49 protein-coding genes are annotated in these 57097 nt (G+C 72.3%); 27 read left to right on the top strand and 22 right to left on the bottom strand.

Going from position 1 to position 57097, the window contains the following annotated elements; translation table 11 throughout:
* Window positions 1-168: 168 nt before the first annotated feature.
* From AB0L89_RS30715 to AB0L89_RS30695, 5 genes are all read right to left on the bottom strand, one after another.
* Window positions 169-1293, bottom strand: a complete 1125-nt coding sequence (locus AB0L89_RS30715; RefSeq protein WP_365148056.1) for a hypothetical protein — start codon at window positions 1291-1293, stop codon at window positions 169-171.
* Window positions 1294-1473: 180 nt separating this feature from the next.
* On the bottom strand, window positions 1474-2385 hold the full coding sequence (locus tag AB0L89_RS30710) for an endonuclease/exonuclease/phosphatase family protein (protein ID WP_365148053.1): 912 nt from the start codon (window positions 2383-2385) through the stop codon (window positions 1474-1476).
* 2 nt (window positions 2386-2387) lie between these two features.
* Entirely contained in the window at window positions 2388-2513 is a 126-nt protein-coding gene (locus AB0L89_RS30705) for a hypothetical protein (protein ID WP_365148051.1), read from the bottom strand.
* On the bottom strand, window positions 2510-3838 hold the full coding sequence (locus AB0L89_RS30700) for a nitrate/sulfonate/bicarbonate ABC transporter ATP-binding protein (protein ID WP_365148048.1): 1329 nt from the start codon (window positions 3836-3838) through the stop codon (window positions 2510-2512). Before AB0L89_RS30700 ends, AB0L89_RS30705 begins: the two co-directional genes overlap by 4 nt.
* 103 nt (window positions 3839-3941) lie before the next feature.
* On the bottom strand, window positions 3942-5675 hold the full coding sequence (locus AB0L89_RS30695; protein ID WP_365148045.1) for an ABC transporter permease subunit: 1734 nt from the start codon (window positions 5673-5675) through the stop codon (window positions 3942-3944).
* Between the two features lie 358 nt (window positions 5676-6033).
* Here AB0L89_RS30695 and AB0L89_RS30690 point away from each other — a divergent pair, with 358 nt between their 5' ends.
* The 4 genes from AB0L89_RS30690 to AB0L89_RS30675 all read left to right on the top strand — a co-directional run bounded on the left by AB0L89_RS30690 (window position 6034) and on the right by AB0L89_RS30675 (window position 10945).
* Window positions 6034-6711, top strand: a complete 678-nt coding sequence (locus AB0L89_RS30690) for a response regulator transcription factor (RefSeq protein WP_365148042.1) — start codon at window positions 6034-6036, stop codon at window positions 6709-6711.
* On the top strand, window positions 6701-8149 hold the full coding sequence (locus AB0L89_RS30685; protein WP_365148039.1) for a HAMP domain-containing sensor histidine kinase: 1449 nt from the start codon (window positions 6701-6703) through the stop codon (window positions 8147-8149). Before AB0L89_RS30690 ends, AB0L89_RS30685 begins: the two co-directional genes overlap by 11 nt.
* 88 nt (window positions 8150-8237) lie before the next feature.
* The gene (locus AB0L89_RS30680; RefSeq protein WP_365148036.1) at window positions 8238-9446 is read left to right on the top strand and encodes an LCP family protein; all 1209 of its coding nucleotides are present in this window, start codon (window positions 8238-8240) and stop codon (window positions 9444-9446) included.
* Entirely contained in the window at window positions 9434-10945 is a 1512-nt protein-coding gene (locus tag AB0L89_RS30675; RefSeq protein ID WP_365148033.1) for an FtsW/RodA/SpoVE family cell cycle protein, read from the top strand. The genes AB0L89_RS30680 and AB0L89_RS30675 overlap by 13 nt, the downstream gene beginning before the upstream one ends.
* On the opposite strand, the gene AB0L89_RS30670 is transcribed toward AB0L89_RS30675, so the two are convergent.
* The 3 genes from AB0L89_RS30670 to AB0L89_RS30660 form a co-directional block, all read right to left on the bottom strand.
* The gene (locus AB0L89_RS30670) at window positions 10838-11269 is read right to left on the bottom strand and encodes an NUDIX domain-containing protein (protein WP_365148030.1); all 432 of its coding nucleotides are present in this window, start codon (window positions 11267-11269) and stop codon (window positions 10838-10840) included. The genes AB0L89_RS30675 and AB0L89_RS30670 overlap by 108 nt on opposite strands.
* 98 nt (window positions 11270-11367) lie before the next feature.
* Window positions 11368-13359: an N-acetylmuramoyl-L-alanine amidase gene (locus AB0L89_RS30665; protein ID WP_365148027.1), complete on the bottom strand. Its 1992-nt coding sequence runs from the start codon at window positions 13357-13359 to the stop codon at window positions 11368-11370.
* Window positions 13360-13623: 264 nt separating this feature from the next.
* Window positions 13624-14031: a RidA family protein gene (locus AB0L89_RS30660; protein ID WP_365148024.1), complete on the bottom strand. Its 408-nt coding sequence runs from the start codon at window positions 14029-14031 to the stop codon at window positions 13624-13626.
* Window positions 14032-14195: 164 nt separating this feature from the next.
* Here AB0L89_RS30660 and AB0L89_RS30655 point away from each other — a divergent pair, with 164 nt between their 5' ends.
* Window positions 14196-15719: a helix-turn-helix domain-containing protein gene (locus AB0L89_RS30655; protein WP_365148021.1), complete on the top strand. Its 1524-nt coding sequence runs from the start codon at window positions 14196-14198 to the stop codon at window positions 15717-15719.
* A gap of 110 nt (window positions 15720-15829) precedes the next feature.
* Window positions 15830-16789, top strand: coding sequence for a helix-turn-helix domain-containing protein (locus tag AB0L89_RS30650; RefSeq protein ID WP_365148019.1), 960 nt, complete (start codon window positions 15830-15832; stop codon window positions 16787-16789).
* A gap of 67 nt (window positions 16790-16856) precedes the next feature.
* On the opposite strand, the gene AB0L89_RS30645 is transcribed toward AB0L89_RS30650, so the two are convergent.
* The 6 genes from AB0L89_RS30645 to AB0L89_RS30620 all read right to left on the bottom strand — a co-directional run bounded on the left by AB0L89_RS30645 (window position 16857) and on the right by AB0L89_RS30620 (window position 22610).
* On the bottom strand, window positions 16857-17237 hold the full coding sequence (locus AB0L89_RS30645; protein WP_365148016.1) for a peptidase inhibitor family I36 protein: 381 nt from the start codon (window positions 17235-17237) through the stop codon (window positions 16857-16859).
* 90 nt (window positions 17238-17327) lie between these two features.
* Entirely contained in the window at window positions 17328-17861 is a 534-nt protein-coding gene (locus tag AB0L89_RS30640) for a peptidase inhibitor family I36 protein (protein ID WP_365148013.1), read from the bottom strand.
* A gap of 176 nt (window positions 17862-18037) precedes the next feature.
* Window positions 18038-19081: a glycosyltransferase family 4 protein gene (locus AB0L89_RS30635; protein WP_365148010.1), complete on the bottom strand. Its 1044-nt coding sequence runs from the start codon at window positions 19079-19081 to the stop codon at window positions 18038-18040.
* Window positions 19078-20097, bottom strand: a complete 1020-nt coding sequence (locus tag AB0L89_RS30630) for an NAD(P)-dependent oxidoreductase (protein WP_365148007.1) — start codon at window positions 20095-20097, stop codon at window positions 19078-19080. Before AB0L89_RS30630 ends, AB0L89_RS30635 begins: the two co-directional genes overlap by 4 nt.
* Window positions 20098-20202: 105 nt before the next feature.
* Window positions 20203-21609 (bottom strand): nucleotide sugar dehydrogenase, encoded by a 1407-nt coding sequence (locus tag AB0L89_RS30625; RefSeq protein WP_365148004.1) that lies wholly within the window; start codon window positions 21607-21609, stop codon window positions 20203-20205.
* Between the two features lie 38 nt (window positions 21610-21647).
* Complete coding sequence (locus tag AB0L89_RS30620; protein ID WP_365148001.1) at window positions 21648-22610, bottom strand: glycosyltransferase family 4 protein; 963 nt, start codon at window positions 22608-22610, stop codon at window positions 21648-21650.
* Between the two features lie 568 nt (window positions 22611-23178).
* On the opposite strand from AB0L89_RS30620, the gene fabG reads away from it, so the two are divergent.
* Together fabG and AB0L89_RS30610 are read left to right on the top strand one after the other, a co-directional pair.
* Complete coding sequence (gene fabG / locus AB0L89_RS30615) at window positions 23179-24003, top strand: 3-oxoacyl-ACP reductase FabG (RefSeq protein WP_365147998.1); 825 nt, start codon at window positions 23179-23181, stop codon at window positions 24001-24003.
* On the top strand, window positions 24003-25442 hold the full coding sequence (locus AB0L89_RS30610; protein WP_365147995.1) for a fatty acid--CoA ligase family protein: 1440 nt from the start codon (window positions 24003-24005) through the stop codon (window positions 25440-25442). Before fabG ends, AB0L89_RS30610 begins: the two co-directional genes overlap by 1 nt.
* Window positions 25443-25461: 19 nt before the next feature.
* Here the strand turns inward: AB0L89_RS30610 and AB0L89_RS30605 are convergent, their stop codons facing one another.
* The gene (locus AB0L89_RS30605) at window positions 25462-25764 is read right to left on the bottom strand and encodes an acyl carrier protein (protein ID WP_365147992.1); all 303 of its coding nucleotides are present in this window, start codon (window positions 25762-25764) and stop codon (window positions 25462-25464) included.
* Window positions 25765-25971: 207 nt separating this feature from the next.
* On the opposite strand from AB0L89_RS30605, the gene AB0L89_RS30600 reads away from it, so the two are divergent.
* Genes AB0L89_RS30600 through hutH form a run of 12 tightly spaced genes read left to right on the top strand, consistent with a single transcriptional unit; the run spans window position 25972 to window position 39445 of the window.
* On the top strand, window positions 25972-26790 hold the full coding sequence (locus AB0L89_RS30600; protein ID WP_365147989.1) for a 3-oxoacyl-[acyl-carrier-protein] synthase III C-terminal domain-containing protein: 819 nt from the start codon (window positions 25972-25974) through the stop codon (window positions 26788-26790).
* 31 nt (window positions 26791-26821) lie between these two features.
* Window positions 26822-28222 (top strand): ATP-grasp domain-containing protein, encoded by a 1401-nt coding sequence (locus AB0L89_RS30595; RefSeq protein ID WP_365147986.1) that lies wholly within the window; start codon window positions 26822-26824, stop codon window positions 28220-28222.
* Window positions 28212-29525, top strand: a complete 1314-nt coding sequence (gene lysA, locus AB0L89_RS30590) for a diaminopimelate decarboxylase (protein ID WP_365147983.1) — start codon at window positions 28212-28214, stop codon at window positions 29523-29525. Before AB0L89_RS30595 ends, lysA begins: the two co-directional genes overlap by 11 nt.
* 46 nt (window positions 29526-29571) lie before the next feature.
* The gene (locus tag AB0L89_RS30585) at window positions 29572-29856 is read left to right on the top strand and encodes an acyl carrier protein (RefSeq protein ID WP_365147981.1); all 285 of its coding nucleotides are present in this window, start codon (window positions 29572-29574) and stop codon (window positions 29854-29856) included.
* Window positions 29853-30794 (top strand): hypothetical protein, encoded by a 942-nt coding sequence (locus AB0L89_RS30580; protein WP_365147978.1) that lies wholly within the window; start codon window positions 29853-29855, stop codon window positions 30792-30794. Before AB0L89_RS30585 ends, AB0L89_RS30580 begins: the two co-directional genes overlap by 4 nt.
* Window positions 30784-31422, top strand: coding sequence for a hypothetical protein (locus AB0L89_RS30575; protein WP_365147976.1), 639 nt, complete (start codon window positions 30784-30786; stop codon window positions 31420-31422). Before AB0L89_RS30580 ends, AB0L89_RS30575 begins: the two co-directional genes overlap by 11 nt.
* Complete coding sequence (locus tag AB0L89_RS30570; RefSeq protein WP_365147973.1) at window positions 31419-32576, top strand: acyl-CoA dehydrogenase family protein; 1158 nt, start codon at window positions 31419-31421, stop codon at window positions 32574-32576. Before AB0L89_RS30575 ends, AB0L89_RS30570 begins: the two co-directional genes overlap by 4 nt.
* On the top strand, window positions 32569-33942 hold the full coding sequence (locus AB0L89_RS30565; RefSeq protein WP_365147970.1) for an MATE family efflux transporter: 1374 nt from the start codon (window positions 32569-32571) through the stop codon (window positions 33940-33942). Before AB0L89_RS30570 ends, AB0L89_RS30565 begins: the two co-directional genes overlap by 8 nt.
* A complete protein-coding gene (locus AB0L89_RS30560) occupies window positions 33939-34652 on the top strand; it encodes a 4'-phosphopantetheinyl transferase superfamily protein (RefSeq protein ID WP_365147964.1) in 714 nt (237 codons plus the stop codon). Before AB0L89_RS30565 ends, AB0L89_RS30560 begins: the two co-directional genes overlap by 4 nt.
* Entirely contained in the window at window positions 34649-36610 is a 1962-nt protein-coding gene (locus tag AB0L89_RS30555) for a condensation domain-containing protein (RefSeq protein ID WP_365147961.1), read from the top strand. Before AB0L89_RS30560 ends, AB0L89_RS30555 begins: the two co-directional genes overlap by 4 nt.
* A gap of 2 nt (window positions 36611-36612) precedes the next feature.
* Window positions 36613-37848, top strand: a complete 1236-nt coding sequence (locus AB0L89_RS30550) for a cytochrome P450 (RefSeq protein ID WP_365147958.1) — start codon at window positions 36613-36615, stop codon at window positions 37846-37848.
* A gap of 31 nt (window positions 37849-37879) precedes the next feature.
* Window positions 37880-39445 carry a histidine ammonia-lyase gene (gene hutH, locus AB0L89_RS30545; RefSeq protein ID WP_365147955.1) on the top strand — a complete coding sequence of 522 codons (1566 nt, stop codon included), beginning with the start codon at window positions 37880-37882 and terminating at the stop codon, window positions 39443-39445.
* A gap of 36 nt (window positions 39446-39481) precedes the next feature.
* Here the strand turns inward: hutH and AB0L89_RS30540 are convergent, their stop codons facing one another.
* Window positions 39482-40315, bottom strand: coding sequence for an alpha/beta hydrolase (locus AB0L89_RS30540; protein ID WP_365147952.1), 834 nt, complete (start codon window positions 40313-40315; stop codon window positions 39482-39484).
* A gap of 122 nt (window positions 40316-40437) precedes the next feature.
* The gene (locus AB0L89_RS30535) at window positions 40438-41634 is read right to left on the bottom strand and encodes an ROK family transcriptional regulator (RefSeq protein WP_365147949.1); all 1197 of its coding nucleotides are present in this window, start codon (window positions 41632-41634) and stop codon (window positions 40438-40440) included.
* A 199-nt stretch (window positions 41635-41833) separates the two neighbouring features.
* Between AB0L89_RS30535 and AB0L89_RS30530 the strand changes: the two genes are divergently transcribed.
* From AB0L89_RS30530 to AB0L89_RS30505, 6 genes are read left to right on the top strand one after another with little or no spacing between them, the layout of a single operon-like run.
* On the top strand, window positions 41834-43342 hold the full coding sequence (locus tag AB0L89_RS30530) for a sugar ABC transporter ATP-binding protein (protein ID WP_365148382.1): 1509 nt from the start codon (window positions 41834-41836) through the stop codon (window positions 43340-43342).
* Complete coding sequence (locus tag AB0L89_RS30525) at window positions 43339-44343, top strand: ABC transporter permease (RefSeq protein WP_365147946.1); 1005 nt, start codon at window positions 43339-43341, stop codon at window positions 44341-44343. Before AB0L89_RS30530 ends, AB0L89_RS30525 begins: the two co-directional genes overlap by 4 nt.
* On the top strand, window positions 44340-45350 hold the full coding sequence (locus AB0L89_RS30520; RefSeq protein ID WP_365147943.1) for an ABC transporter permease: 1011 nt from the start codon (window positions 44340-44342) through the stop codon (window positions 45348-45350). Before AB0L89_RS30525 ends, AB0L89_RS30520 begins: the two co-directional genes overlap by 4 nt.
* Window positions 45347-46549, top strand: a complete 1203-nt coding sequence (locus AB0L89_RS30515) for a substrate-binding domain-containing protein (RefSeq protein WP_365147940.1) — start codon at window positions 45347-45349, stop codon at window positions 46547-46549. The genes AB0L89_RS30520 and AB0L89_RS30515 overlap by 4 nt, the downstream gene beginning before the upstream one ends.
* Window positions 46546-47430: a sugar phosphate isomerase/epimerase family protein gene (locus AB0L89_RS30510; RefSeq protein WP_365147938.1), complete on the top strand. Its 885-nt coding sequence runs from the start codon at window positions 46546-46548 to the stop codon at window positions 47428-47430. The genes AB0L89_RS30515 and AB0L89_RS30510 overlap by 4 nt, the downstream gene beginning before the upstream one ends.
* Before the next feature lie 50 nt (window positions 47431-47480).
* Window positions 47481-50621, top strand: coding sequence for a ThuA domain-containing protein (locus tag AB0L89_RS30505; RefSeq protein WP_365147935.1), 3141 nt, complete (start codon window positions 47481-47483; stop codon window positions 50619-50621).
* A 105-nt stretch (window positions 50622-50726) separates the two neighbouring features.
* Here AB0L89_RS30505 and AB0L89_RS30500 read toward each other — a convergent pair whose 3' ends face one another.
* A complete protein-coding gene (locus AB0L89_RS30500; protein WP_365147932.1) occupies window positions 50727-51914 on the bottom strand; it encodes an aminoglycoside phosphotransferase family protein in 1188 nt (395 codons plus the stop codon).
* A gap of 235 nt (window positions 51915-52149) precedes the next feature.
* Here AB0L89_RS30500 and AB0L89_RS30495 point away from each other — a divergent pair, with 235 nt between their 5' ends.
* Window positions 52150-53643 carry a hypothetical protein gene (locus tag AB0L89_RS30495; RefSeq protein WP_365147929.1) on the top strand — a complete coding sequence of 498 codons (1494 nt, stop codon included), beginning with the start codon at window positions 52150-52152 and terminating at the stop codon, window positions 53641-53643.
* A gap of 78 nt (window positions 53644-53721) precedes the next feature.
* Here the strand turns inward: AB0L89_RS30495 and AB0L89_RS30490 are convergent, their stop codons facing one another.
* From AB0L89_RS30490 to AB0L89_RS30475, 4 genes are all read right to left on the bottom strand, one after another.
* On the bottom strand, window positions 53722-55134 hold the full coding sequence (locus tag AB0L89_RS30490; protein ID WP_365147926.1) for a SpoIIE family protein phosphatase: 1413 nt from the start codon (window positions 55132-55134) through the stop codon (window positions 53722-53724).
* Window positions 55135-55462: 328 nt separating this feature from the next.
* The gene (locus AB0L89_RS30485) at window positions 55463-55780 is read right to left on the bottom strand and encodes a hypothetical protein (RefSeq protein ID WP_365147923.1); all 318 of its coding nucleotides are present in this window, start codon (window positions 55778-55780) and stop codon (window positions 55463-55465) included.
* Window positions 55781-55857: 77 nt separating this feature from the next.
* Entirely contained in the window at window positions 55858-56502 is a 645-nt protein-coding gene (locus tag AB0L89_RS30480) for a response regulator transcription factor (RefSeq protein WP_365147921.1), read from the bottom strand.
* Between the two features lie 47 nt (window positions 56503-56549).
* Window positions 56550-57097 (bottom strand): ATP-binding protein (locus tag AB0L89_RS30475; protein ID WP_365147918.1); only part of this gene is annotated, 548 nt, incomplete at its 5' end.

The following is a 57097-nucleotide window of genomic DNA, read 5'->3' as shown; positions in this document are numbered from 1 at the left end:
CTGCGCCCCTCCGGCGTCCCCCGCCGCCGTCGCGCCCCGCTCGCTCCCGGCGCTCCGCGCGCCCTCGGCGTCCTCGGTCACACCCGGCTCCTCTCTGCTCGGTCCCGCGGACAAGCATCGAGACACCCGGGACCGGCCGATCGTGACAGTCTGCCGCTGTGAGTCAGGTCACACGGCGATCCCGGCGGGGGCGGGCGGGGCCGGCTGGGTGCGTGGGGGCCGGGTGCGAGGTGGCCGGGGCGTGCGCGGGACCGTTCTTGGCCCCGCCCCCGCCGCTTCCGTCCCCATGGCGGTGTGCACCAGCCGCGTGTACGTCCGGCGCAGGGCGACCAGTGACTCCTGGGCCTCGCGGTAGGCGTCCGCGTCGGGTCCGCGGCGGTGGGCGAGGGTCCTGACGCCCGCGCTGTGACGGTCCAGGGCGGCGAGCCGGGCGCGATGGCGGTCGGGGAGGTGGCGGCGCAGTTGGTGGCGGCTGCCGCCACCGAGGCGGCCGCCCATGCCGAGGACCGCGTCGGCGGTCAGCAGGACCGGCGGCTCCAGCGCCCCCTGTTCGGCGAGGGCCCCGAGCACGGCGCGCTGCTGCCCGGAGGCCGGGGCGAAGGCCAGCGCCCCCTCCTCCTGCCGGAGTTGTCCCCGCAGGCACCGCTGGATGCGGGCCAGACGGCCCAGCGCGGCCCCGACCGCCTCGTCGCCCGGGGCGCGGCCCGCCAGGGTGTCCGCGAGCCGGCACAGCCAGATGCCGTGGGCCTCCAGGCGCACGGCCGCGAGCATGAGGTGGTCGAGCCGGGACAGCGGCCGGTCCGGCGGCGCCCATCGGACGATGGGCACGAGCGCCTCGGAGCGGGCCAGTTGGTCCGCGGGCACGCTCCGGCCCGGCTTGCGCTCCGGAGTCCAGTTCAGCAGCGACAGCGTGGACAGTGCCACGAACTGCTGGTGCTCGGCCCGGTGCGTCAGCGCCGCCCACAGGTCGAGGAAGTCCTCGTGCGCGGCACGGCGGGACAGGGGCGCCCGCGGGTCCAGGTCGGTCCAGCCGCAGGCCGCCACCGTGACCGCGACGCGCATCGCGGCGGCCTCGGCCCGGTGCTGCGGCAGCCGTGCGACGCGCGCCCGCAGCAGCGCCAACTCGCCGGTGCGGGCCGCCCGTTCGACCAGCAGGCGGGCGTCCTCCCTCGCCGGTGCCGAGGCGGCGGCCCGCGCCAGGACGTCCAGCTCCGTCCAGGCGCCGGAGAGCCGGGGCGCGGGCGGCCGCGAGGGCAGGAAACCGTGCTTGCGCGGGTCGTGGGGCGGGGCCATCGTGGTCGCCTTTCCGTGCGGCGTCCCGTACGCAACGTCCGGGGACGGCACGTGCGTTGACGGGACAGAAAATGATCTTTCGGCACCAACTAGAGCGTCACAGGTCGCCGAGGCGGATCCGGTGGGCGAAGGTCCGTAAAGGCAGGGACTTTCGCCCTCTGGGCAGACGCGGACCGGGGCTCATCCGCCGCCGCGCAGCCCGGTGAGGACCGGGCGGTGGTCGCTGCCGAGGTCGGGGAGCACCCGGGTGCCGGTCGGTTCCAGGCCGCGCACCAGGACGTGGTCGATGCGGACGACGGGAAACGCGGCGGGCCAGGTGAAACCGAGGCCGTGCCCCGCCCCCTCCTGGGTGGACCGCAACCCGTGCGTCAGCGGCGCGAGACCCCGGTCGCGCAGGCTGCCGTTGAGGTCGCCCAGGAGCAGCACGCGCGGGGTCGGGTCCCGGGCGACGCGCTCGGCCAGCCGTGCCGCGCTCGCGTCCCGCTGCGCCACGGCGAACCCCTTGGTGACGCCGACGCGCACGGACGGCAGGCGCACCGCGTAGACCGCCGCGTCGCCCCCCGGCGTACGGGCCACGGCACGGATCGCGTGCGGCCAGGCGCCGCCCAGGCCGAGCCGCTCGACGTCGCGCAGCGGATAGCGGGACCACAGGCCGATCGTGTCGCTCGCCACGTGGTGCGGATAGGCGGCCCGCAGCGCCTCCTCGTACGCCCGCATCGCCGGCCGGGGCACCTTCTGCAGCGTCACGACGTCGGCGCCGATGGCCTTCACCTCGCGGGCGACGTCGCCCGGAGCGGTACGGTCCCCGCCGACGTTGAGGGTCAGGGCCTGGAAGTCGGGCCGGCCGGAGCCCTGTCCGGCGGCGACGGCGGGGCCGAACACGACGGTCCAGGCCAGCGCGGGCGCCAGCACGGCCACCGCCCCCTTGAGGGAGCGGCGCGCCGCCGCCCACATCAGCAGCAGCGGCACACCGAGGCCGAACCACGGCAGCGCCGTCTCGGTCAGGCTGCCCAGATGGCCGGGCGCGTTCGGCACGAGTCCCGGGAAGACCAGCACCACGGCGAGCAGGAACGCGGGCAGGGCGATACGCATCGTCAGAGCGGTCCCTTCCCGAGGCCGCCGCCCACCCGCCGCCACGAAGGGCCCCAGCCGACGCACCCGAACCCGACGGCCGCGACCGAGGCGCCGAGCAGCGCGGCACACAGGAAGGACGCGGTCATCGTGCGCCTCCCGCGCTCCGGTCCTCGCTCGGCAGCAGCAGGACGCGATCCCGCGCGTCGTACTCGTAGAGCTCGGCGTAACGCCCCCAGGTGACCGCGACGACGAGCTGCTGCCGGGCGACGTCCTCCGCGCAGTTCCCGCGCAGGCGGTCCGTGACGTGCTGCTCCCGCAGGCGCCCGCCGTCGGACGCGGTCAGGAGCGTGCGGATCGTGGCGATGAGGGGGACGTTCGCGAGCACGGCGGCCGCGAAGAGGTGCTTGCGGGTGAGGATGTCGGCCCGCGCGAAGCCGCGGCCGGTGGCCGTCAGACGCAGCGTGCCGGTCTCCACGCGCGCGTAGCCGAGCATCCCGGCCGCCTCGACCAGTGGCATCAGGTCGTCGACCTCGTAGGACAACGCGTCGGCGATGACGGCCAGTTCGACGGCACCGTCCCGCTCGTCCAGTTCGTCGAGGAGCCCGGTGAGCTGCTCCACGTCGGCGTGCGGCAGGGGCGGCGCCGCCCGCAGCGGGTCGTGCGTGCCGAGGGTGGGCGGCAGCTCGGCGCGCTCGCCGGTCAGCGACTCGTAGGCGTCCTCGACGAGGGCCTCGAAGCCGCGGGTGTGGCGGTTGCGGGGCCGGGGCAGATCGACCCGCAGCTCGACCCGGATGGTGCCGGGGTCCGTGCCGAGGACGAGGATGCGGTCGGCGAGCTGCACGGCCTCCTCGATGGAGTGGGTGACCAACAGAGCGGTGCGGGTGGGGCTCTCGGGACGCTTGAGCAGCGCGAGCAGCTCATGGCGCAGGGTCTGCGCGGTGAGGACGTCGAGCGCGGAGAACGGCTCGTCCATGAGGAGCACGTCCGGCTCCACGACGAGGGCGCGGGCGAAGCCGACGCGCTGGCGCATGCCGCCGGAGAGCTCCTTCGGGTACGCGTTCTCGAAGCCGTCGAGCCCGACCATGTCGATCGCCCGCAGTGCGCGTTCACGGCGCTCGGCGGGACCGACTCCCCGGGCCTGGAGGCCGAGTTCGACGTTCTGCTGGACCGTCAGCCAGGGCATCAGGGCGAAGGACTGGAAGAGCATGGCCGTGCCCGGGTTGGGGCCCTCCACCGGCCGGCCCCGGTAGTGGACGGTGCCGCCGGACGGCGCGAGAAGCCCGGCGACATGGCGCAGGAGCGTGGACTTGCCGGACCCGGACTTGCCGAGGAGAGCGACGATCTCGCCCTCGCGCAGGGTGAGGTCGATGTCGTGGAGGACGGGCAGCGGGTCGCCGCAGGGTGCGGTGAAGTGCTTGTGCAGTCCGCGGACGGTGATGACGTCCGTGGCCGCGAGGACGGGGGCGTTCATGGGGTCGCTCCTCACATGTGGGGCGGTGGGAAAGGGGGCCAGGGGCGGTGGGAAATGGGGCCAGGGTCCGAGTGACCGGAGGGGCCAGGGGGACCGGGCGGGCTCACAGCGCGCAGCGCCGCTGGGCGAAGGCGTACAGACGGCGCCAGAGCAGCCGGTTGATGATCACGACGTAGACGCTCATGAGGACCGCGCCGAGGAAGTTGCGCGCGAAGTCCCCGGAGTCGGTGGCCTGGGTGATGTAGGCGCCGATGCCGACGGCGGTGAGCGTCGTCGTGCCGTAGCTGACGAGCTCGCCCGGGATCGAGGCGTTCCAGGCCCCGCCGGACGCCGCGAGCGCGCCCGTCGTGTACGAGGGGAGGACCGCGGGCAGGATCAGCTTCTTCCAGCGCAGCCGGCCGCGCAGGCCCAGGTCGTCGGCGGCCTCGCGCAGGTCGCCGGGGATGGAGCTGGCGCCGGCGATCACGTTGAAGAGGACGTACCACTGGGCGCCCAGCGCCATCAGCGCGATCGCGCCCCAGTTCAGGGAGATGCCGGAGGCGCCGAGCACCACGACGGCGAGCGGGAAGAGGAAGTTGGACGGGAAGGAGGCGAGGACCTGGACTACCGGCTGCGCGATCCGGTTGACCTTGGGGTTCATGCCGATCCAGGCGCCGATCGGCACCCACACCAGCGTGGAGAACACCACGAGGACCATGACGCGGCCGTACGTGATCAGCGCGAGCCAGGCCGCGTGCCCGATCTCGCCGACGGGGACGTTGGCCAGGAGGTACGCGCAGGCCCGCCAGAGGACCAGCGCCACGGCCGCCGCGTACAGGACGTGGAAGACGGCGTCCCCGCGCCTGCGGCGGACCGGGTCGTGGCGCAGGCGCCCGGGGCTCGTGCCGAGCACGCGCATGGCGCGGTCGACGCGCTCGCCGGCCGGGCGCAGGATCCGGCCGAGCCGCGCGGGCAGGGTGGAGCGGCGCAGCAGGTCCAGGAACCGGCTGCGGGGCTGCTCGGCGATCTCGCAGTCCTCGGTGCGGAACCGCTCCGCCCAGGCCGTGATCGGCCGCCAGAAGAAGAAGTTGACGGAGACGACCATCGCGACCATCACCACGACGGCCAGCGCGACGCGCGCACCCTCTCCGTTGTCCAGCGCCCGGGCCACGTACGAACCCACCCCCGGCAGCCCGTTGTCGCGGCCGTGCACGCTGATCGTCTCGGAGGCGGAGAGCGCGAACCACGCCGCGCCGAAGCTGATCATGCCGTTCCAGACCTGGGCGATCATGCCGCTGGGCACGTCCACCTTCCAGAACCGCTGCCAGCGCGTGAGACGCATCAGGCGGGCCGCCTCGTCCAGATCCTTGGACTGGGTGATCAGCGACTGGTAGAAGGCCATCGCCATGTTCCACACCAGGGCCGTGAACACGGCGAACACGGAGGCGAGTTCGAGGCCCAGCGTGGAGCCGGGGAACAGCGCGATGAAGCCGGTGACGGTGATGCTCAGGAAGGTCAGGACCGGTACCGACTGGAGGATGTCGATCGCCGGGACGATCACCTTGGCGGCACGCCGCGAGCGGGCGGCCCAGGTGCCGAAGACGAAGGTGAAGAGCACGGCGGGCACGAGACCGGCGAACATCCGGAGCAGGGAGTGCGCCGCGTAGGAGGGCAGCTCGCCCGGATCGGTGGAGACGGCCGGGGGCCGGCCGGCGTCGAAGGGCCGGTCGGCCGACGCGCCGACCCGGACGACGAGGTAGAAGACCGCGACGACGCCGAGCAGGACGAGGAGGTCGACGGGGCGCAGGCGGGCGACGCGCACGGCGCCGCGGGAGGGGAACTGGCGGAGCTTCGACATGGGATGACCCGGAAGGTGTGCGGGCCCGCGGCGGGCCGCACGAACGCGGCGCGGGGAGGGCCCGGGGGACGGGTGGGGGTGCGCGGAGGCGCCGGGAACGGCGGGGCGCGCGACTGGGAGGGTCGCCGTAGAGCACGACGACCACCTCCTCACTTCCTCGGGCGGCGCCGTGTCGCGCCGCCTCTCCACCCTCGCGGGCGGTGGCTGAGGGGAACCTGAGCAGGCTGAGGACGCCTTCAGGTTCGGGCCGCCTCGGGTGCCGGGCCGCAGGGGGACGGGTGTCACCGCCCGGAGGTCGGCCGCTTCGTCCCGAGCAGGCGGTTGCCGTCCTATTTTCTCCGTATGTGATATTTGAGCCGTGAAGATCCTGGTCATCGAAGACGAGCACGCACTCGCCGACACCCTGCGCCGCGCCATCTCCTCGGACGGCCACTGGGTGGACGTCGCCCACGACGGGCCCACGGGCCTGGAGCTGGCGCTGACCGGTGGCTACGACGTGGTCGTGCTGGACCTGATGCTGCCCGGACTGAGCGGGCTGGAGGTCTGCCGCCGGATGCGCAACCTCGGCGAGCAGGCCCTCGTTCTCATCCTCACGGCCAAGGACGGCGAGTACGACGAGGCCGACGGGCTCGACGCGGGCGCGGACGACTATCTGACCAAGCCCTTCTCGCTCGTCGTCCTGCTCGCCCGGCTGCGCGCCCTCGGCCGCCGGGCCGGACGTGAGCGGCTCGCGACCCTCCAGGTCGGAGATCTGACGCTCGACGTCGTGGCCCGGCTGTGCAAGCGCGGCGAGGAGACGGTCGAGCTGACCGCCCGGGAGGTCGAGGTGCTCGGCTGTCTGCTGGCCGCGGAGGGCGGCGCCGTCTCCAAGCAGGACATCCTCGACGAGGTCTGGGACTCGCCGGCCGACCTCGACCCCAACATCGTCGAGGTGTACGTCAGCTCCCTGCGCAAGAAGATCGACGCGCCGTTCGGCCGCAACACCATCCGCACCGTGCGCGGCGTCGGCTACCGGCTGGCCCCCGATGTCCCCTGACCGCCCCGGCCCGGCCCGGCCGCCGCTGTCCGGACGGCCGCGCCCTCGCCTGCCCGCCCGGTTCCGGCCCCGTCTGCCCCGCACCCTGCGCGCCCGCGCCACCGCGGCGGCCGTCCTGATCATGGTCGTGGCGCTCTCCATCGGCGGCGGCTGGCTCTACGTCGCGCTGCGCGGCAACCTCATGGACAGCGCCGCCGCCCGCACCGAACTCGCCGCCCGGCAGGCCGCCGCCGACATCGTCGCCAATCCCGGCCGGCTCCGCGGCGACCTCCCTGAACCGGCCGGCGGGGTCGACGCCCTGCTCGTCCTGGACGACCGGGGCGACCCGCTGGCCAGCACCGCACCCCGTCCCGCCGCGCGCGCCGCCGCCCTCGCGGACTTCCGGCCGCGACCCGGCGACGACTCCGCGGTACGGGACTTCGCGGCCGCCCCCGCCCTGGCCGCCCACACCAGCGTCATCGCCGTCGTCCGCACCCCGTCGCCCGAGGGCGAGCGCTACGTCTACGCCCTGACCGTGCTCGACGCCGTGACCGACGCCGAACGGGCCCTCGGCGTCACCGTCCTGGTCGGCGGCCCGCTCGTCGTCCTGCTCACCGGCCTCATCGCCTGGGCCGTGACGGGAGCCGCGCTGCGCCCCGTCGAGGTGATCCGCAGGGAACTCGCGGCCGTCACCGCCGACCGGCTCGGCCGCAGGGTGCCCGCGCCCGGCGGCCAGGACGAGATGACCCGCCTCGCCAGGACCGTCAACGACACCCTGGAACGCCTGGAGCGCTCGGTGACCCGGCAACGCCAGTTCGTCGCCGACGCCTCGCACGAGCTGCGCAACCCCATCGCGGCGGCCCGCGCCGAACTCGAACTCGCCCTGCTCAAGGAGCCGCCGCCCGAGACGGCCGCCTCGCTCGGACAGGCCCTCGACAGCACCGTACGACTGGAGCGCATCGCCGCCGACCTGCTGCTCCTCGCCCGCCTCGACGCCCAGCAGCCGCCGACCCCGCGGCTCGTCGACCTGTCGCTGCTCGCCGCCGAGAAGATCGCCCGGCGGCGCTCGTCCCGCGTACCGCTGACGCTCGACGCGGCCGACCCGGTGCTCGTGCGGGCCGACCCCGGACAGCTGGAGCGGCTGCTCGCGAACCTGCTCGACAACGCCCGGCGCTTCGCGGACTCCGAGGTCCGCGTCACCGCCACGACCGACCCGGCGACCGGCACCGCCGTGCTCGAAGTGGCGGACGACGGTCCCGGCATCCCGCCCGAGGCGGCCGAGAAGGTCTTCGACCGGTTCGCCCGTCTGGAGGCGGACCGCAACCGCGCCAGCGGCGGCACCGGCCTCGGTCTCGCCATCGCGCGGGAGATCGCCCGTGCGCACGGCGGCACGCTGCGGGTCGAGCCGAGCACACGTGGTGCGCGGCTGGTCCTGCGGCTGCCCGCCGCGCGCTCCTGACCGAGCCCGGCCGGGACCCGGCCCGTTCCTGAAGGCGCCTTCCGGATCCTCAGGATCCGTTCAGGAAGCGGCGCCGAGGATCGACCCCATGCCCCAGCCCCAGCACCGCGCAGCCGGCCACCGCTCCCGACGACACCGCGCGCGCTCCCGGCCGGCGCACCAGCGGCGGCCGTCGCGCAGGGCCCGGATCGGCCGTACGGTCCTGATCCTCACCGCCGTCCTCGTCATGTGCGGCGGTGCCGCGGCCTGGTACCTGTACCGCGAGATCGACAGCATCGGCTCGTCGTCCGCCCTCGGCGCCGACGCGCCCAAGTCGAAGGACGGCTCGACCAACATCCTGCTCATCGGCCTCGACACCCGGAAGGACCAGGACGGCGACGACCTCCCGTCCGACGTGCTGAAGAAGCTGCACGCGGGCAGCTCCGAGATCGGCGGCTACAACGCCAACACCCTGATCCTGCTGCACGTCCCCGCCGACGGCGGCAAGGTCAAGGGCTTCTCGATCCCGCGCGACGACCTCGTCGACATACCGGGCCACGGCAAGGACAAGATCAAGAAGGCGTACGGTCTCGCGAAGGCCGCGGAGGAGGAGCGGCTGCGCGGTCAAGGCGTCACGGACCGGAAGAAGCTGGAGCACGCGGGGCGGGAAGCCGGGCGCACGTCGCAGATCAGGACCGTGCGCGACTTCCTCGGCGTCCCCGTCGACCACTTCGCCGAGGTCGGCCTCGCCGGGTTCTACCGCCTGGCCGACGCCCTCGACGGCGTCGAGGTCTGCCTCAACAAGCCGGTCAAGGACCGCTACTCCGGCGCCGACTTCCCGGCGGGACGGCAGAAGCTGAACGGTCAGGAGGCGCTCGCCTTCGTACGCCAGCGGCACGGCCTGGAGCGCGGCGACCTGGACCGCACCCGCCGGCAGCAGGCGTTCCTCGCGTCGGCCCTGCACCAGGCGAACAGCGTCGGCACCCTGACCAACCCCGCCCGGCTGCTCGACCTGAAGGACGTCGTGAAGGACAACGTCGTCCTCGACAAGGGCTGGGGCGTCTTCTCCTTCGTCGCACAGGCCAAGAACCTCACCGGCGGCAAGGTCGAGTTCACCACGCTGCCGGTGGAGCGCTTCGCCAAGCACCGCGGCGAGGACGTGAACATCGTCGACCGCGACCTGGTGCGGCGCCGGGTCCGGGAGCAGACGGCACCGTCGGGCGCGGCGCCGTCGGGCTCCGGGGCCAAGGGCGGCTCGTCCGGCGCCACGTCCGCCGAACCGAAGGTCTCCGGAGGAGGTGTGCCGTGCGTGGACTGAACGCCCGCCCCGCCGTCGCGTCCCGCCGCCCCCTGAACGCCCGCCGTACCGAGGCACTGCTCCTCGCGTTCGCCCTCGCGATCGTCGTCTACGGCTACGCCGTCGCCGGTCTCGCGCTCACGGGCGAACTCCCCGCCGGGCTGGCCGGATTCGCCGCCTCGCAGCTGTGTCTCGGCCTCGTCGCCCACCTCGCGGTCCGCCGCTTCGCGCCGTACGCCGACCCGCTCGTCCTGCCGCTCGCCTTCCTCCTCACCGGCCTCGGCCTCGTCCTGATCCAGCGCCTGGACCACGCCTACGCCAAGCGCTTCGACTCGGCGCCAGCGAGCGGCGGCCAGCTCCTGTGGACCGTCCTCGCGGTGGCCGCCGCGGTCGTCGTGCTGTGGGCGCTGCGGGACTACCGGCAGTTGCAGCGCTACCTCTACGTCACCATGGCGGCGTCCCTGGTCCTGCTCATGGCGCCCGCGTTCTTCCCCGGCGACACCTACGGCGCCAAGCGCTGGGTGTACCTCGGCCCGCTCTCCTTCCAGCCCGGCGAGTTCGCGAAGGTCGGCATCGTGGTGTTCTTCGCAGGCTTCCTGGTGCTCCACCGGGACGGTCTCGCCTGCACCGGGCGCCGCGTCCTCGGCATGACGCTGCCGCACGGCCGGCAGATCGGCCCGATCGTCACGGTGTGGCTCCTGAGCCTGCTGATCCTGGTCTTCGAGCGGGACCTCGGCACGTCGCTGCTCTTCTTCGGCGTCTTCGTCGCCCTGCTCTACATCGCCACCGAACGCACCGGCTGGGTGGCCTGCGGCATCGCCATGACCCTGGTGGGGGCCGCCGCCGTCGGCGCGTCCGAACCCCACGTCCACGGCCGGATCGTGGCCTGGCTGCACCCCTTCGACATCTATCTGCCCGCCGACCAGCGCCCCGCGGGCCTGGTCTCGGACCAGGCCGCCGAAGCCCTGTTCGGCTTCGGCAGCGGAGGCGTGACCGGCACGGGCCTGGGCCAGGGGCACCCCGAGCTCATCGGCTTCGCCGGGCGCAGCGACTTCATCCTCACCACCATCGGCGAGGAACTGGGCCTCGCCGGGACGATGGCGGTCCTGATGCTCTACGCGCTGCTCGTCGCGCGCGGCTTCCGTACGGCGATCGCCTGCGGCAACCCCTTCGGCAAGCTGCTCGCGGCGGGCCTGTCGGTGGTCCTCGCCTTCCAGGTCTTCATCATCACGGCGGGCGTGACCGGCCTGATGCCCTTCACCGGAAAGGCGCTCCCGTTCCTCGCCCAGGGCGGCTCGTCCATGGTCGCCAACTGGCTGCTGATCGCCCTCCTGCTGGCCGTCAGCCACCAGGCGCGCCGCGACGGCGCTCCGGAGCGCCAACCGTCGTACGACACGTACGACACCTACGGCTCAGGAGGGGACCGCCCGCGCGGCGGCGATCATCCCGAGACCGTCGACGGCGGCGGGGGAGAGCATCGACTCGTCCAGGTCGGACAGGGGCAGCCAGGCGACCGCTGACGTGGAGTCGTCGGCCTTGGCGACCCGGACGGGGCCGGGCGCGAGCTCGACGACGTAGAACAGGCCCACCAGATGCCAGCTGACGCCGAGCCTGCGGGCCGCGTACGACCGGGCGTCGACCAGGCGCGCGTCGAGGACTTCGAGACCGGTCTCCTCGTACAGCTCGCGCGTCAACGTCTCGCGGGGCTGCTCGCCGGGGTCGATCCCGCCGCCCGGCAGATGCCACAGTCCCGGCTCGAACACCGGCGAGGCGTCCGAGAGCCGCGTCAGCAGCAGTTCGTCCCGCGCGGTGGCCACGGCGTACGCCGAGACGCGCGAACGCACGTGATCCTCCACCGTGCACCTCCAGATTCCCCGAGATCGTACGTCGGGCCCGGGCCTGCCCCCACGCAGACCCGGACCCGACTGTCCCTGGCGGTGTCCTACTTGCCCGACGGCACCACCTCTACGTCCGCCGCCCGGACGTAGCCGACACGGTGCCCGTACTGGATGACGTAGTACATGTCCTTGCCGCGCACCACCTTGTGCGGCGCGGTGTCGAACGTCGGGGAGTAGAAGTACTCGCCCGGCACCTTGTCGCCGATCACGTACTTCTGACCCGCGAGGATCTTGTACGGCAGCGGGGAGACCGTCTGCACCGGCACGCCCGCCGGGTAGGCCTCCTTCTCCGGGTAGGCCCGCCCGTACACCGGGACCTCGCTCGCGCCGGCCTTCGGGGTCACTACGAGGCCCTTCGCGTCGACGGCGGTGGGCTGCTTCTTCGGGTTCTTGAACCAGGCCTTCTGGCCGAGGTACCAGACCGCCGTCCAGTCGCCCCTGCGCTCGGCGACCGCGTACTGCTGGCCGGTGGACAGCCGAGCGCCCGTGTCGTTCACGTCGATCGTGGAGTCCTGGCCGCCGGGCCGCTTGCCGATGTCCTTGATCAGCGGCGCGTCGTCACGCGGCTCGGTGTGGACGCGCACCGCCCCCGAACCGTGTGGCACGCACGTCTCGCCGGGCTTGGCGCAACCCGTGTACTCCGGCTGGTTCTTGGCGTACTCGGGCGCCACCGTCACCACACCGCCGTTCGGCCCCGCCGTCCGCTTGAACGGCTTGCCGAGCAGCGTGAAGTAGTGCTGCCAGTCCCAGTACGGGCCCGGGTCCGTGTGCATCCCCGGGATCGACGACGTCACCGTGCCCTGCACGTTGTCGTGGCCGAGGATGTGCTGGCGGTCCAGCGGGATGTCGTACTTCTTGGCGAGGTACTTCACCAGACGCGCCGAGGAGCGGTACATCGCCTCCGTGTACCAGGTGTCGGGCGCGGTGAGGAAGCCCTCGTGCTCCAGGCCGATCGACTTGGCGTTCACGTACCAGTTGCCCGCGTGCCAGGCGACGTCCTTGGCCTTCACGTGCTGGGCGATGTGGCCGTCGGTGGAGCGCAGCGTGTACTGCCACGACACGTAGGTGGGATCCTGGACCAGGTTCAGGACGCCCTCCCACCTGCCCTCGGTGTCATGGATGACGATCGAGTCGATGCTCTGGCTCTTGGGCCGGTCCGACAGGTCGTGGTTGCCGTAGTCGGGATTTCCGTTGGGATCCTTGAACTCCTCGTACGGCGCCGGGATCCACTCGCACGACACGGTCTTCGGGCACTCCGTCTCGCCCGCCGCGGCCTTCCGCAGACCCATGCGCTCGACCTGCGAGGCGTCCGGCCGCAGGCCGCGCCGCGGCGCGAGCGTCACGCGCTGCCCCGCGTCCGTGGTGCGCCGCTCGCCGTCGCGGATGACGGCGAACACGTCGTTGGCGTACGTCGCCGCGGTGGCCTCGTCGTCCGCGCCGGAGAAGCGGGCGATGGCGCCGTACCAGTCGGCGGGATCGGAGGTCAGCGGCCTGCCGAGCTTCTTCTGGGCCGCGGCGAGCAGGGCCGCGCCGCCCTCGACGTTCGCCGCCGGGTCGGTGCGCAGCTCCTCGGCGGACCGGCCGGTCAGCTCGGCCGCGCGGGGCAGCGTGCGGAGACGTGCGGGGATCTCGGACTCGTCCGGCACCTCGGTCTTCGGCGGGGCGGCCGGGCGCGAGGTGTCGCCGCGCGGGTCCTCCTTGCCCTCGCCGTGGTGCGGGGCGGAGGCCAGCGCGGTGCGCGCGTCGGTGAGATGCATGGGGCCGTAGCCGCCGGTGACGCTGGCCGCCCCGCCGTGCGCGTCCCAGCGGGACTGCAGATACGAGACGCCGAGCAGCACGCTCTGCGGCACGTGGTACTCGGAGGCGGCGGACGCGAAGGCGCCCTGCAGCCCCGAGGCGGCGGCCGACGGGGGAGTGTTCGACGGTGGAGCGGCGCCGAGCAGCGGGACGAGCAGGCCGGCCGACGCGAGGGCGCCCGCCGTCCTGACGGTGCGTCTGCGTGCGGACGCGGTGGGGGCGTTGGCGGATCCTCGCAATGCAGCCTCCTGGGACTCCTGGGCCGATCAAGCGTGACGGGGCGTGCGGGGCCGGGCGTGCGTCAGTGGTACCGGCTCTCCGACGATCCGTCAATCATGCCCAGGAGGCGGGATTTCCCATGTCAGCACCGGTCCCGGCGGGTCAACACCAGGTTTTCGCCAGAGGCGGCCCCACCGCCTGCGGCGCGTCAGTGGCATGGACCAATGAGCGGTGCGGAGATCCACCTGTTCGGGGGAGCGGGGCGGGGACCGCGCGGCGGCGGGTCAGTCGACGACCGCCGTCGCCTCGATCTCGACCAGGTACGCGGGCGCGGCCAGCGCGGCGACGCCGATGAGGGTGCCCGGCGGGACGGGCGTGGTGCCGAGCCGCGCGGCGGCACGGGCCACGCCCTCCAGGAACAGGGGCATCTTGTCGGGGGTCCAGTCGACGACGTACACGGTCAGTTTCGCCAGGTCGTCGACGGTGGCGCCGACCTCGGACAGGGCGGTGGCGACGTTGAGGTAGCACCGCTCGACCTGCGCGGCCAGATCGCCCTCGCCGACCGTGGCCCCGTCGGCGTCCACGGCGACCTGCCCGGCGACGAAGACCTGCTTCGTGCCGGACGCGACCGAAACCTGCCGGTAGACGTCGACGTGCGGGAGTCCCTCGGGGTTCACCAGCGTGATGGCCATGGTGACCGCCTCCTTGTGCCGTGTGCTCTGTGGTGGTTACTCGGGAACCGTAAGAGGGCAGGCGCTGACGTGGAAGAACGCACTTTTTGGTGACCGGGGAACCTTTTGGTGACCCAGCGGCGTCGAGCCGGGGCACGGAACGCCGGCGGAGGGGACGGGGCACCGTGGGGGACGTACGGCAGGAGGACCGGGAAGCGGGCCTGAGCGGACTGCTGAGCGAGGCACGGCGTCAGGCCTCGTGCGAGGCCGGGCCCGACCCGCGCAGGATCCTCGACTGGCTGCACCGGTGCGCGGGCGTCCAGGCGGCGGTGGTCGCGGACGACGCGGGCAGGGTCGAGTCGGCCACGGCGGACTTTCCCCGCGCGGCGTTGGGCCCGCTCGCTCCCCTGCTCGCGCGCCTGTCCCAGGGGCAGTTGACCTCGGCCGTGACCCGGTCCGGCGCGCTGCACGTACGCTGTGAGGCCCTCGGGCCGTCCGTGCCGCGTCCGGTTCTGGTCGTGACCTGCCGGTCCGAACCGACGCCGGAAACCCTCGCGCTGACCTCCCACACCGGCAGTGTGCTCGCCCTGCTGCGCCGCGCGGAGTGCGGCGACCGGACGCGCCGCGGCTACCAGGACAAGGCACGTCAGCTGCGGTTCGCCGTACTGCACGGGCTCCTGGCGGGAGGCCCGCTGCTGGCCCGGAAGATGACGACCGGCGCCGTGCCGCCGCTGCTGGAGGCCGAGCGGCTGCGCGTGCACCTGCTGCGCTGTCCCACGGACCACCGCGACCGGATCGCGCTGGCCCACCAGGATCCTTCCGGGTACCACGGCACGGCTCTGATGGTGCACTGCCCCGTGTTCAAGGACCACTTGATCTGCCTCGTCGCCGATGAGGAAGGGCCGGGCGAGGAGGCAGGCGGTCTGCGCGACGAGGCGCGCGGACTCGGTGAGACGCTGCGCCGTCTCGTGCACGACAACCCGCGCTACGCCCTGGGGGTCAGCGGCGCCCAGCCCCTGACCGCCGCCGCCGAGGCCTACAGCCAGGCCGCCCACGCGCTGGCCGCCGCACCCGGCGTGCCCGGCCGGGTCGCCTTCTACCACGGCCGGACGCCCCTGGCGGGTGTCCTGCCCCAGCGGCCCGCGCTCGCCTGGGCCCGCGCGTTCCTGCGGCCGCTGGACGCGGTCCCGCAGGTCAGTGTCGACGTCAGCCGCCTCGCCGTGAACGTGCCCCGGTCCGGCGTGGCCCGGCTGCTCGGCCTCAGCCGCAACACCGTCACCGCGCACCTCAGGCGTGCGCAACAGGCACTCGGACAGGATCTCGCCGACGTCCGCTGCCGTGCCGCCTTCCACCTGGCCCTCGCACTGAGCAGTTCCTGCGCCGACATCGCGGCCGACCACCACGAACTCCGGCCCACCCTCGACGACCTGATGGGCGTCGAGGCCGCCGCCATCTGGGCCCGGACGATCCTCGGCCCCCTCCAGGCCCGGCACCGCCGCACCCTTCAGGCATGGATCGACGCCAATACCGACGCACAGCGGGCCGCCCGGCATCTGGACATCAGCCGCAACACGGTCCGGGCCCATCTGCGCACCGTCGAGGAAGCGCTCGGTCGGGACCTGCTGACCACCGGCATCGGCACCTACGACGTCGTCCACGCCCTGGACATCGTCGCGGCGCGGACCGACCGGGCATCGTGCACCACCTGAGCATCGTGCACAATCCGCGCCCGTTGTTGAGCAATGTGCTCGTTGGCCCCGGAGTGCGGTGACTTCTAGCGTGAAGAGGACCATTCCGTAGCGGACCGTCGGGGGACGCCATGCTGCGTATGCACTTCACGGGGGGAGATCTGTCCCGGACCAGGGTCGCCGATCGGCCGGACCCGCTGTGGGAGATCGTCCTGAGCATGCACCAACTCCAGGAAGGCGGAAGGAGCGGGGCGGCCGGCACCGCCGGCTGGACGCCGGCGTACCGGCGGCGGACGCTGGGCGTGCTGGCCCCGCTGATGCCCTCCCGCGGGTACTTCCCGGACTTCCTCACGCCCGCGGCCGCCTCGGGCGGGCTGCACAGCGGGATCGACGCCGTGCTCTCCACGCCGAGACACCGGCTGCGCGACGAACTCACCCTGCTGGCGCGGGACAACGCGCTGCCCTCCTGGGCGCGGTCACTCGCCGACGGCGAGGCCGACACGCTGCACGGGCTGGGCCGGGCCCTGTACCGGTACCACGAGCGCGTTCTCGGACCCGTGTGGCCGGACGTCACGGCCCGTGTCGAGGCCGACCGGCGGCACCGCACCGGGGTCCAGTGCCGCGCCGGGACCGAGGCGATGCTGCACACCTTGCGGCCCGTGGTGCGCTGGGAGCCCTCGGTGCTGTGCGCCGACTACCCGGTCGACCGGGACGTGCGCCTCGGCGGGCGCGGACTGCTCCTCGTCCCTTCGTACTTCTGCCGCCGCACGCCGGTGGCCCTCGTGGACGACCGCCTGCTCCCGGTCCTGGTCTACCCGGCCCGTGCGCCCGTACCGGAGCGGACGACCGCGCCGGACTCCCGGCTGGCACCCCTGTTGGGGCAGACCCGCGCCGCGGTGCTGCAGACGCTCAAGGATCCCTGCACCACTACGGAGCTGGCCCGGCTCGCCGGGGTGTCGCTCTCCTCGGCCAGCGAGCACGCGGCGGTACTGCGCCGCGCCGGACTGGTCGCCAGCGTCCGGGAACGCCAACGGGTCCGGCACATCCTCACGCAACTGGGCGCGGACCTGCTGAGCGGCGGCGCGCTGTAGGACGTGCGGAGCGAGGAGAGGGGCGTCGCCTCCCCGCCGGGCGACGCCCCTCTCCGCGTGGTGCGGCTCAGATGTAGGCCTTGGTCGCCCAGTTGTCGAACCGTCCCATGTCGCCGTCCGAGGCACCGGGCCTGAGCTTCAGCCCGGGACCGCCGGGACCTTTGAGGTAGCCGGTGTCGGACGTCCTGTTCTTCCAGGAGGAGGTCTTCTTGCCGAAGCCGTACGCGACGAGGTTGATCCAATGCCCTGATGCGTTGAACCGCAGCATGCGCCCCTTGAAGTGCTTGCCGCTGTAGAGGCAGACCCAGCCCTTCTTGCACCGGTCCTTCTGGGCGGACTCGGCCCTCTGCACCGGCGTGGGCGCCTGCGCCTCGGCCGCACCGGCAAGGCCGCCCACGGTCAGGGCGGCGACAGCGGTGGTGGTCACGATTTTCGCGGTGAATCGCATGGTGCTTTTCCTTCCCCGTTCAAGAATTGCGTGGGCCGTGACGGCTCGCCGGAGGCACCGGCGAGCCGTCACGAAAGGAGGAACTCTCGATCAGGGATAAACGGAGTTCGCCTTGTTGCTGTACTTGCCCATCTTCTTGACCTTGCCGGGGTCGTAGTACCACTGCTTGCCCTTGCCGCTGCTCTTGGTGGAGAACCAGGCCCTGCTGGCGATCCCGCTCTGGCGGTTCCAGACCGAGGACGTCTTGTTGTTGAAGCCGTAAGGGCCGAGGTTGTTCCACCCGCCGTCGTTGAACCGCAGCATGCGGCCCTTGAGGTTGGCCTTGTCGTACAGGCAGACCCAGCCCTTCTCGCACTTGTACCGCTTGGCGAAAGCGGCCTTCTCCGCGGGTGTGTCGGCGGTGTCGCCGTCCCAGCAGCGCACCTTCCCGGACGTCCCGACCTCGCAGACGTCCGCGCCCCGCCAGGACGTGCCCAGGTCGATGGAGTCGGAGCCGAGCGTCGCCCGGGCGCCCCGCGGCGCCCCGGTCGACGGCGACTCCTGTGCGCTGCTGACGCCGGCGAAGGTGCCCGCCATCATGGCGACGGCAGCGGTGCTCGTTGCGATCTTCGCGGTGAAACGCATGTTCCCTCTCTTCCCCCGTGCCGGCCCGGCGCTTTCGCGAGGGCCGGCATTGCGGCTTCGGACGAGTTCGAAGATAGAGAGGGACGAGAAGGGCATGACATAGGTTTCGGGGGAGCGCGAAACACCGGACTTTCCTCCGCTTCGGCGGAATTGCGGCACGGTCCGGGATGGCCGACTCACTCAGGCCAATGGTGTTCCATGGCGTCGAGCATCACCTTCGGCTTCTGCCATATGTCGCGCTCTTTGTGCGCCCAGTCCGATGCCGCACGGCCCAGGGACCGGGCCTCGTCGCGGTGGGCGGCCACCCACCGCAGGTGCCGCGCCACCTCGGCGACGTCCGGGACGCCGCGTACACCGCAGTGGCCGAGGTGGGGTTCGTACACGTCCTCCCAGTGCGACGGCGAGACGGGCAGGACGAGGCCGCCGGCGTCCTCGCACACGTCGCCCTGGCCTTCGGAGGAGAGGGCGATGACGGGCAGTCCGGTGGCCATGCCCTCGACCAGGGGCAGGCCGAACCCTTCGCTGCCCAGGGCGAGCAGCACGTCCGCCTGCTCGTACCAGTGCAGGATGCCGCGGGTCGGCTCGTTCGCGTCGACGATCGTGACGCGGGGATCCCGCGAGGTCAGCCCGCCGCGCCCCGCCGCGCCGAACCGCGCCTTGACGACCAGTCGTGCGGTGGGCTCGTCCGCGAAGGCCAGCTGCCACGCCTCGATCGCCTGGGCGACGTGCTTGCGCGGTACGACGGTGCCCACGACCAGCGTGGTGAAGGTCTCCCGCGCCGGGCGTGCGACATAGGGGTACACGTCGGCGTCGACGCCGTCGGGGGTGACCTCGATCGGCACGGTGATCCCGCTGTCGCGGAACATCCGGGCGACGAAGCGGGTCGGCACCATCAGGACGCGTGCGCGGTTCAGGGGCTCGACCCAGCTCGCCGGGAGGCGGCTCGACTCCCACATGGTGTGGATCATGTGGGGGCGGCCGGCGTACCGCTCCAGTTCGGGGCGGACCCACGAGTTGAACAGCAGCGGGCCGGTCCCGAGGGGGCCGGAGGCTGCCACGATGTCGAGCATCTCGGCCGACAGGCCGTCCGTCTCCAGTTTGAACGGGACCAGGTTCACCCGGACCCCGAGCCTGCTGAGACCGAGGACGATGTACTCCGAGACGCCGGCGTAGCCGTCGTGGACGTAGAACTCACCGGCCAGGTCGACCGACTTCATCATCGCCGTACCGTCGCGAGTTCGGTCTCGCGCACCCACGCGACGACCTCGTCCAGCATGACCTCCAGCGGAGTGTCGGCGACGAAGCCGAGGACCTTCTCGGCCTTGCGGGTGTCCGGCCTGCGGACACGGACGTCGTCGGGGAAGGCCTCCTCGCGCCGGAGTGCGAACGGTTCCCCGGGGTTGATCCGGTCCCACACGAGCCGGGCCAGTTCGGCGATCGTGCAGCCGTGGCGACCGGACAGGTTGAAGTCCTCGTTGTGCGCCGCGTCCGACTCCATGGCCATGACGATGCCGCGGGCCATGTCACGGGCGGAGGTGAACGTGCGGTACTGGTTCCCGTCGCCGAGGATGCGGAACGGGCTCTCGCGCCGCAGCGCACGCTCGACGAAGTCGGGGATGACGTGTCCGCGCACCATGCGCTGCTGCTCGTCGGAGGACGTGCTGGTGTGCGGGGCGTGCCGCTCGCCCGCGCCGACGCAGTTGAACGGACGGACGATGGTGTAGGGCAGGCCGTACTGCGACCAGGCGGCCTTCGCGTAGTACTCGACGGCCAGCTTCTGGAAGCCGTACGCGGTGGAGGGAGGCGCGATCTCGCGTTCGTCGCCCTCGCGGAAGCCATTGCCCGAGTGACCTTCGTAGACCATCGAGGAGCTGACGTAGGTCACCTTGCGCAGCTTCTCGCCGTGCCGTCTGATGCCCACCTCGGCCGCCGCGCCGACCAGGTGGTTGTTGGTGGACAGGATGTCGTACGCGAGGTCCTTCATGTACCGCACGCCGCCGATGAGGGCGGCGTTGGCGATGAAGTGGTCGCAGTCCTCGGACAGTTCGTACAAGAGGCTCTTGTCCGCCGCGTCGCCGATCACGCTCGTGTAGCGCTCGTGGGCGGGCAGGGTGCGCGCCGGACGTCCGTACTTGGTGAGGTTGTCCAGGCCGACGACCGTGTACCCGCGCGTCAGCAGCTCCTCGACGACGTACCCGCCCAAGAAGCCGGCCGCCCCCGTCACCAGCACCTTCACAGTGTTTCCTTTCTCGTTGATCAAAAATCGTGGCTGCGTGGCCGCATGGCCGTCTGGCCGCGTGGCCGCCTGGTCGCGCGGCCCCCGCGGTGCCGCGCCCCCGCCTCAGCCCTGGCGGGCCAACTGGCCTTCCCCGAAAGCCAGATAGCGCACCGGCCCCTTCAGCCCGGCCCCGGCACCGGCGTGCAGCGCCCACGCGTCGTAGACGATGCCGGGGCCCGCCATCCGCTCCGTGAGCCACTCCAGGGAGAGTTCGGCGTACGCCCTGTGGTTGGTGCCGATGATGACCAGGACCGCGCCTTCGACGGCCTCCTTGGCCTCGGCGCACGGTTCGTACCCGAGGGCCCGTTGCCGGTGCTCCAAAACCGCCGGGTCGTGCGAGCGGACCGTCATGTCCGGGTACCGGCCGCGCAGATGGGCCACGATCTCCACCGCCGGGGAGGACCGCTCGTCGTCGGTCTCGGGGTGCCCCTTGAACGCGACGCCGAGCAGCGCGACGGTGGGCGGGACGGAGCCGCCGCTGTGCGCCAGGCGCTCCGCCAGTTCGTCGGCGACCCGTGCCGGAGTCTCCCGGTGGGCCTCGCGGACGCCGCTCAGCAGAGCGGAACCCGGGGCGCCGTGATCCAGGAAGGCCTGGGAGAGGATGGCCGTGTCCTTGGGGAGACACGATCCGCCGACCGGACCCGCGAAGGGCATCGGCGCGCGGTCGTACCCCGCCCCGGCGGCGGCGCGGACCTCGCGGGCGCTGACGCCCACGCTCTGGCAGAGCCGGGCGAGTTCGTTGGCGAAGGCGAAGACGGAGTAACGGTAGGCATTGCAGGCGAGCTTGGCGACTTCCGCCGTCTCCAGGTCGGACACCTCGACGATCCCGGGGGTCAGGACGCGGAACAGGGCAGCGGCCCGCTCGGCCGCGCGGGGTGAGCCCGCGGAGACGATCTGGGGGAGGGTGCGCAGCTCCTGGACGGCGATCCCCTGAACGGTCCGCTCGGGGCAGAAGGCCAGCTCGACGTCCGCCCGCGCGCGCAGCTCGGCGCGCAGCCGCCGGGAGGTGCCCACCGGCACGGTGGACCGCAGGATCACCAGGTTCCCGTCGACGGCCGCGTCGGCCACCGCCCGTGTCGCTCCTTCCACCTGCCGCAGATCAGGAGTGCCGTCGGCGTCCACGGGAGTGCCGACGCACACGATGTACGCGTCGACCTCCCGCCCCGCCGGGACGGAGCCGGTCACCGTGAACAGCCCGCTGTCGACCGCCCCGGCCAGATCCAGGCCGGCCTCCCGCACATGGGGCTCCTTGCGCGCCAGCTGTGCGCGCACCGCCTCGTTCCGCTCGACGCCGATGACGCGGCGGCCCTGCGTGGCGAGGGTCACGGCGAGCGTGAGGCCGACGTACCCGAGGCCGATCACGCAGACCGCACCGGTCTCCTTCGCGGTCGTGCCGCCGTCGCGTCCGTCCACGTCGTCGCCTAAACCCTCGTCGCGGCCGTGCGTGCCGGTCCCGTCTTCGCTGTTCACCTGCGCCTGTTCCTTTCCGGTCGGCGTCGCACCCGTGGTCATCGCGCCCGCAGCGGGCGCGGCGGACGCATGTGGGTCTCCATGGCGTCGAGCATCGAGGGCCCCTTGTGCCAGAGGTTCCGGTGCTTGTGGACCCATGCCGACGCGGCCACGCCCATGTCGGTGGCCTCCTGCCGGTGGCGGGCCACCCAGCGGAGTTGCCGCGCGACTTCCTGGACGTCGGGGACGCCCCGGACTCCGCAGCGTCCATAGCCCGGTTCGTCCGCGACTTCCCAGCTTCCGGGGCTCACGGGCAGGAGGAGGTCGCCGGCGTCGGCGCAGATGTCGCCCTGGCCTTCGGAGGAGAGGGCGATGACGGGCAGTCCGGTGGCCATGCCCTCGACCAGGGGCAGGCCGAACCCTTCGCTGCCCAGGGCGAGCAGCACGTCCGCCTGCTCGTACCAGTGCAGGATGCCGCGGACCATCTCCTGGTCGTCGACCAGAGTGATCCGTGGATCGCTGACGGTCAGACCGTGCGCCTTGGCCGTCTGGAAACGGGACTTGATGATCAGACGTGCGTCCGGGTCGCCGTCGAAGGCCAGTTGCCAGGCCGCGATCGCCTCGGTGACGTGCTTGCGCGGCAGCACCGTGCCCACGACCAACGTCGTCAGGCCCTCGCGGGCGGGGCGTTCGGTCCACGGGTACAGCTCGGGATCCACGCCCTCGGGAATCACCTCGACGGGGACGGTCACGCCGCTGGAGCGGCACACGTCGGCGACGAAGCGCGTCGGCACGATCACGGCCCGGGCGCGGTTCAGCTTGCGCGGCCAGTCGGCGGGCAGTTCGCTCGACTCCCACATGGTGTGCACGAAGTGCTCGGTCCGCGCGTAGAGCTCGAGCTCCGGTTCGAGGGCGGCCGAGAAGAGCACGGGGCCTTCCTCGTACGGAGTGGAGTGCGCGAGGAGGTCGTGCATCCGAGGGGACAGTCCCTCGGGGAATACCTTGATGGGGATGATGTTCACCCGAGCGCCTTCTCGGGCCATTCCCACGGCCGCGTACTCGGCCAGACTCCCGTAGCCGTCCGCCACGAGAAAATGTGCCACCAGGTTTACGGGCACGGGGGCGTTCTGATTCACGATGTGACCGGCCTGCTTTCCGCTTGTGACTGTCGGACGCATTAGCGCAACCACCTCTCCGGACGCAGAAAAGGGCAGGCCCGGGGAGGTGCATCGAATCTGTGGTCGGTCAGCGACATGCGTCTGACCTGCAGCTTCTATGTGAGGTCGAGTGATCGAACGAAGTGGTCCTGCGGGACGCTAAACAACTAATGCGATTTAGTCAACAGGCCCTGGGTGCCTGCGATTCGTGTCACTTCATCCCGAATGATCCTTGCTCGGCCGGTGCTTGACCATGCGACTGAAGGTGTTCTAGCGTGACGGTCGTTTCACGCGGAACGCAGTTTGACTTTCTTTTGACTCACCGGAAGAAGTCCTGTGTTTCTCCGGCGTCGACGGTGGGCAAGGACCCGTGGCGCACATCTGAATGACGTGCCGAATTGAAGGCCGTCAAGGGGGAAACGGTGGAGCATTAGTGGATGAGCGAATAGCCGTGGTGACGGGGGCCGCCGGGGGAATCGGTTCGGCCACGGCGCGGTATCTGGCCGGTGCGGGAGCCGCCGTCGTGCTCGCCGACATCGAGGGCGAGAGCGTCGGCGGCCTCGCCGAGGAGATCACCTCCGGGGGAGGCCGTGCGCTGGCCGTGGAGTGCGACGTCGCCGACCCGGGGCACGTCAAGGCGATGGTGCGTCGCGCGGTCCGGGAGTTCGGCGGGCCGCACATCCTGGTGAACAACGCGGGGGTGATCAGGGACGGTGCCCTGCACGCCATGTCCGAGGCCGACTGGGACGCGGTCCACGCGGTGAATCTGCGCGGCGCCTTCCTGTGCGCCAGGGCCGTGCACAAACACATGGCGCGGGCCCGCTGGGGGCGCGTCCTGAACCTGTCGAGCGTCTCCGCTCTCGGTGCCCATGGCCAGGTCAACTACGCGGCGGCGAAGGCCGGGTTGGAAGGGATGACCCGGGCGCTCGCCGTGGAGCTCGGTCCGTTCGGCATCACGGTCAATGCCGTGGCCCCGGGGTTCATCGAGACCCCGATGACCAAGGGCTCCGGTGGCGGCGCGACCGGAAGTCCCGCCAGGGCGCGATTAGTTGCGGAAACGGCCCCCGTACGCAGGGCGGGGCGGCCGGAGGACGTGGCGGCGGTCCTCGCCTTCCTCGCCGGGGACGGGGCCTCGTACATCACGGGCCAGACGATCCATGTCGACGGCGGGCTGCCCCTGGGGCGCCTGCCCGTCCCTGGGGCGGCACACGGCATCGACGGCTCCGGCGCGGTCGACGGAGTGGGGGCGGGCGGCTGATGCACGAGCACGTCGAACGACATGCGGAAAAGCGACCCGAAGCGATCGCCGTACGGGTTCTCACGCGCGACGGATGGGCGGACACCAGCCGGCGACGGCTGCGGGACATGGCGGCAGGCGTGTGCGAGCACGCCCGCCGAACGCTGCCGAGTGGCGAGCCCGTCGTCCTGGCCCTCGACAACTCCGCCGAGAGCATCGCGGTGTTGCTGGGGCTCACCGCGGCCTCGGTGGACGTCCTGTGCCTGGAATCGGGTGCCTCGCCGGACGACGTACAGCGGTCACTGGCACTCCGCATCGGCGCCCGGCACACGATAGGCCCGGTCGCGGGCGACGGCGTCCTCGCGTACACGGACGTCATGACGGAGGCCGAGGGCCCGCTCCGTGCGCCGCACCGGAACCCCGAGATCCTCGGCATGACCTCCGGATCCACCGGCAGGCCCCGCATCGTGCGGCAGACCCTCGCCAACATCGAGGGCGGCGGCCGCATCTACCGCGACACGTACGGCTATACGGCGCACGACGTCCTGCTCGGCCCGATCCCGATGGCCCACTCCTTCGCCATGATGGGCCTGCTCGCCGGCGGTCTGGTGTCGGGTGCCCGCATCGTCACCATGCCGCGCTTCAGCGTCAGCGGGGTCCACGCGGCCATCGACCAGGGCGCGACCGTCCTGCTCGGGTCGCCCATGATCCACCGCATCCTCGGCATGGCCTCGCGGCCCACGGGGGAGCGGTCGGCCCTGCGCGCCCTGCTGTCGTCGGGCGGCCCGCTGCCGGCCGACACCCGGGCGCGGGCGGAGCAGGTGTTCGGGCTCCCGGTGCACCAGATCTACGGCAGCACGGAAGCCGGCGTGATCGCCTGCCAGTACGACCGCGAAGAGCCCTGGCGGGAGGGGGTCGCGGGGCGGATCCACCCCGCGGCGACCTGGCGGCTGCGGCCCGCCGAGGGCACCGGCGCACCACCGGGAGCCGGATGGCTGCAGGTACGCACCGCCACCCTGTTCGCCGGCTACCTCGGCGAGGGCGACCCGCTGGACGAGAACGGCCTGTTCGACACGGGGGACTTGGTCGGCGTCGACGCGGGCGGTGACCTGACGGTCCTGGCGCGCAAGGCCGGGTTCATCAACGTCGGCGGACGCAAGGTCGACCCAAGCCGCGTGGGCGCCGTCCTCGACGAGTGCGACGCCGTGGTGGAAGCGCACGTCTTCGGTCACGAGGAAGACGGCGAGGAGTCGGTGCACGCGGCGATCGTGCTGCGCGATGAACACGCGTTGACCGCCGATGTGCTGGTGTTCTGCCGAGACTGGCTGGCGTCCCACGAGGTGCCCCACCGCGTCCACGTCCTGTCCGCACTGCCGCGCACCACGCTGGGGAAGCCGGATCTCACCGCGCTGAAGCAGGCCTGCGGCCTGCTGCCCGCGGCCGACGGGGGCGGGCGGTGAGCCCCCGTCGCCGCCGGGGTCAGGCGGCCGGGACGTCGGTCTCGGCCACGACCTTCGCGAGGTGGCCGGGGCTCGCGTCGTCGAAGACGGCCGTCACCAGGGCCGCGCGCAGCCGCTCGGCGCCGTCCCCCTCGACCGGATGGCGGCGGGCGACGAGCCGGTTGACCAGTTCGACCGCGCGCAGCGAGTCGCCGCCGGCGGCCGTGAAGTCCTCATCGGGCGCCAGCGGCCGGCGGCCGAGGATCTCACCCATTTCCTCACCGATGATCCGGGATGTGCGGGCGACATCACTGAATTCCTCAGGGGCTGCTTCATCGACCATGCCCGCAATGTTAGATGCATTCCCGGGGGAGGAACACCCCGGCCCGCATTCGGAGTTACTGGGGAGCGCACGTTGACAGTGCTGCAAGAGATTGCCGGATACTGGCCGGAACGCTCCGTCCCGGCCCGCGATTACCTTCAGCAGGGCGGATTTCCCGAAGCGCGCATCAAACTCTACGAGCGATACTTCGGATTCTCGCGGATCCGTGTGTCCGAGGAGGCGGACGCCGCGGGACAACTCCTCGCCGCGGCACGACGCCTGACCGGGCTGAAGGGCGGCGAGCACCGCGTCCGCTACGTCCTCCAGGGCCGCACGATGCCGGTCGACGCCCCGTATCCCGACAGCACCGTGCACGAGGTGCGCGACGCCCTCGGACTGCACGGCGCGCACGCCTTCTGCGTGACACAGCACGCCTGCGCCTCGGGCCTGCTGGCCGTCGGGCTCGCCGGGCGGCTGCTCGCCGACGACGGTGATCCGGAGGCGCTCGCCCTGGTCCTGACGGGCGAGAAGGTGTTCACGCGAGGCGCCCGCGTGATCCCCGACACCGGAGTGATGGGGGAGTGCGCGGCGGCCGTCCTGGTCGGACCGCGTGGTCCCGGCGACCGCCTGCTGGGCTACGCGACACAGACCTGCGGCGCCTTCGAGGGCGGTATGTCCATGGGGCCGAAGGAGGCCGAGGCGTTCCAGGAGGCCTACCCGAAGGTGCTGGCCGATGTGATCCGTGCCGCCCTGGACCGTGCCGGTCTCGGCATCGGGGACATCGATCTCCTCCTGCCGCACAACGTCAATCGGATGTCCTGGATGCCCGTCCTGAAGGAGCTGGGAATCCGGGGCGCCGGCCGGGTCTTCACCGAGAACATCGCGGAGATCGGACATTGCTTCGGCGCGGATCCCTTCCTCAATCACGTGACCGCCCGTGAAAGCGGCCGACTGATTCCCGGGAACCGGTATGTGATGACAGCCGTCGGTCTTGGCGCGACGTTCTCCGCCATGGTGTTCCAGCACGGAATCCAACACGGAAGGTGAGTCGAGGAAAGTGAGTCCTGGGAAGGGTGCCGTGGACACGGCTGTTGCGCGGAGCTGGTCCACTCGAATACGTTCCGTGCTCGCCGGCGGACCGGATACGCCCATGGTCCTGCTCGGCAATTTCGAGGTCGAGAACGCATGGGCCGAGGGCGAGGCCGGGCTGCCCCGCGTGGCGGTGAGCGCGACCCGCGAGATCGCCAACCGGATGGACGAGTTCTGTCTGCTCCTCGCGGGCCCCGACGACCACGTGCTCCTCAAGGCCGCGCCCGACGACGACCACGTGGCGCACCTCGAAGGGCTGGGTTTCGCGCTGCCACGGGTGCTGACGCCCACGGTCCAGGATCCGCACCGGACGGTGACGGAGGACGTCCTCGCCGATCCCGCACTCCTCAATGCCCTCGGGGCGCTCGCGGGCGGCCCGGTTCTGTGGCCGCACGGCGTGTCCCGGCGCGAGGAACTGCTCGCCGAGCGCGCCGGACTGCGGCTCGCCGGGCCGTCCGCGGAGATCTGCAAGGCGGTCAACGGCAAGGTCTACAGCCGAGAGCTCGCCGCGGAACTCGGGCTGCGCCTGCCGCGGGGCTGGACCTGCCGGACGGTGGGCGAGCTGCAGGGCGCCGCCGCGGAGGCCGGCCGCCTCCTCGACCTGGGCGGCACGGTCGTCGTGAAGGACTCCTTCGGGGTGTCGGGCAAGGGCCTGCTCGTCGTCTCCGAACGGTCCGCCCTGGAACGCGTCGTACGGAAGATCGCCCGCCGCGCGGAGCGGACGGGCGACGACAAAGTGAGCCTGGTCATCGAGAGCTGGGTGGCCAAGAAGACCGACCTGAACTACCAGTTCACCATCGACCGGGCCGGCCGCTGCACGTTCGACTTCGTCCGGGAGGCCGTCACCGACGGAGGCGTCCACAAGGGCCATCGCATGCCCGCCCGTCTCGACGCGGCCCAGCACGCCGTGCTCGTGCGGGCGGCGCGGGCGATCGCCGGACGGCTCCACGCCGACGGGTACGTCGGCACGGTCGGCGTCGACGCGATGGTGGACCCGGACGACGGCCTCTACCCCATCGTGGAGATCAACGCCCGCAACAACATGTCGACCTATCAGGAGCGGATCCGCGAACGGCTCATCCCCGACGGCAGGGTCGCGCTCGCCACCCAATACCCCCTCACCCTCCGCGACCGCCTGCCGTTCGCCCGCGTCGCCGACCTCCTTGAGGACACCCTCATGACGCCCGGCTCCCGCGAGGGCCTCCTCGTCAACAACTACGCCACCGTCAACGCGGCCGCACACCGGCTCCTGGCCGAAGGGCGAACGACCTTCGACGGCCGCCTGTACGGAGTCGTCGTGGCCGACAGCGACGACCGACTCACCGCCCTCGACCGGCAGATCGCCGCCCGCCTCAGGGCCCTCACGGAGGAGAACCGTCATGGCCACTGACTCGTCGAGCGCCACCGAACTCCACATCCAGGGGCTGCCCCTGACAGACCTGGCAGCCGAGTTCGGCACCCCGCTGTACGTCTACGACGCGGACGTGATCACCCGCCAGTACCAGGACCTCCGCGAGCTGCTGCACCCCCGCCTGGAGATCTTCTACTCGCTGAAGGCCAACCCCAACGTCGCGATCTGCGCGCTGCTCGGCTCCCTGGGAGCACGCGCCGAGGTCTCCTCGCTGGCCGAACTGGCCACGGCGCGACGGGCCGGCATCACCCCGGACGACATCGTCTTCCCCGGTCCGGGCAAGAGCCCCGACGAGCTCGTCGCCTGTCTGGACGCGGGGATCTCGGCGATCGTCTGCGAGTCCCTCGACGAGCTGGCGCTCGTCGACCGCCTCGCCCGCGAACGGGGCGTCACGGCACGGGTGGCGCTCCGCGTCAATCCGAACTTCTCCGTCAAGGGCGCCAAGCTCGTGATGAGCGGCACCAGCAGGCAGTTCGGCATCGACCAGGAGACGCTGCTCGCCCAGCGGGACCTGGCCTCCCGCTTCCCCTCGGTGCGCCTGGTCGGCTTCCACATCTACATGGGCACGCGGGTCCTGGAGGAACGCGTCGTGGCCGAGCACACGGAGCGGATCCTGGAAGCGGCCGAGCAGCTCGCCGACGCCCTCGACATCCCTCTCGAACTGGTCGACATCGGGGGCGGGTTGGGCGTGCCGTACTTCGAGGGCGAGCGCTCGCTGGACCCGGCCGTCCTGACCGCCCTCCTCAATCCCCTGGTCGAGAAGTTCGCAGCCGACCACCCCCGGACGCGGCTCGTCATGGAACTGGGCCGCTATCTCACGGCCCCCGCGGGCATCTACGTCACGCGGGTGCGCTACCTCAAGGAGTCCCGGGGCGAGCGGTTCGCCGTCGTCGACGGCGGAACCCACCACCACATGGCCGCGGTCGGCATCGGCTCCTTCGTCAAGCGGAACTTCCCCATGCGCCTGCTGAACCGCACGGCCACCGAGGAGGACCAGACCTGGAACATCGCGGGGCCGCTGTGCACGCCCAACGACACCCTGGGCAAGAAGGTGTCCCTGCCGCCGCTCAGGTCCGGTGACCTCGTCGGCGTACTCCAGTCGGGCGCGTACGGACCGAGCGCCTCGCCCGTCCTCTTCCTCAGCCACGGCCACCCCGCCGAGGTCCTCGTCCACGAAGGACGGGCCCTGCTCGTGCGGGAGCGCGACGGTCTCGACGACCTGCTCGGCAAGCAACGCATCCACGACTTCCCCGGCACCGGCAGCCGAGCACGCGCGCGCTGACGGCACATCCCAGACCGCATGACGACCAAGGAAAGAGAAGACCACCATGAACGCGCCCGCCCAACCGTCCCCCCTGCTGCCCCGCGTCACCGCGACCACGATCACCGCCCTCGCCACGATGCGGGACCGGGACCCCGACTCGATCACCGAGAACACCCGGCTCTTCGACGACCTCGGCTTCGACTCCACGAGCATCCTCGAACTGCTCATGGCGCTGGAGGACGAGCTGGACTTCGAGTTCGACCCCGAGACGCTGGAGCCGGACGACTTCGAGACCGTCGGGTCGCTCGCGGCCTACGCGGCCAGGCAGCTCGAGGACCCCGAGCAGTGACGTACACCGCCGTCCCTCCGTCGGCCTCCGCGGCCGGCACGCGGACACCGGTCCCGCTGCGCCTCGCGGCCGTGCACCGGCGCGGGTTCGACCCCGCCGAGGCGGTCGACGGCCCCCTCACGGCGGGGGACCGGGAGTTCTACGCGGACCTCGTGACCGCGGGCGGACTCCCGGTGGACGAGGAGGCCTTCACCGGAGGGCGGACGACGTACGCGGCGATGGTCTCGGCGATGCTCCCGGAACTCGCGCCCCGCGACGACTTCGACCTCGTGCTGCTGGCCCACGCGACGCCGGACGCGACACCGGGCTGGCCCCTCAGCCGCCTGGAGCGGTCCGCGACCCGCACCGGGCTGGCCTTCGCGGTCTCCGACCAGGGCGCCACCTCGCCCTTCGGCGCGCTGCGCATGGCGGTGAACGGCATCGCCGTCCAGGACGCGGGCCGCGCGCTGGTCCTGATCGCCGAACAGCGCGCCGTGTACCACCGGGGTCCGATTCCCGAGGACCTGCGGGCCCGGCACGACACGGCCGTCGCCCTGGTCCTCGACACCTCGGGCGAACTCGGCGCCCTGGACTGTCACCAGCACGCCGGCGTCGCGCCCGCCGACGTGCCCGGCCGACTCGCCGCGCAGGCGCCACCGGCCGGGGAAGGCACCGACCGGCCCGTGCTCATCGCGGGAGCGGGGCTGACCCGGCACTGGGGTGCCGCCCCCGACGGCTTCGAGGTGCACACCGTCCCTGACGGCATGCCCGCGGCCGGGATCTGGTGGGCGCTCGCCGGACGACTGGCCGACCCGCGCCGGGCGGGCCGCACCGTCGTCCTCGCCGACTACGACGCGCGGCACGGATACCTCGGGTGGTGCCGACTGGACGTCGCGGCGGACGCCGCCCCGGCGCGCGCCGGGGCGGACCGGCAAGGAATGAGGACTCATGTCGGGTGAGAGCGAAGAAGTGGGCACGGCCCCCGATCGCCTCGCGTTCCACCAGAGGCTCGGCGAGAGGGCGCGGACGTCCGCACCGGGAGCGGCCGTCGAGGAGCTGTACCGTGCCGTCCCCGACGGCCTGGCGCTCCAGGGCCCCGCGGGTCACGCGGTCGTGCCGACGGGACGACTGCCCGGCGCGGCGGACCTGCTCGCGGCGCCGCTGAAGGGCCACGGCCTGTCCATCGTCCGCCCGGGCGCCGACACGGCGTGGACCGAGCGGACCGACGCCGTCGTCTGGCTGCGTCTGGGACTGTCCCGCGCGCTGCTCGACGCCTGCCTCGCCCATCTCGAACAGCGCACCGTCCAGGGCGCGCCCCTGCTCCACCAGCAGTTGGTCGGCGGGGCGTTGGCCGACGCGGTCACCGAGCAGACGGAGGCCGAGAGCGTCCTGCTCGTCCCCGGCCAGGAACCGGCCGTGCTCGGCGACCTGCACCGCCAGATCACCGCCGTCGACCGGAAGCTGCTGCGCCTGCTGGGCGCGTTCGGCTTCACCGTCGACGGCCCCGGCCGCACGGCCCTGCTCTCCGAGCTGATCGCCGACGTGTACGCCGGTCACCACCCCGCGGAACCAGAGGCCGTCCAGTGATCGAACTCGACCAGCACCATCGACTGCTCCAGGAGCAGGCCCGTGAATGGTGGGCCCAGGTGCGCCCCCACGCGCTCGACGTGGACCGCGACCCGACGCTGCCCACCCGGCTGCTGCACCTGCCCGGTCTCGACGTGCTCGCCACCGCCCAGATACCGCCCGAGTACAACCCGGATCCACTGACCGTCTCCGGCCGGTGCTTCCACTTGATGACCGCCCTGGAACGCGTCGTGTACTACGAGGAGGCCGCCTGGGGCGACCTCGCCACGGCCCTGGCCGCCCCCGGCGCGCCGATGGCGGGGGTGCTGGTGGACACCCTGGGCGACCAGGCACAGAAGGAGTGGTTCTACGGACAGCTTCTCGCCGAGCCGACGTGGACGTTCTTCGCGCTGACGGAGCCGGACCACGGCTCGGACGCCGCCGCCATGACCACCTCGCTCACCCGTGTCGGCGAGGACGGTCCGTGGCGGCTCGACGGCGCCAAGAAGTATGTGGGCAACGCGGTACGCGGTCGGCTCGGGGTCGTGTTCGCGCGGACGGGGCAGGGGCCGCTCGGCGTCAACGCCGTGCTCGTCGAGGCGGGTCGGCCCGGCCTCCACGCGCGCCCCGTCGACACGCTCGGCCTGCGGGGCGCCCAACTCGGCGCCCTGACCATGGAGTCGGTGGACATCGCCCCGGAGCGCATGCTCGGAAGGCACCTCTCGCCCACCCGGCGCGGCATGGCGGGCTGGCTGCGCACCTTCAACCTGCTGCGGCCCGTCGTGGCGAGCATGGGCGTCGGCCTGGCCCGGGCCGCACTCGAATACGTACGGACCCATCGCGGCAGCCCGACACACGCCGAACGGCACCGGCTGGACGCCCTGGAACGCCGCGTCGAGGGCGTGCGCCGCCTGACCCGACGGGCCGCGGCGGCGGTCGACGCGGACATCACGGCGGGCCGGTTGGCGTGCATGGCCAAGCTCCGCGCCGCCCGGCTGGCCGAGGACGTGACCCTGGAAGCCCTGGAGTTCTTCGGCCCCGGCGCCCGCCTCGACCACCCGCTGCTGGAGAAGCTCGCGCGGGACGCGCGCGGCATCGAGTACATGGAAGGCACCGAGAACATCCAGCGCATGAGCGTCTTCAAGGACCTTCGCCGGAGTGGTCGCCATGGCTGACGACCCCACGTCCGCTCCCGAGCCCGTCGCCGTGCAGTCGCCGCCGGCCAGGCGCTCGCTGCAGATCGGCCGCCTCGCCGTCCCCATGGTGCTGGGCGAGATCGTCGGCTATCTGACCATGCTGGTCCTGGTGGCGATGGTCGGACGCATGGGCAGCAACGCCCTGTACGTGCGCTCGCTCTTCCTGCCCCTCGGCATGGTGTTCAGCGCCATCAACGCGGCGCTGGCCGTCAGCACCCAGGTCGCCTGCTCCATGAGCAAGGGGAAGAACGCCCCCGAGGACGTCTTCCCGCTCACCGTGAGCATGACGAAGGTCTGGGTGGTCGTCGGCACCACCCTGACGCTGCTGCTCTCCTTCGGCGCGCCCGCCTTCGCCTCGTTCTTCGACGTGTCCGACGCCGCGTACGACGAGTTCATCTGGTTCCTGCGGTGGATGTCCGTGGTCAGCCTGCTGGGCTTCGGGCCCGCCCTGTGCGCGTCCGCCCTGCGCGGGTTCGGGTTCGCCCGGCAAGGGCTCGTCCTCACCCTGGTGAGCTCCTTCGTCGAGATCGGGCTCGTGGCGTGGCTGGGCTTCGGCACGGGACTCGGGATGCACAGCCTGCCGATCGCCGCCGCCTTCTGCGCCGTGGCCGGCACGGCCGCGGGACTGTGGCTGCTGCGCCGCGCCGGACTGTGGCGGCGCGGACAGCGCGCCCCGTGGCAGCCCGCGACGCTCGGCCACGTGAGGTCCGTCGGCCTGCCGGTGGGCGCGACCCTCGGCATCATCTCGCTCTACAGCCTGGCGCTGGTCTGGGTGCTCGGGCCCTTCGGCGAGGCGACCGTGGCGGGCTTCTCCACCGCCTCCTCCGTGCAGAGCCTGATCATCATGCCGGCGCTCGTCCTCGGCTCGGCCACGGCGATCGTCGTCAATCAACAGCGCGGCGCGGGCTCGTACACGAGCCTGGTGCCGACCTACCGCAGCGGCATCCTGCTGTCCTTCGCGGTCTTCGCCGTCATCGCCGTCGTGACCTTCCTCGGGCGTGACCAGATCGCCCAGGTGATGACCGGCGACGCCGACGCGGCCGCGTCGGCCGCCCGGTACCTGGGCATCGTGGGCCTCACCTACGCCGTCGAGGGCCCCGTCCTGGTGGCCCTGACCCTGCTGGAGCACGTCGGCGGCGGCGGTCGCGCCGTGGTCCTGAACGTCGTCTACTTCGGCGGGAACGTCGTGGTCGGCCGCTGGGCGGTCGCCGTCGCCGACAGCCCCGACGGGCTCTACTGGACCGTGGCCGTCTCCAACCTGGTCAGCGCGGTGGCCCTGGTCGCGGCAGCCGCCTACATGCGCAAACTGGCCGCCGACGCCAAGGCGTCCGGGGCGAGCGGATGACGGGGACGGACAGCGACCGCGTCGACGTCTGGCACCTCGACCTGGACGCCGCCATGAAGAGGGCCGCCGTCCCCCTCCGTTCGGCCCTGAGCGAGCGGGAGAGGGACCGGGCCGCCCGCATGAGCGACCCCGTGGCGCGCGCCAGGTTCGTCGCCGCACGCGGCGCGACCCGTCTCATCGTCGGCCGGTGCCTGGACCGCCCGCCCGCGGGGCTCACCTGGCGCACCGGCCGCTGGGGCAGACCGCGCGTCACCGGCCACGAGGACACCCTGCGCTTCAGCCTGTCCCACTGCGCGGGCCGTGCCGTGGTGGCCGTGACAGGACCGCGGGACGTCGGAGTGGACCTGGAGCGGTCACGGGAGAGCCGGGACGTCGTGGCGCTGAGCCGCCGCTACTTCCCGGCCGACGAGAGCGCACTGGTGGCCCGGGCCGCCGAGGACGACCGGCCCGAGGTGTTCCTGACCCTGTGGACCCGCAAGGAGGCGTGCACGAAAGCAGCCGGAACGAGCCTGCTGCGGCACGGCCTGCGGCTGTCCGTCACCGCGACACCGGACGCCGACGGTGCCGTCCTCGCCCACGACCCGAGCCGACAGCTGCCCGGCAGCTGGACGGTGCACGACGTCCCTGCCCCGCCCGGACACGGCGCGGCGGTCGCCCTGGACGGCGACGCGCCCGTACACCTGACGATTCGACCATGGGAGCCGCAGTGAGCGAGACCCGATGGGCCCCCATGCTCTGGGGCCAGGAGCACTACTGGTTCCTGTACTTCGACGTACCGGCCTACGGCGCCGACCGGGACTGCGTGAAGATCACCCGCACCTGGCGCCTGGCGGCGAACCTTCCGGACGACACCGTCCTCGCGGCGCTCGGCACCCTGGTCCGCCGGTACGAGTCGCTGCGGACCAACTTCCTCCACGACGAGAAGGGAACCCCCGTCCAGGCCGTGCGACCGCCCTGGGAGGTCACCTTCACGGTGCGCACCGAAGGCGACGCGTCGGACATCCCCGCCGTCACGGAGCGCCTCGCCGCCACCGCCTTCGACCCGGCGCGGGACCGACCCGTCAGGTTCGCCCTGATCAGCGAACCGGGCCGGGGCGCCTGGGTGGTGGCGACGGCCATCCACAGCGCCATCGACGGGCAGAGCTGGATGGTCCTGGAACGCGCTTTCCACGCCCTGCTGGCGGCGGACGACCAGCCGTTCCCGGCGGCGCGGCAGCCGCGGGAGCAGGCCGAACTCGACCACTCCGCGGGGAAGGCCCGCTACCGCGAGCGCATGCGCGCGTACTGGCGCGACTGCTACCGGACGATCCCGCAGGGCATGTTCCCCGACTATCGGCCCGCTCCCGTGGGGCACTTCGACGGCCGCACCCCGCCGAGTCCGTACGAGCGGGTGACCCTGAGCTCCCGGCAGCTCGCGCTCGCCGCCGAACACGTCGCCGCCCGGCGCAGGATCGCTCCCGGCGTCGTGTACCTGGCGGCCTTCGGCACCGCCCTCTCGGCGCTGTCCGGCAACGAGCGCTGCGTGGTCTCCATGGACACGGCCAACAGAGCCGACCCGGCGCTCTCCGCCTCCGTGGGCTGCTTCTTCCAGCCCGCGCTCGTCGTCTTCGACACGGCTGCCGACGACACCTCGCAGGCTCTGCTGACCAAGGTGTTCCGCGCCGTCGTGGCGGCCCAGCGGTACGCGCGCTACTCGTCGCTGGAGATGACCGAGGAGCGTGCCCGCGCCGGACACGAGCGCGGCATGAACCTGCGGATCGGCGTCACGTACAACTACTTCGCCCGGACGCGGCCGGAGCACGATGCCGAGGACGCGCACCCGGGCGACGCGGGCGACATCACGGAGGACTTCGTCGTCGAGAAGGCGCCCATCGACTGGCAGGACAACAGTGCAGACCTCTACCTCGCGGCGGAGACGGGCGACGACGGGGTGGTCCTGTCGATGCACGGTCACACCTCGGTGACCGACGCCGACCGCATCGCGCGGGCCCTGCGCGCCATGGGCGCGCTGATCGCCGGCTGGGCCGACGGCACGGTGCCGATGGACGCGTCGGTCCGCTCGGCGCGGGACCGACTCGGCTTCCCCCGGCGCGCGTTCGGTCCGGACTGGGTCCTGGTGGACCACTCCTGGGTGGACACACGGGCGTGCGCCGCGCGCCTCGCCGCGCTGACAGGGGTGACGGCGGCCGCGGTCTTCGCCGACAGGAGCGCCGACGGCGAGGACCGGCTCGTCGCCTACGCGGCCGGGCCCGTCACCCCTGCCGAACTCCGCGCCCGGATGGCCACCGGCCAGGTCGACCAGCCCTCCCTGGTCCTGCCCCACCGGTACGTGGTGTGTGCGCAGGCACCGGACCAGGAGAGCCGGGAAGCCTGGGCGAAGGCCCCGGTGGTGGCCGAGGGCGACGGGCTCCCGCGGTCCCCGGTGCCGCCGCGCTCCGCGCGGGAGCGGGCCCTGGCCGCGGCCGTGGGTGCCTGCGTCCCCGGCCACCCGGCCGACATGGCCACTCCCTACCTGCCGGCGGGCGGCAGGACGGCCCTCGCACCCCAGGTGACCGAACACCTGCACGCGGCCGGCTTCACCGGGATCGTCCCGGCCGACCTGCTGGGACCGCTGCCCCTGGGCGCGGTCGCCGCGAAGCTCACCCCGACCGCCACCGCCAGGAAGTGACGATGGACAGCACCGACGTGAACACGGCCCGCCCCACCGCCTCCGACGACGGCCCCGACCTCCCCGGCCTGCCCCTGACCCGGACCTGCCCCTACCACCCTCCCCAGGAGTACGAGGAGCTGCGCGCACGCGGCCCGGTGACGAGGATCAGGCTCTACGACGGGCGCGAGATCTGGGCGGTGACCGGCCACGCGGCCACGCGCTCCCTGCTGCTGGACGAACGGCTCACGGTCGACCGGGACAAGGCCGCCTTCCCCAGACTGGCGCGGCTGCTGGTGCTGGGACGCCCGGACCGCCACCCGGCCATGCGGGCGCTCCTGCGCACCGACCCTCCGCTCCACACCGAGCAGCGCAGGGCCCTGCGGCCGGGGCTCGCGCTCAAGCGGACCCAGAACTGGCGGCCCGCGATCGAATCGGCCGCCGACGCGGGTCTCGACACGCTGGCCACCACGGCGCGCGGCGAGCCCGCCGAGCTGCTGGGCACCTACATCCGGCCGCTGGTCACCGCGGGCATGCACGAAATGCTCGGCATCCCGGAGCAGGACCGCGCACACTTCCACGAGCTGCTGCACCGGAACTTCGATCCCGTGCCCCACCTCGTGGAGTACCTCTCGGCGCTCTGCGCGGCCAAGCAGGGCCTCCTCGCCGACGGCGTGCGGGGGACCGGGCTGCTCGACGACCTGGCCCGCCAGGTGAGTGAGGGAACGCTGACGGCCGAGGAGTTCGCGCACTACGGCACGGTCCTCATCGTCGCCGGGCAGGACGTCACCGTCGCGACCATCGGCCTGTCCGTCCTGACCCTGCTCGAACACCCCGACGAACTCGCGCGCGTGCGCGACGACGCGGCGCACTGGCCCGAAGCGGTCGAAGAGCTGCTGCGGTTCCTCTCCCTGACCGGAGGCCTGGTGCGGGTCGCCACGGCGGACATCGAGACGTCGGGTGTCGTCATCGAGGCCGGGGACGGGGTCGTCCTGCTCAACCCCGCGGCCAACCGCGACCCGGACGTCTTTCCCCGGCCCCACGAACTCGACCTGCTGCGGAGCACGCGCAACCACCTGTCCTTCGGCTTCGGCGCCCACCAGTGCATCGGCCAGAACCTCGCACGCCTGATCGTCGAAGTCGCGCTGCGGGGCCTCTTCGGCCGCTTCCCGGCACTGCGGCTCGCCGTGCCCCTGGACGAGGTGCCGGTCCGCCAGGGCCTGGTGTTCGGCCTCAACGCCCTGCCCGTCCAATGGTGAACCACCCGTACGCATCCGGGGGAGCGAGCACATGACAGCAGTGACGACAGCCGCGGCCACACGGACGGTCATGGTGGGAAGCGGGCCCCTGGCCGCCGCCGACGTCGTGTCCGTCGCGCGCGAGGACGCCCGGGTCGCCCTCGCGCCCGACGCCGTCAAGGAGATCGCGCGCGGCCGCGAGGTGATCGAACGTCTCGCCGACGACAGCGCACCCCACTACGGGATCTCGACCGGATTCGGGGCCCTGGCGGGCCGACGCATCCCGCCCGGAGCCCGCGTGCTCCTCCAGCGCGGCCTGGTCCGCTCGCACGCCGCGGGATCAGGGCCCGAGGTGGAACGCGAAGTGGTGCGCGCCCTGCTGGTGCTGCGCCTCTCGACCCTGGCCACGGGGCACACGGGAGTGCGGACACGGACCGCGCGCGTCTACGCCGACCTGCTCAACGCGGGTATCACCCCCGTCGTCCACGAATACGGATCACTGGGCTGCTCCGGCGACCTCGCCCCGCTCGCGCACTGTGCCCTCGCCGCGATGGGCGAGGGCACGGTCCGCGACGCGCAGGGCACCCTGATGCCCGCGGCACAGGCGCTGGAGGCGGCCGGAATCACCGCGCTCGACCTCGCGGAGAAGGAGGGCCTCAGCCTCATCAACGGCACCGACGGCATGCTCGGCATGCTGGTGCTGGCCCTGGCGGACCTGCGCCTGCTGCTGCGCACCGCCGACATCACCGCGCTGAGCGTCGAGGCCCAGCTCGGGACGGACGCCGCCTTCGCGGCCGACCTCCAGGCGCTGCGCCCCCACCCGGGGCAGTCCGAGAGCGCCGCCAACCTGCGTGCGCTGCTGGCCGGTTCGCAGATCATCGGCGAACACCGGCGCGAAGAGTGCGGCTGTGTGCAGGACGCGTACTCGCTGCGCTGCGCCCCTCAGGTGCACGGCGCCGCGCGCGACACGCTGGCCCACGCCGAGGGCGTCGCCTCCCGGGAGCTGGCGAGCGCCGTCGACAACCCCGTCGTGACCCTCGACGGACGCCTGGCGAGCAACGGCAACTTCCACGGCGCCCCCGTGGCCTGCGTCCTGGACTTCCTGGCCATCTCCGTCGCCGACGTGGCCTCGATGGCCGAGCGCCGCACCGACCGCACCCTCGACCCGGCCCGCAGCCACGGCCTGCCCGCGTTCCTCGCGGCCGACCCCGGTGTCGACTCGGGCCACATGATCGCCCAGTACACACAGGCGGCCGTGGTCTCGGAACTGAAGCGCCTGGCCGCCCCCGCCTCGGTCGACTCCATCCCCTCCAGCGCGATGCAGGAGGACCACGTCTCCATGGGCTGGTCGGCCGCCCGCAAACTCCGCCGTGCCCTCGACGGCCTCGCCCGCGTCCTCGCGATGGAACTGCACACGTCCGCCCGCGCCCTGGACCTGCGCGCTCCTCTTCGCCCTTCACCTGGCACGGCCGCGGTACGCGACGGTCTGCGCGAGACGGTGCCGGGACCGGGGCCCGACCGGTATCTCGCCCCGGAGATCGAGGCGACCTTGGAGTACGTGGTCTCGGGCCGGGCGCTCGCGGCGGCGCAGTCGGCGGTGGGGCGCGCCCTGGCGTGATCCACCGCCGACCGGCCCGCGCGTACGGAGTCCGGTTCAGACGAAGCGGCGCAGGAACTGCAGCGAGGCGTCGGCGACCTCCTGCCACCTGCTGTCCAGGGTCAGCGCGTGGTCCCGCCCGTGCATCTCCAGGATCTCCGTGACGCACCGGTTGGACTTCTGCCGCTTGTACGCGCCGCTGGCGAGCGCCCAGGGCACCGCGTTGTCCCGGCCGCCGGAGATGATCAGCAGCGGACCGCGCTGCGGATTGCGGTAGTCGGCCTTCGCCTCCGTGCGGGGGTTGAAGTTGGCGAGGACCGCCTGCATGGGCGGGGCGCACGGCGCGGGCACCGCGTACCGGTCGTAGATCGACTTGGCCTCCTCCTCGCTGACGGCATTGGCGTAGGCGTAGCGGAACTGGTCGTAGGTCAGGGGCTTGGCGCGCTTCCGGTTGGCGGGGTTGGCGATCATCGGGATCAGCGAGCGGACCGTCGACAGGGGGAAGGCGACGACACCGCGGAACGGCGCCGGATTGATGGCCACCGAGGCGGCGGACAGGCCGCGGCCCGCGAGGATCTGCGTGAGCATCCCGCCGACGGAGTGCCCGATCACGACGGGCTTGTGCTCCAGCTTGCCGATGAGGACGGCCAGATGGTCGGTCACCTGTCCGATGGTCTTGCCCGCGAGGGCCTCGGGGCGCTGCCTGGCCTCGGCCACCGTGGCCGGTTCGTCCGGCCAGGTGAGCGCGACCGGCGCGTATCCCGCGGCCTCGAAGTAGGGGAGCCAGTGGTCCCAGCTGTTCGTCAGCATCCACAGGCCGTGCACGAAGACCGCCGGCGTGCGACCGGAGGCGTTGGCCCGTTCGATCTGTTCTGTGTCGGTAGCGGACATACCCAGACGCTACGGTCGCGGGTGCGCGCCCGTAAGGGCGAGCCGACGGTCTGGCCGATACTGCCGCGTGCCCTTCCGGATCGTGCGGTGCCCGCGGTGCGCGGACCGTGCCGCGCCGTCGCTCAGCGCGCCGCGCCCGCGAGCACCCGGTCCACCTGGCGGGGCGACAGCGCGTGCTCGACGGCGAGGATCCCGGCGCCGACCGCCGCCGCGTTCTCGCCGGTGCGGCTCGGCTCGATCCGCAGCACGTGCGTGGCCAGCGGGTGCGAGCGTCGGTACACCGCCTCCCGTACGCCCGCGAGGAGTTGGTCGTGCACGGCGGCGAGCGCGCCGCCCACCACGACCGTGTCCGGATTGAAGAAGTTCACCAGGCCGGCGAGCACCTCGCCGACCGCCCGGCCCGCCTCGCGGACCATGCGCACCGCGTCGCGGTTGCCGGACTTGACCAGGCGTACGACATCGCTGCCCGAGGACGCCTCCAGGCCGAGGTCCGCCAGCCTGCGGGCCAGCGCCGCGCCGCCCGCGACGGCCTCCAGACAGCCGGAGTTGCCGCACCGGCAGGGATCCTCCAGGTCGCCGACGCGGATGTGTCCGATGTCGCCCGCGCTGCCCTGAGCCCCCCGGTGCAGCCTGCCGTCGGCGACGATCCCGCAGCCGATGCCGGTGCCGACCTTGATGTAGAGCAGATAGCGGGTGTCGGGGAAGGCACGGCGCTGTTCGGCCAGCGCCATCACGTTCACGTCGTTGTCGACGAGGGCGCGGGCGCCGAAGCGGTCGGCGAAGAACTCGGGGATGGGGTACTGGTGCCAGCCCGGCATGATCGGGGGATCCACCGGGCGGCCCGTGGAGAACTCGACGGGCCCCGGCACCCCGACCCCGATCGCCTGGAGCGCGTCCACGCCGTGCCCGCTCTCGTCGAGCAGCGCGTGCAGCGTGCGCTCCACATGGCCGAGAACGGTCTGCGGGCCGTCCGCGATGGACAGCGGATCCTCGCGCAGCGCCAGCGTCTCGCCGCCGATGTCCATCAGCGCGACCCGGCAGTGCGAGGCGCCCAGGTCGACGCCCGCCACCGCGTGTTCGCGGGTGCGCAGCCGGAGCGTGCGGGGCGGCCGGCCGCCGGTGGAGTTCCCGTCGGCCTCCTCGGTCAGGAATCCGTGGGCGATCAGGGCGTCGACGCGCTGCGACACCGTCGACCGGGCGAGCCCGGTCAGCCGGGCGATGTCCGCGCGCGTCCGGGCCGCCCCGGTGCGCAGCAGGGCGAGCACCTCGCCGGGCGAGGAGGGCACAGCCGCGGGGTCGTGATCCGGCGCTCCAGACATGCAGCCACCCTAGGGACGACTTTCGCTGCTCACAAGGCCGATGCTGTTCGATCGTCGACCTAAGTCGACGTCAAGTCCGTTGTAAACAAACGTGCTTGGGCTCTTGACAGGTCAAAGCCCGCTCATCACATTGCTCTGCAGACCGCTGCCGAAGGAGCCGAGGGTGCAGGCGATACAGGCAAGGCAGATGAATCAGGCGATGCTGACGATGCGCGGAATCTCCAAGAGCTTCCTGGGGGTGCGCGTACTGCACGGCGTCCCGCTCGACCTGGAGGCGGGCGAAGTGCACGCGCTCGTCGGCGAGAACGGCGCCGGCAAGTCGACCCTGATGAAGATCCTCGCGGGCGAACACGTCCCGGACGAGGGCACCATCACGCTCGACGGCGAGGAGCGCCGCTTCACGCACCCCGCGCAGGCCCAGGCCGCCGGGATCGGCATCATCCACCAGGAGTTCGCGCTCCTCGCCCACCGCACCGTCGCCGAGAACGTCTTCCTCGGCCGCGAACCGACCCGCCGCGGCCTCGTCGACCGCCGCGCGATGGAGACGCGCACCGCCCAACTCCTCGACGAGGTGGGCGTGTCGGGCATCACCCCGCGCACGTACGTCCGCGAGCTGTCCGTCGCACGCCAGCAGACCGTCGAGATCGTCAAGGCGCTCGCCTCCGACGTCCGCGTGCTCGTCATGGACGAGCCGACCGCGCCCCTCGCCGACCACGAGGCGGGCCTCCTGCACGCCCTCGTCCGCCGCCTCGCGGACCGCGGCCTCGGCATCCTGTACATCTCGCACCGGCTGCGCGAGGTCTTCGACCTGTCGCGGCGCATCACCGTCCTCAAGGACGGCCGCCACGTGACGACGGTGCCCACCGAGCGCACGGACGCCGACCAGGTCGTACGCGCCATGGTCGGCCGGGAGCTCGGCGCCTACTACCCGCCGCGGGCCCGCCCCGAGGACCTCGGCGACGTCCGTCTGGCCGTGCGCGGCGGCGGCAACGGCCGCCTCAAGGACATCGACCTGACCCTGCGCGCGGGCGAGGTCACCGGCATCGCGGGCCTGCAGGGCTCCGGACGCACGTCCCTGGCGCGGGCCCTGTTCGGGGCGGCGCCGTTCACCGAGGGCGAGATGACCGTCGACGGCACCGCCCTGCGCCCCGCGAACCCCCGCCAGGCCATCCGCGCGGGCATCGCCCTGGTCACCGAGGACCGCAAGGCCGAAGGGCTCGCCCTGCGCCAGTCCGTGCGCGACAACGCCCTCCTCGTCACCCGGGCCGTCCCCGCCCGCGAACGCCCGCCCGGCGCCGTCGAGTTGACCGCGCTCCTGGAGCGCGTACGACTGCACGCCCGCGGCGAGGACCAGCAGGCCCAGTACCTCTCCGGCGGCAACCAGCAGAAGGTCGTCATCGCCAAATGGCTCGCCGCGCGCCCCCGCGTGCTGCTCTTCGACGAACCGACCCGGGGCGTCGACGTGGGTGCCAAGGCCGCCATCCACACCCTCGTCCGCGACCTCGCCCGCGAGGGGCTCGCCGTCCTCATCGTCTCCTCCGAACTGCCCGAGCTGATCGGCATGAGCGACCGGATCCTCGTCATGGCCGAGGGCCGCGTCACCGGTGAACTCCCGCCGGGCGCCGCCGAGGAGGACGTGATGCGCCTCGCCACCGGACACCCCGCGCGGCCCGGGACCGACAAGGCCGCACAGGAAGGAGCCGCATGACCGGCACCGCCGTCGCGCCGCCGCCCACCGTCAAGTCCGGCACGGCGCGCCGCACCCGCCTCGCCGACCCGGCCGTCGGCGTATGGCTGGCCGCCCTCGTCGTCACCGCGCTCGGCTGGATCGTCGTCGCGGCGCGCGGCGGCGACTTCCTCACGCTCTCCAACGTCGTCGGGATCCTGCAGAACTGCGTCGCCCTCGGCCTCGTCGCCGTCGGTCAGACCGCCGTCATCCTGAGCGGCTCCCTCGACCTGTCGGTGGCGTACCTCATCAGCCTCGGCACCCTCGTCGCCGCCACCACCATGGAGGACGGCGGTGTCGTCACGGCGATCCTCGCCGTGCTCGCCCTCTCGGCGGCCGTCGGCCTCGCCAACGGCCTCATCGTCACCGGCCTCAAGGTCAACGCCTTCATCGCCACCCTCGGCACCGCGTTCATCCTGCGCGGCTGGATCGAGGACAACTACACGGGACCGGCGGGCAAGGTCACCGCCTCCTTCCAGCACCTCGGCTACGACCGCGTCGGTCCCGTCCCCGTCTCGCTGTTCCTGCTGCTCGCCGTCGCCGCCGCGCTCTGGGTGATCACCCGCCGCACCCGCTTCGGCCACCACCTCTACGCCACCGGCGGCGACGAGCACGCGGCCCGGCTGTCCGGCGTGCGCACCCGCCGCACCGTGATCGCCGCGCACGTCCTGTGCTCGCTGTGCGTGGGCGCCGCCGCGCTGTTCCTCGCCGCGCGGCTCGGCGCGGGCGCGCCCTGGGCGGGCACCGAGGCCCGCTACGACCTGGAGTCGATCGCCGCCGTCGTCCTCGGCGGCACGGCCCTCGCGGGCGGGCGCGGGGGAGTGGTCGGCACCCTCGGCGGCGTCCTCGTCCTCGCGGTCCTCGACTCGGTGTTCAACCAGCTCGGCGTCGACCCGTTCTTCAAGAACGTCGTCCGCGGCGTCGTCATCATCGCCGCCGTCGCCCTCTACGCCCGCCGCGGCAGCAGGAGGCAGTCCGCATGACCACCGCAACGGCGACTCCCTCGGTGTACCGGCGCATGGTGCGCTCGCTCGGCACCGGAGCGCCCGTCTACGCGCTGCTCGTCGTGCTGCTCGCCGCCCTCGCGCTCACCGACCCGGGCTTCTACGAACCCGACCGCTTCCTCGCCTTCGTCAAGCGTGCCGCGCCGCTGGTGATCCTCGCGGCCGGCCAGTATCTCGTCATCGTCTGCGGCGAGTTCGACCTCGCCGTGGGGGCGATCGTGACCGCCGGGGTCGTCGCGGCGGCCGAGGTCTACGGCTCGTATCCCGGCGCGCCCTGGCCGCTCGTCGCGCTCGGGCTGCTGTTGGCGGGCGCCCTGGCCGGACTGGTCAACGGGCTGATCACCACGCGGCTGCGCGTCCCGTCCTTCATCACGACCCTCGGCATGATGCTGATCCTCGAAGGCGCCGTCTTCTTCTGGACCGGCGGCTCGCCGCACGGACAGCTGCCCCAGGACTTCCGCCAGTTGGGGCGCGGCACGGCGATGGGCTGGCTGCCCTGGGCGGTCCTCGCCTGCCTCGCCGCGGGCGTGCTCGCGGTGCTGCTCATGCGCTCCGACTTCGGCCGCACCCTGATCGCCACCGGCGACGGCGAGCGCGCCGCCGCCCTCGCCGGGGTCCGGGTGCACCGCGTCCGCGTCATCGCCTTCGTCCTCTCCGGCATCGCCGCCGCGCTCGCCGCCGTCCTCGTCGGCGGCTTCTCCGGGGTGTCCGCGCAGGCGGGGCGCGGCTACGAGTTCGAGGCGATCACCGCCGTGGTCCTCGGCGGCGTCGTGCTGGGCGGCGGGCGCGGCAGCGTCGTCGCCGCGATGGCCGGCGCCTTCTCGCTCCAGGCCCTGTTCACGCTGCTCAACCTGCGGGGCGTGTCCGGCGCCCTGGAGTCCACCGTCCAGGGCGTCATCGTCATCGCCGCCGTCGGCATCGGCGCCGCCGACTGGTCCCGGCCGCGCCGCCGCCGTACCCACTCCTCGGGAGGGACACCCTCATGATCCGCAGACGCACCCTCGCGTCGGCCGCCGTCCTGCTGACGGGCGCGCTGCTCACCTCGTGCTCCAGCGACACCCCGCCCGACGCGCCCGCCGCGGCGAGCCGGAGCGACGACAGCGGCGGTGACAAGCCGTCGAAGTTCTTCCGACAGGACGAGTACGAGCGTCAGTTGGCGCTCGCGGAGCAGACCCCGCAGGGGCCGGCGGACAAGCCCTGGGAGCAGATGCTCGAACCGAGGATGACGAGCACGGCCCCGTACAAGAAGAAGGGCTCGGGCGGCGTCCACCTCTGCTTCTCCAACGCCGGGGTCTTCAACCCCTGGCGGCAGGTCGGCCTGAAGAACATGAAGGCCGAGGTGAAACTGCACGAGGAGATCACCGACTTCACCGTCCTGGACGCGCAGGGCAAGGACGACAAGCAGATCTCCGACATCCAGGAACTCGCCGGCGACAAGGACTGCGACGCGCTCATCGTCTCGCCGAACACCACCGCCACCCTCACCCCCGCCGTGAAGGAGGCCTGCGGGAAGCTGCCCGTCATCGTCTTCGACCGCGGGGTGGAGACGGACTGTGCGGTCACCTTCGTCAACCCGATCGGCGGGTACGGCTACGGCGCGGTGGCCGCCGACTTCCTCGTCGACGAGGTGAAGCCCAAGGGCAAGATCCTCGCCCTGCGCATCTCGCCCGGCGTCGACGTCCTGGAGACCCGCTGGTCCGCCGCGAAACTCGCTTTCGACAAGAGCGAACTCGACGTGGTGGACGTGAAGTTCACCGACGGCGACCCCGCGAGGACCAAGTCGGTCGTCGCCGACGCGATCTCCCGCCACGGCTCCGTCGACGGCGTGTGGATGGACTCCGGCGCCACCGCGGTCGCCGCCGTCGAGGCCTTCGAGGACGCGGGCGTGGACGTGCCGCCGATCACCGGCGAGGACCAGCAGGACTTCCTCCAGGCGTGGAAGGACAAGAAGCTCACCGCGATCGCCCCCACTTATCCGACCTTCCAGTGGCGCACGCCCGTCATCGCCGCGCTGCGCGTCCTCGACGGCAAGCAGGTCCCCAAGGAGTGGAAGCTGCCGCAGCCCACCGTCACGCAGGCCAACCTCGACGAGTACCTCCGGGACGGCATGCCCCCGCTGCACTACGCGATGTGCGGCTGCCAGAAGCTGCCGGGCTTCCCCGAGGACTGGGGAGGCAAGAAGTGACGTCCCGCCACCACGCCCCCGCATGGCAGGTGGGCGCCAACCCCTGGATCTGGCACTCGCCCGTCACCACCGAGGCCCTCACCGAGACCCTGCCGCGCCTCGCGCACTGGGGCTTCGACTGCGTGGAACTCCCGCTGGAGAACCCCGACGACTGGGATCCGGCGGCCGCCGCCAAGCTCCTGGACGCCACCGGCCTCGCCCCGGCCGCCGTCGTCGCCGTCATGTCCGACGGGCGCAACCTCGTCCGCGCCGACCTGACCACGGCCCGTGCCACCCAGGACTACCTGCGCCGCTGTGTCGACGCGGCCCACGCGGTGGGGGCTCCCGTCGTGGCGGGGCCCGTGTACGCGCCGGTCGGGCGGACCTGGCGCATCGACCGCGCCGCGCGCACGGCGGCTTACGAGGAGTGGCGCGCCCACCTCGCCCCGGTCGCCGCGTACGCGTCCCGCGCCGGGGTCCGCATCGCCGTCGAACCCCTCAACCGCTACGAGACGAGCCTGTTCAACACCGTCGCCCAGACCCTCGAAGCGCTCGAAGGCCTGCCCGAGGACGTGGTCGGCATCGCCCTGGACACGTACCACCAGAACATCGAGGAGCACTCGCTGCCCGAGGCCGTCCGCGCCGCCGCGGGCCGCATCGGGCACGTCCAGGTGTGCGCCAACGACCGCGGCGCGCCCGGCGCCGACCACCTCGACTGGCCCGGCTTCCTGGCCGCCCTGGGCGCGGCGGAGTACCGAGGGGCCCTGTGCATCGAGTCGTTCACGGCCCACAACGACGCGATCGCCGTGGCCGCCTCCGTCTGGCGCCCACTGGCCCGCAGCCAGGACGCGCTCGCCACCGACGGCCTCTCCTTCCTGCGCCGCGCCCTCGCGGCCCGCTGATCTTCCGGCATCCGGCACCCGCATCCCGTCCACACAGAGAGGACCACCTGATGGGCTGTCATGCTCGTGACATAAGAGGGCTGAGAGGCCTGCGCAGAGGGCTCGTCGCCCTCGTCGCGGCGCTGCTCCTCACCGCGGGCTTCCTGCCCGGCACCGGAGCCACCGCCGCCGACCGGGCCCCCGCCTTCCGCGCCCTGCTCTTCACCAAGGCCGTCGGATACGTCCACGACTCCATCCCGGCCGGCATTCAGATGGTCGAGGAGCAGGCCGCGGCGAACAACTTCGAGGTCGTCCAGACCGACGACGCCACCGTCTTCGACGACGCGAAGCTCAAGGACTTCGACGTCATCGTCATGCTGCAGAACTCCGGCATGGTCTGGGACACCGAGGCCCAGCGCGAGGCGATGAAGACGTACGTCAAGAGCGGCAAGGGCGTCGTCGCCCTGCACAACACCCTCGACATGGGCGTCGAGGACTCCTTCCCCTGGTGGGACGACCTCATCAACGCCGGCGCCCACATGCCCGCCCACTCACCGGGCGTCCTCAAGGGCACCGCCAAGGTCGCCGACCGCGCGCACCCCTCCACCAAGGGCCTGCCCGAGCGCTGGGAGCGCCCGGAGGAGTGGTACAACTTCGACAAGAACCCCCGGGGCGACGTACACGTCCTGGTCACCGCCGACGAGACGACGTACGACCCCGGTGGCTCCGCGATGGGTGCCGACCACCCCATCTCCTGGTGCCGCAACGCCGAGGGCGGCAAGGTCTGGGCCACTGCCATGGGCCACGACAAGGCCTCCTACGGCGAGCCCGCCTTCCGTGAGCACGTCCTCGGCGGCATCAAGTGGGCGGCGGGCAACGCGCCGGGCGACTGCGGCGGCACCGTCTGGTCCGGCTACGAGAAGACCGCCCTCGACGACAACACCGCCGACCCCATGGAGCTCGACGTCGCCAAGGACGGCAAGGTCTTCTACGTCCAGCGCAGCGGCGAGGTGAAGGTCTTCGACCCCACGACCCACTCCACCTCCACCGCGGGCAAGCTCGACGTCTACACCGGCGGCGAGGACGGCCTGGTCGGCATGGAGCTCGACCCGAAGTTCGCCGACAACCGCTGGATCTACCTCTACTACGCGCCCGCGAAGGCCACCGACGACGTCAACCGCCTCTCCCGCTTCACGGTCAAGAAGGACAACACCCTCGACCTCGCCAGCGAGAAGAAGCTCCTCGACGTCCCCGCCTACCGCGACCGGACCTTCCCCGAGCCCGGACACACCGGCGGCGCCGTCGAGTTCGGACCGAACCGCACCCTGTACCTGGGCGTCGGCGACGACACCCCGCCCAACCTCGACCCGGCCTGGCAGGGCTACGCCCCGCTGGACTGGCGCCCCGGCAAGCAGATGCTGGACGCCGCCCGCACCGCGGGCAACACCAACGACCTGCGCGGCAAGATCCTGCGCATCAAGCCGACCGACTCCGGCGGCTACACCATCCCCCAGGGCAACCTCTTCAAGAAGGGCACGCCCAAGACCCGCCCCGAGATCTACGCGATGGGCTTCCGCAACCCGTTCCGCTTCACCGTCGACCCCAAGAACGGCTACGTCCACGCCTCCGACTACGGCCCCGACCGCGGCGGCCCGACCACCGAGCGCGGCCCCGAGGGCCTCGTCGAGGTCAACGTCATCAAGAAGGCGGGCAACTTCGGCTGGCCCTTCTGCCACGGCGACAACCAGGCGTACGCCCCCTACGACCCCGACACCCAGAAGGCGGGCGCCAAGTTCGACTGCGCCAAGCCCACCAACCCCTCGCCCAACAACACGGGCCTCAAGGACCTGCCGCCCCTCCAGCAGCCCGACATCTGGTACGGCTACGGCACCTCCAAGGAGTTCCCCGAGATGGGCTCCGGCGGCTCCGCGCCCATGAGCGGGCCCGTCTACCACTACGACCCGAAGAACCCCTCCAAGACGAAGTTCCCCGCCTACTTCGAGGGCGCCAACTTCTTCTACGAGTGGGCGCGCGACTCGGTCAAGGAGATCCGCTTCGACAAGGACGGCAAGCTCCTCAAGATCAACGACTTCCTGAAGTCCGCCAAGTTCGCCAAGCCCATGGACATGACCTTCGGTCCGGACGGCTCGCTCTACGTCCTGGAGTGGGGCAGCGAGTTCGGCGGCGGCAACAACGACTCCGGGCTCTACCGCATCGACTACGCCCAGGGACAGCGCATCCCGCTCGCCAAGGCCAAGGCGTCCGCCACCAACGGCCCCGTCCCCCTGAAGGTCGACTTCTCCAGCGCCGGCAGCACGGACCCCGACGGTGACTCCCTCGCCTACGCCTGGGACTTCGACGGCGACGGCACCTACGACTCGACCGAGGCGAACCCCTCCCACACCTACACCGCCAAGGGGAACTTCAACGCCCAGCTGAAGGTCACCGACTCCAGCGGCAAGTCCGGCTACGCCAACATCCCCGTCACGGCGGGCAACACGGCGCCGAAGGTGACCATCGAGACCCCCGTCGACGGCAAGCTCATCGACTTCGGCGACAAGATCCCGTACAAGGTGAAGGTCACCGACCCCGAGGACGGCACCATCGACTGCTCCAAGGTGACCGTGAACCCCGCCCTCGGCCACGACGACCACGAGCACCCCACCACCGACATCCCCGGCTGCGAGGGCACCGTCGACACCGGTGACCTGGGCGGTCACCCGGAGGGCGCCGACCTCACCTACGTCCTCAACGCGAAGTACACCGACAAGGGCGGCGACGGCGTCAGCGCCCTGACCGGCTACGGCCGTTCGGTGCTCCAGCCCAAGCACAAGCAGGCCGAGTACCGCGACGACCAGTCGGGCACCCGGATCGTGTCGCAGGAGGGCGCCGAGAACGGCAAGCGCATCGGTGACATCAGCGACGGCGACTGGATCGCCTACAGCCCGATGAGCGTCGAGGGCGTCGGCGAGGTCAGCTACAAGCTGTCGTCGCCCTATGGCGTCGGTTCCGTCGAACTGCGCGCGGACACCGCCGACGGCAAGCTGCTCGCCACGACGCCCGTGCCCGACACCGGCGGCTGGGACACCTATCGGTCCACGCCCGCGGTCCCGGTCGAGGCACTGACCGGAACGCACAAGCTGTACCTGGTCTTCAGGTCGCCCCAGGACAATTCCTTCGACGTGGACGCGGTGCAGTTCTCCACGTCATAGGCACGGCGTCATAAGCGTCACGTCATAGTCCTGGGGAAGTGCCAGAGGCATACGAAGGTCCGCGGTGCGCCACTGCTCAGGGCGCACCGCGGACCGCCGTCCCCGTCAGCGAGTGCCGACCGCCGCTCGCACGGCCCGGCGGGCCAGCTGGCAGTCGTCGTGCAGCCGCCTGAGCAGCAGCCGCTGTTCCTCGCCGGACGGCGCAGCACCGGGATGGGCCGGGCCCGGTGCCGCCGGGGCCGATTCGTGCATCGAACGCTGCACGGCCGTTTCGTACGTACGGATCTCGCGGGTCAGCACCAGCATCAGGTTGACCAGGAACGCGTCGCGTGCCGCCGGGCCCGCCGACTGCGCGAGCTGGCTGATCTCGCGCCGCGCCACCGGGGCGTCACCGAGGACCGACCACAGCGTGGCCAGGTCGTACCCCGGCAGATACCAGCCCGCGTGCTCCCAGTCGACCAGGACGGGCCCGGCGGGCGAGAGCAGGATGTTCGACAGCAGGGCGTCGCCGTGGCAGAACTGCCACATGGCCTGGTGGCCGCCGCCCTGGTGCCCGACCGAGTGCGCGATGCCGTGCAGCAGCTTCTGGAGGTCGCCCATGTCGCGGTCCGTCAGCAGGCCCAGCTCGTGGAAGCGGGAGATCTTCCTGCCGTAGTCCATCGGCCTGCCGAACATCTCCGTCGGCGGCCGCCACTGGTTCAGGCGGCAGACGGAGCCGAGCGCCGCCCGGATGTCCGCCCGGGGCGGTGCCTCCAGCGGGTGCCGGGTCAGCGCCGCCACGCGTCCCGGCATGCGCTCGATCACCAGCGTGCAGTCGTCGGGGTCGGCGGCGATGAGCCGCGGCGCCCGGACCGGCGGACGGTGCCGGACGAACGACCGGTACGCCGCTATTTCGTGCCTGATCCGCTCGGCCCACACAGGTGAGTGATCGAGTAAACACTTGGCGACGGCGGTGCTGCGCCCTGCCGTGCCGACGATCAGTACGGTGCGGCCGCTTCTGCGCAGCACCTGCACGGGGTGGAACTCCGGACAGATGCGGTGCACCGAGGCGATCGCGGTGCGCAGCTGCGCCCCCTGGGGGCCGGACAAGTCGAGTCTCCCGCTGAGCGGTTGGGCGCCGATCCCCGGCACGCGGCGCGCACGGCCTGCGCCGAGCTGCGTGGACGAGGGGCGCACCGGCTCCAGATAGGGGCCGTTCCCCGCGGCGGGGGACACCTCGCGGGTCCGGGGGACCGGAGGGCGCGGGTGGAGCGGCCGGGGCGGGGCGGACACGGAGGACGATGCTGCGTACATGGGCGATACAGATCCCTTCGTGTGCCTGCGAGTTGCGTGCGCCTCCCGGCCCGATCGCTTTCGGGTGCACCCTGGGGAGTGCCTTGCGGCGACCGGGTCGGGGTGGCGCACTCCTACCTGACACCCGTCGTCCCCTGGCACACCATGTGGCGCACCCTGGCGAACCCTGGCGAATAGTCGCTCAGCAACTGACAGAGGGTTACTGTCAACTCAGCCGAGAACCTGGGGGCTTGACGTGAACGGACAACCCAATACCCGCCTCTCGGACCTGTTCGGCCTGGCCGGCTGGTCCAAAGGGGAGCTCGCGAGACTGGTGAACAGGCAGGCGGCGGCCATGGGCCACCCCCAACTGGCCACCGACACCTCGCGGGTGAGGCGGTGGATCGACATGGGGGAGATCCCGCGCGATCCCGTGCCTCGGGTGCTGGCTGTTCTGTTCACCGAGCGTCTCGGCCGTGTCGTGACCACTGAGGATCTAGGCCTGGTCCGGCACGGGCGCGTTGGGAAGCGACGCGGCGACGGGAGTGTGGAGCACCCCGACGGCGTGCCGTGGGCGCCCGAGCGGACAGCCGCGGTCCTCACCGAATTCACGGGAATGGACCTCATGCTCAACCGACGCGGCTTGGTGGGCGCGGGCGCTGCGCTTGCCGCAGGCTCCGCACTCAGCAGCGCCATGCACGACTGGCTGCACACCGATCCGGCCCTCGCGGCCGACGCCCCCCGTCTCGACGATCCCCTGCACGCCGACCCCGCCGGGTTCGACCGCTACGAGGCCGCCCCCATCGGGTCGCAGGAGATCGAGGAACTGGAGCGCTCGGTCGAGGTGTTCCGCGCCTGGGACGCGGCCCGCGGAGGCGGGCTCCAGCGCAAGGCCGTGGTGGGCCAGCTCAACGAAGTGGGCGGCATGCTCGCCTACCGACACCCCGACCATCTCCAGCGGCGCCTGTGGGGCGTCGCTGCCAACCTCGCCGTGCTCGCCGGCTGGATGTCGCACGACGTCGGCCTGGAGCCCACGGCGCAGAAGTACTTCGTCATCGCGGCGCACGCGGCCCGCGAGGGCGGCGACCGCCCGCGCGCCGGGGAGGCCCTGTCCCGGGCCGCGCGCCAGATGGTGCACCTCGGCAAGCCGGACGACGCCCTCGACCTGATGAAGCTCGCCAAGTCGGGCGCGGGCGAGGAGGCACTGCCCCGCACCCAGGCGATGCTGTACACCATCGAGGCCTGGGCACAGGCGTCGATGGGACGCGGCCAGGCCATGCGGCGCACCCTCGGCCTCGCCGAGGACCTCTTCGTGTCGGACAAGGGGGACGTGCCGCCGCCGAGCTGGATGCAGATGTTCGACGAGGCGGATCTGCACGGCATGCAGGCCCTGGCCTACCGCACCCTCGCCGACCACGACCCGGCCGCGGCGAACACCGCGCAGCGCCACGCCAGGGAGGCGATCGAGCTGCGGGCCAAGAACCGCGACCGGTCGCAGATCTTCGACTACATCTCGCTGGCGTCGGCCTGCTTCATCGCCGACGACCCGGAACAGGCCGACCGGTACGCCCGGCTGGCGCTGGTGTCGATGCGGGCCAACTCCTCGCACCGCACCTGGGACCGGCTGCGCGAGATGTACCGGCTGACGGCGCAGTACGCCGGGTATCCCAAGATCCAGGACCTGCGCGAGGAGATCAAGCTCGCGCTGCCGAAGGGTCCCAAGGGGGCGGGGAGGACGGCAAGGGCGTAGTACGCAACGAGAAGGACCGGTACACGCGCGTCCGCACCGCCCTCGGGCGGCGGGTGAGCGGGCCGCTTCGCGGTGTGCTCAGATACGCGCGATCAACAGGCAGGCGTCGTCCTCGCGCGGAGCCTCGCCGTGCTCCTCGACGACGGTCCGCACGCAGTCCTGCGCCGTACGCTCCTCGGTGAAGCGAGGGGCGAGGGACAGCAGCAGGTCCGTCGCCGTCTCTCTGTCGCTCCGTGGCACCAGGCCGTCGGTGTGCAGCAACAACAGGTCTCCTGGCCGCAGTTGCTCATCGGCCTGCTCGTACGTCGCGCCGGAGGCGGCGCCGAGGAGCACGCCCTGCGGAGGTGTCAGCGCGCGCCCCGTCCCGTCGCGGAACAGCAGCGGGGCGGGGTGGCCGGCCTGGGCCCAGGTGAGGATGTGCGTGGCGGGGTCGTAGCGACAGCAGACGGCGCTGCCGAGGGCGGGCTGGACGGTGGCGTCCAGCAACTGGTTCAGCCAGCCCATGAGCTGGCCCGGCGGTGAGCCCGCCACCGCCATGCCGCGCAGCGCGCCGAGCAGCATCGCCATGCCGGAGGTGACGGTGACGCCGTGCCCGGTGAGGTCGCCGACGCTCAACAGCGTCTTGCCGTCCGCCAGTTGCATCGCGTCGTACCAGTCTCCGCCGATGAGGGAGCTGGTCGAGGAGGGGAGGTAGTGGGCGGCGAGGTCGAGCTGGCCGGGGCCGCCGTGCGGCAGACGCAGCGAGCCGCCCCAGGGCGGCAGGACGGCCTCCTGGAGCTCGACCGCGAGACGGTGCTCGGTGCGTGCGATGTCGTGGTGGCGCTGGAGCGAGTCACGGGTCTCGCGCACCACGCGCTGGCTGCGGCGCAGCTCGCTGATGTCCCGCAGGACCGCCCACATGGAAGCGGTGGAGCCGTCGGAGGCGAGGACGGGCTCGCCCATCATGTGCACCTGGCGTACGCGCCCGTCGGGCCGCAGGATGCGGAACTCTCCGTCGATGGGTTTGCCGTCGATGAGGCAGTCCGTGACCATCGTGGTCAGCTGGGGCTGGTCGTCGGTGTGCACCAGCGAAGGGAGTTCGTCCAGGGAGAGCGGGGGAGCGGCCGGGTCGCGGCCGAGGATCTGGTAGAGCTCGCCGGACCAGCTGGCCTCGTCGGTGAGCAGGTTCCATTCGGCGCTGCCCACCCGGCTGAGGAGCGAGTCGTCGTGCGGTTCCGGGGCGGTGGGGATCAGGGCGGGCTCGCCGCCCGTGCCCGGCGGGCCGTCCCGCAGCTGGGCGAAGTGCGTGTCGAGGTCGTTGAGCTGATGGACCGCCAGGTCGCACAGGGCGCGCTGCCAGCGGCCCGCGGGGTCCCCGCCGTCGCTCGCGGCGTCGCGTCGCACGGCGTCGACCTCGCCCCGCAGCCGACGTGTCTGCGAGATCAGCGCGTCGACCGTGCCGCGCTCGGGCGGCTGGGCGGCGGCGTGGTCCGCGAAGACATGGGACGGCATGGGGTGCTCCGATGAGGATGCGGTGCGACCAGCTTGACGGGTGGTGGACCGCTAATGACTTTCGCACAGCCGAAGGGGGCCTGTAAGGGATTTGGCAACACACGATGCGGTGGTGCTTCTGGCATATGCCTTTGGCTTGCGGATATTCCGTGCCCAGAAGCGGGAGTCTATGGGGGAACGGTGAAGAAAGCGTAGAGGGCCGCATCGGATTGTGGTGGTCCGAGGAGGGAGTTGGGGTGACACGGCGGACGCTCCGCGTCGGTCGGCAGGGGGCGCGGCGGCGGAGACGGGGAGCGCGCCGGGTGAGAACGGCGCGAATTGCACTCCGTCAGCCTGCCGGGCGCCGGGCCGGGCAGTGGTGGTCGTACGCGTGCGTCTCGTTCCCCTGCGCGTCGAGCAGATGGAAGCAGTCGCCGTTGGCCCACACCGCGACGAGGCCGGGCCGGTGGTCGACGTGGAAAGGCTCGTCCTTGTGCGCTGTCCCGCTCCATGAACCGTCGGCCGCGGACGAGTGCGTGACGACGACACGGGTCTCCTTCGGCGGGACCCGGTCGACCTCGGCCCAAGGTTCGACGGTCAGCTCCAGCGGCTCCTCGCCGTCGTTGCCCACCGACAGACGTGCGGCTCTCCCCGTGAACGTGCCCATCGCTCCCCGCTGCCCCGATGCCGTACGACCCGCCCGTGCCCGTCCCCGTCCCTCACGGGCGGGGGACTCCCCGCCCCTCAGGACCGCAGATACCGAATGACCGCCAGCACACGGCGGTTGTCGTCGTGCGAGGCGGGCAGGCCGAGCTTGTCGAAGACCGCCGCCACATGCTTCTCCACCGTGCCGGGCGACACGAAGAGCGCCTGGGCGATCGCCGCGTTGGAGCGGCCCTCCGCCATCAACGAGAGCACCTCGCGCTCCCGTTCGGTCAGCGGCGCCAGTTCCGCCGCGCGCCGCCCGGCCCCGGCCAGCTGCGTGACCACCTCGGGGTCCAGCGCGGTGCCGCCCGCCGCGACCCGCTCCAGCGCGTCCGTGAACTCCGCGACGTTCGCCACCCGGTCCTTGAGCAGATAGCCGACGCCCGCCGAGCCCGCCGCCAGCAGCCGGGTCGCGTACTTCGTCTCGACGTACTGGGAGAAGAGCAGCACTCCCGTGCCCGGGTGCGCGCCGCGGATGTCGATGGCCGCGCGCAGGCCCTCGTCCGTGTGGGTCGGCGGCATCCGGATGTCGACCACGGTGACGTCCGGGCGGTGCGCGGCGACCGCCTCGCGCAGGGCGTCGGCGTCCCCCACGGCGGCGCAGATCTCGTGCCCGCGCTCGGCGAGCATCTGGGCCAGCAACTCCCGCAGTACGGCGGCGTCCTCGGCGATCACGACACGCATGGCCCGCATGGTCTCACGCGTGCTCCCACCTGCGCTCCCCGGTGCGGTCACGCGTGCAGCGGCAGCTCGACGGCGACGGTCGTGGGCCCGCCCTCGGGGCTGTGGACGTCGATGCGCCCGTCGACCGTGCGGACCCGCTGCGCGAGCCCGGACAGTCCGCTGCCCCCGCCGGGCGCCGCGCCGCCCCGGCCGTCGTCGGTGACCCGGAGCGTCAGCAGCCCGTCCCGCTGGCCGACGTCGATCGTGGCCCGCCGCGCCCCGCTGTGCTTGATGACGTTCGTCAGGAGCTCGGCGGCGCAGAAGTACGCGATGGTCTCGATCGCCGGGGTGGGCCGGCGCGGCACGTCCGCCGACAGCTCGACCGGCACCGTGCTGCGCGCGGCGAGCGTGGCGAGGGCGTCGGGCAGGCCGTCGTCGAGGGCGGGCGGATGGATGCCGCGGGCCAGGTCGCGGAGTTCGGTGAGCGCCTCGGTGGCGTTGCGGTGCGCGCCGTCGACGAGCTGCCGTGCGGGGTGGGCGCGGTCGGGCAGCTCGGCGAGGGAGTTGATGAACGGGCAGCCCCGGTAGGAGATCCTCGGCAGCCCCTCGGCGATGA

Source organism: Streptomyces sp. NPDC052114 (assembly GCF_040680155.1).
Taxonomy (GTDB): Bacteria; Actinomycetota; Actinomycetes; order Streptomycetales; family Streptomycetaceae; genus Streptomyces.
The sequence above is the reverse complement of the archived record's forward strand: the minus strand, read 5'-3'. Positions and strand labels throughout refer to the sequence as shown.

What these genes read in the sequence shown, in the direction of transcription:
- AB0L89_RS30715 (WP_365148056.1), bottom strand. Translation starts at nt 1,293, where the DNA reads ATGGCCCCGCCCCACGACCCGCGCAAGCACGGTTTCCTGCCCTCGCGG.
- AB0L89_RS30710 (WP_365148053.1), bottom strand. Translation starts at nt 2,385, where the DNA reads ATGCGTATCGCCCTGCCCGCGTTCCTGCTCGCCGTGGTGCTGGTCTTC.
- AB0L89_RS30705 (WP_365148051.1), bottom strand. Translation starts at nt 2,513, where the DNA reads ATGACCGCGTCCTTCCTGTGTGCCGCGCTGCTCGGCGCCTCGGTCGCG.
- AB0L89_RS30700 (WP_365148048.1), bottom strand. Translation starts at nt 3,838, where the DNA reads ATGAACGCCCCCGTCCTCGCGGCCACGGACGTCATCACCGTCCGCGGA.
- AB0L89_RS30695 (WP_365148045.1), bottom strand. Translation starts at nt 5,675, where the DNA reads ATGTCGAAGCTCCGCCAGTTCCCCTCCCGCGGCGCCGTGCGCGTCGCC.
- AB0L89_RS30685 (WP_365148039.1), top strand. Translation starts at nt 6,701, where the DNA reads ATGTCCCCTGACCGCCCCGGCCCGGCCCGGCCGCCGCTGTCCGGACGG.
- AB0L89_RS30680 (WP_365148036.1), top strand. Translation starts at nt 8,238, where the DNA reads ATGCCCCAGCCCCAGCACCGCGCAGCCGGCCACCGCTCCCGACGACAC.
- AB0L89_RS30660 (WP_365148024.1), bottom strand. Translation starts at nt 14,031, where the DNA reads ATGGCCATCACGCTGGTGAACCCCGAGGGACTCCCGCACGTCGACGTC.
- AB0L89_RS30650 (WP_365148019.1), top strand. Translation starts at nt 15,830, where the DNA reads ATGCTGCGTATGCACTTCACGGGGGGAGATCTGTCCCGGACCAGGGTC.
- AB0L89_RS30645 (WP_365148016.1), bottom strand. Translation starts at nt 17,237, where the DNA reads ATGCGATTCACCGCGAAAATCGTGACCACCACCGCTGTCGCCGCCCTG.
- AB0L89_RS30640 (WP_365148013.1), bottom strand. Translation starts at nt 17,861, where the DNA reads ATGCGTTTCACCGCGAAGATCGCAACGAGCACCGCTGCCGTCGCCATG.
- AB0L89_RS30635 (WP_365148010.1), bottom strand. Translation starts at nt 19,081, where the DNA reads ATGATGAAGTCGGTCGACCTGGCCGGTGAGTTCTACGTCCACGACGGC.
- AB0L89_RS30610 (WP_365147995.1), top strand. Translation starts at nt 24,003, where the DNA reads ATGCACGAGCACGTCGAACGACATGCGGAAAAGCGACCCGAAGCGATC.
- AB0L89_RS30605 (WP_365147992.1), bottom strand. Translation starts at nt 25,764, where the DNA reads ATGGTCGATGAAGCAGCCCCTGAGGAATTCAGTGATGTCGCCCGCACA.
- lysA (WP_365147983.1), top strand. Translation starts at nt 28,212, where the DNA reads ATGGCCACTGACTCGTCGAGCGCCACCGAACTCCACATCCAGGGGCTG.
- AB0L89_RS30585 (WP_365147981.1), top strand. Translation starts at nt 29,572, where the DNA reads ATGAACGCGCCCGCCCAACCGTCCCCCCTGCTGCCCCGCGTCACCGCG.
- AB0L89_RS30575 (WP_365147976.1), top strand. Translation starts at nt 30,784, where the DNA reads ATGTCGGGTGAGAGCGAAGAAGTGGGCACGGCCCCCGATCGCCTCGCG.
- AB0L89_RS30565 (WP_365147970.1), top strand. Translation starts at nt 32,569, where the DNA reads ATGGCTGACGACCCCACGTCCGCTCCCGAGCCCGTCGCCGTGCAGTCG.
- AB0L89_RS30560 (WP_365147964.1), top strand. Translation starts at nt 33,939, where the DNA reads ATGACGGGGACGGACAGCGACCGCGTCGACGTCTGGCACCTCGACCTG.
- AB0L89_RS30550 (WP_365147958.1), top strand. Translation starts at nt 36,613, where the DNA reads ATGGACAGCACCGACGTGAACACGGCCCGCCCCACCGCCTCCGACGAC.
- hutH (WP_365147955.1), top strand. Translation starts at nt 37,880, where the DNA reads ATGACAGCAGTGACGACAGCCGCGGCCACACGGACGGTCATGGTGGGA.
- AB0L89_RS30540 (WP_365147952.1), bottom strand. Translation starts at nt 40,315, where the DNA reads ATGTCCGCTACCGACACAGAACAGATCGAACGGGCCAACGCCTCCGGT.
- AB0L89_RS30535 (WP_365147949.1), bottom strand. Translation starts at nt 41,634, where the DNA reads ATGTCTGGAGCGCCGGATCACGACCCCGCGGCTGTGCCCTCCTCGCCC.
- AB0L89_RS30530 (WP_365148382.1), top strand. Translation starts at nt 41,834, where the DNA reads ATGCTGACGATGCGCGGAATCTCCAAGAGCTTCCTGGGGGTGCGCGTA.
- AB0L89_RS30525 (WP_365147946.1), top strand. Translation starts at nt 43,339, where the DNA reads ATGACCGGCACCGCCGTCGCGCCGCCGCCCACCGTCAAGTCCGGCACG.
- AB0L89_RS30520 (WP_365147943.1), top strand. Translation starts at nt 44,340, where the DNA reads ATGACCACCGCAACGGCGACTCCCTCGGTGTACCGGCGCATGGTGCGC.
- AB0L89_RS30515 (WP_365147940.1), top strand. Translation starts at nt 45,347, where the DNA reads ATGATCCGCAGACGCACCCTCGCGTCGGCCGCCGTCCTGCTGACGGGC.
- AB0L89_RS30505 (WP_365147935.1), top strand. Translation starts at nt 47,481, where the DNA reads ATGGGCTGTCATGCTCGTGACATAAGAGGGCTGAGAGGCCTGCGCAGA.
- AB0L89_RS30500 (WP_365147932.1), bottom strand. Translation starts at nt 51,914, where the DNA reads ATGTACGCAGCATCGTCCTCCGTGTCCGCCCCGCCCCGGCCGCTCCAC.
- AB0L89_RS30490 (WP_365147926.1), bottom strand. Translation starts at nt 55,134, where the DNA reads ATGCCGTCCCATGTCTTCGCGGACCACGCCGCCGCCCAGCCGCCCGAG.
- AB0L89_RS30485 (WP_365147923.1), bottom strand. Translation starts at nt 55,780, where the DNA reads ATGGGCACGTTCACGGGGAGAGCCGCACGTCTGTCGGTGGGCAACGAC.
- AB0L89_RS30480 (WP_365147921.1), bottom strand. Translation starts at nt 56,502, where the DNA reads ATGCGTGTCGTGATCGCCGAGGACGCCGCCGTACTGCGGGAGTTGCTG.